60 protein-coding genes (2 of these 60 running past the window's edge) are annotated in these 55,129 nt (G+C 55.2%); 27 read left to right on the top strand and 33 right to left on the bottom strand.

Translation table 11 applies throughout. The features are described 5' to 3' along the window. Positions 1-299 carry the 3' end of a 6-phosphofructokinase gene (locus HCQ99_RS05675; protein ID WP_166987194.1) on the top strand. The gene continues 730 nt to the left of window position 1, outside the view, so only the last 299 of its 1,029 coding nucleotides appear in the window; the start codon falls outside the window, past its left edge; it ends in the stop codon at positions 297-299. Here HCQ99_RS05675 and HCQ99_RS05680 read toward each other — a convergent pair. Beyond that, positions 296-571, bottom strand: a complete 276-nt coding sequence (locus HCQ99_RS05680) for a glutaredoxin domain-containing protein (RefSeq protein WP_166987197.1) — start codon at positions 569-571, stop codon at positions 296-298. The genes HCQ99_RS05675 and HCQ99_RS05680 overlap by 4 nt on opposite strands. Before the next feature lie 95 nt (positions 572-666). Here HCQ99_RS05680 and HCQ99_RS05685 point away from each other — a divergent pair, with 95 nt between their 5' ends. The 3 genes from HCQ99_RS05685 to ilvA are packed head-to-tail and all read left to right on the top strand — an operon-like array spanning position 667 to position 4,171. Beyond that, positions 667-1,704: a zinc ribbon domain-containing protein gene (locus HCQ99_RS05685; RefSeq protein WP_166987199.1), complete on the top strand. Its 1,038-nt coding sequence runs from the start codon at positions 667-669 to the stop codon at positions 1,702-1,704. Positions 1,705-1,709: 5 nt separating this feature from the next. Continuing rightward, entirely contained in the window at positions 1,710-2,924 is a 1,215-nt protein-coding gene (locus HCQ99_RS05690) for an AI-2E family transporter (RefSeq protein WP_166987201.1), read from the top strand. Beyond that, entirely contained in the window at positions 2,924-4,171 is a 1,248-nt protein-coding gene (gene ilvA / locus HCQ99_RS05695; RefSeq protein WP_166987661.1) for a threonine ammonia-lyase, read from the top strand. Before HCQ99_RS05690 ends, ilvA begins: the two co-directional genes overlap by 1 nt. A gap of 52 nt (positions 4,172-4,223) precedes the next feature. Here the strand turns inward: ilvA and greA are convergent, their stop codons facing one another. After that, positions 4,224-4,709, bottom strand: a complete 486-nt coding sequence (greA, locus tag HCQ99_RS05700) for a transcription elongation factor GreA (protein ID WP_166987204.1) — start codon at positions 4,707-4,709, stop codon at positions 4,224-4,226. A 166-nt stretch (positions 4,710-4,875) separates the two neighbouring features. Further along, complete coding sequence (locus HCQ99_RS05705) at positions 4,876-5,271, bottom strand: DUF4307 domain-containing protein (protein WP_166987207.1); 396 nt, start codon at positions 5,269-5,271, stop codon at positions 4,876-4,878. 36 nt (positions 5,272-5,307) lie between these two features. Between HCQ99_RS05705 and mca the strand changes: the two genes are divergently transcribed. After that, positions 5,308-6,186, top strand: a complete 879-nt coding sequence (gene mca / locus HCQ99_RS05710) for a mycothiol conjugate amidase Mca (RefSeq protein ID WP_243854802.1) — start codon at positions 5,308-5,310, stop codon at positions 6,184-6,186. Positions 6,187-6,209: 23 nt separating this feature from the next. Further along, positions 6,210-6,467 (top strand): hypothetical protein, encoded by a 258-nt coding sequence (locus HCQ99_RS05715; RefSeq protein WP_166987210.1) that lies wholly within the window; start codon positions 6,210-6,212, stop codon positions 6,465-6,467. Here the strand turns inward: HCQ99_RS05715 and trhA are convergent. Next, entirely contained in the window at positions 6,464-7,210 is a 747-nt protein-coding gene (trhA, locus tag HCQ99_RS05720; protein ID WP_166987213.1) for a PAQR family membrane homeostasis protein TrhA, read from the bottom strand. The two genes, HCQ99_RS05715 and trhA, sit on opposite strands and share 4 nt — an antisense overlap. A gap of 108 nt (positions 7,211-7,318) precedes the next feature. Here trhA and HCQ99_RS05725 point away from each other — a divergent pair, with 108 nt between their 5' ends. From HCQ99_RS05725 to HCQ99_RS05735, 3 genes are read left to right on the top strand one after another with little or no spacing between them, the layout of a single operon-like run. Next, on the top strand, positions 7,319-8,080 hold the full coding sequence (locus HCQ99_RS05725; protein WP_166987216.1) for an isoprenyl transferase: 762 nt from the start codon (positions 7,319-7,321) through the stop codon (positions 8,078-8,080). A gap of 3 nt (positions 8,081-8,083) precedes the next feature. Continuing rightward, on the top strand, positions 8,084-8,827 hold the full coding sequence (locus HCQ99_RS05730) for an SDR family NAD(P)-dependent oxidoreductase (protein ID WP_166987219.1): 744 nt from the start codon (positions 8,084-8,086) through the stop codon (positions 8,825-8,827). A gap of 2 nt (positions 8,828-8,829) precedes the next feature. Beyond that, positions 8,830-10,149 (top strand): amidohydrolase, encoded by a 1,320-nt coding sequence (locus tag HCQ99_RS05735; protein WP_243854803.1) that lies wholly within the window; start codon positions 8,830-8,832, stop codon positions 10,147-10,149. A 13-nt stretch (positions 10,150-10,162) separates the two neighbouring features. Here HCQ99_RS05735 and HCQ99_RS05740 read toward each other — a convergent pair whose 3' ends face one another. The 6 genes from HCQ99_RS05740 to mtnA form a co-directional block, all read right to left on the bottom strand. After that, a complete protein-coding gene (locus HCQ99_RS05740) occupies positions 10,163-10,627 on the bottom strand; it encodes a cupin domain-containing protein (protein ID WP_166987225.1) in 465 nt (154 codons plus the stop codon). After that, positions 10,611-11,525, bottom strand: a complete 915-nt coding sequence (locus HCQ99_RS05745; protein ID WP_166987228.1) for an ABC transporter permease — start codon at positions 11,523-11,525, stop codon at positions 10,611-10,613. The genes HCQ99_RS05740 and HCQ99_RS05745 overlap by 17 nt, the downstream gene beginning before the upstream one ends. Continuing rightward, entirely contained in the window at positions 11,522-12,670 is a 1,149-nt protein-coding gene (locus HCQ99_RS05750; RefSeq protein WP_166987231.1) for an ABC transporter permease, read from the bottom strand. Before HCQ99_RS05750 ends, HCQ99_RS05745 begins: the two co-directional genes overlap by 4 nt. Positions 12,671-12,692: 22 nt before the next feature. Further along, on the bottom strand, positions 12,693-14,213 hold the full coding sequence (locus HCQ99_RS05755; RefSeq protein ID WP_208317180.1) for an ABC transporter ATP-binding protein: 1,521 nt from the start codon (positions 14,211-14,213) through the stop codon (positions 12,693-12,695). Positions 14,214-14,350: 137 nt separating this feature from the next. After that, complete coding sequence (locus HCQ99_RS05760; RefSeq protein WP_166987237.1) at positions 14,351-15,415, bottom strand: BMP family ABC transporter substrate-binding protein; 1,065 nt, start codon at positions 15,413-15,415, stop codon at positions 14,351-14,353. Positions 15,416-15,439: 24 nt separating this feature from the next. Further along, complete coding sequence (gene mtnA / locus HCQ99_RS05765) at positions 15,440-16,468, bottom strand: S-methyl-5-thioribose-1-phosphate isomerase (RefSeq protein WP_166987241.1); 1,029 nt, start codon at positions 16,466-16,468, stop codon at positions 15,440-15,442. 91 nt (positions 16,469-16,559) lie between these two features. Between mtnA and HCQ99_RS05770 the strand changes: the two genes are divergently transcribed. Continuing rightward, positions 16,560-17,690: an acyl-CoA dehydrogenase family protein gene (locus tag HCQ99_RS05770; protein WP_166987245.1), complete on the top strand. Its 1,131-nt coding sequence runs from the start codon at positions 16,560-16,562 to the stop codon at positions 17,688-17,690. On the opposite strand, the gene HCQ99_RS05775 is transcribed toward HCQ99_RS05770, so the two are convergent. The 6 genes from HCQ99_RS05775 to xseA all read right to left on the bottom strand — a co-directional run bounded on the left by HCQ99_RS05775 (position 17,655) and on the right by xseA (position 23,982). Further along, positions 17,655-19,673, bottom strand: coding sequence for a BCCT family transporter (locus HCQ99_RS05775; RefSeq protein WP_166987248.1), 2,019 nt, complete (start codon positions 19,671-19,673; stop codon positions 17,655-17,657). The genes HCQ99_RS05770 and HCQ99_RS05775 overlap by 36 nt on opposite strands. Before the next feature lie 70 nt (positions 19,674-19,743). Continuing rightward, on the bottom strand, positions 19,744-21,147 hold the full coding sequence (locus tag HCQ99_RS05780) for a class II fumarate hydratase (RefSeq protein ID WP_166987252.1): 1,404 nt from the start codon (positions 21,145-21,147) through the stop codon (positions 19,744-19,746). A 49-nt stretch (positions 21,148-21,196) separates the two neighbouring features. Further along, entirely contained in the window at positions 21,197-21,871 is a 675-nt protein-coding gene (locus tag HCQ99_RS05785; protein WP_341747202.1) for a carbonic anhydrase, read from the bottom strand. A gap of 14 nt (positions 21,872-21,885) precedes the next feature. Beyond that, complete coding sequence (locus HCQ99_RS05790; RefSeq protein ID WP_166987255.1) at positions 21,886-22,545, bottom strand: DUF4245 domain-containing protein; 660 nt, start codon at positions 22,543-22,545, stop codon at positions 21,886-21,888. Next, on the bottom strand, positions 22,545-22,769 hold the full coding sequence (locus HCQ99_RS05795; protein ID WP_166987258.1) for an exodeoxyribonuclease VII small subunit: 225 nt from the start codon (positions 22,767-22,769) through the stop codon (positions 22,545-22,547). Before HCQ99_RS05795 ends, HCQ99_RS05790 begins: the two co-directional genes overlap by 1 nt. 10 nt (positions 22,770-22,779) lie before the next feature. Next, positions 22,780-23,982 carry an exodeoxyribonuclease VII large subunit gene (gene xseA / locus HCQ99_RS05800; RefSeq protein ID WP_243854804.1) on the bottom strand — a complete coding sequence of 401 codons (1,203 nt, stop codon included), beginning with the start codon at positions 23,980-23,982 and terminating at the stop codon, positions 22,780-22,782. A 113-nt stretch (positions 23,983-24,095) separates the two neighbouring features. Between xseA and aroD the strand changes: the two genes are divergently transcribed. After that, complete coding sequence (gene aroD / locus HCQ99_RS05805) at positions 24,096-24,866, top strand: type I 3-dehydroquinate dehydratase (RefSeq protein ID WP_166987261.1); 771 nt, start codon at positions 24,096-24,098, stop codon at positions 24,864-24,866. Here aroD and HCQ99_RS05810 read toward each other — a convergent pair. Next, positions 24,863-25,597, bottom strand: coding sequence for a DUF6264 family protein (locus HCQ99_RS05810; protein ID WP_166987264.1), 735 nt, complete (start codon positions 25,595-25,597; stop codon positions 24,863-24,865). The two genes, aroD and HCQ99_RS05810, sit on opposite strands and share 4 nt — an antisense overlap. Before the next feature lie 95 nt (positions 25,598-25,692). Then, entirely contained in the window at positions 25,693-26,721 is a 1,029-nt protein-coding gene (fbaA, locus tag HCQ99_RS05815) for a class II fructose-bisphosphate aldolase (RefSeq protein ID WP_166987267.1), read from the bottom strand. Positions 26,722-26,927: 206 nt separating this feature from the next. Here fbaA and glpX point away from each other — a divergent pair, with 206 nt between their 5' ends. After that, positions 26,928-27,914: a class II fructose-bisphosphatase gene (glpX, locus tag HCQ99_RS05820; protein ID WP_166987270.1), complete on the top strand. Its 987-nt coding sequence runs from the start codon at positions 26,928-26,930 to the stop codon at positions 27,912-27,914. Positions 27,915-27,944: 30 nt separating this feature from the next. Here the strand turns inward: glpX and HCQ99_RS05825 are convergent, their stop codons facing one another. Beyond that, a complete protein-coding gene (locus tag HCQ99_RS05825) occupies positions 27,945-29,231 on the bottom strand; it encodes a DNA recombination protein RmuC (protein WP_166987273.1) in 1,287 nt (428 codons plus the stop codon). Positions 29,232-29,415: 184 nt separating this feature from the next. On the opposite strand from HCQ99_RS05825, the gene HCQ99_RS05830 reads away from it, so the two are divergent. Then, complete coding sequence (locus HCQ99_RS05830; RefSeq protein ID WP_166987276.1) at positions 29,416-30,882, top strand: APC family permease; 1,467 nt, start codon at positions 29,416-29,418, stop codon at positions 30,880-30,882. Between the two features lie 58 nt (positions 30,883-30,940). Here HCQ99_RS05830 and HCQ99_RS05835 read toward each other — a convergent pair whose 3' ends face one another. The 3 genes from HCQ99_RS05835 to HCQ99_RS05845 are packed head-to-tail and all read right to left on the bottom strand — an operon-like array spanning position 30,941 to position 32,392. Then, the gene (locus HCQ99_RS05835) at positions 30,941-31,300 is read right to left on the bottom strand and encodes a hypothetical protein (protein WP_166987279.1); all 360 of its coding nucleotides are present in this window, start codon (positions 31,298-31,300) and stop codon (positions 30,941-30,943) included. After that, positions 31,293-31,883: a hypothetical protein gene (locus HCQ99_RS05840; RefSeq protein WP_166987282.1), complete on the bottom strand. Its 591-nt coding sequence runs from the start codon at positions 31,881-31,883 to the stop codon at positions 31,293-31,295. The genes HCQ99_RS05835 and HCQ99_RS05840 overlap by 8 nt, the downstream gene beginning before the upstream one ends. Next, positions 31,880-32,392 (bottom strand): RNA polymerase sigma factor, encoded by a 513-nt coding sequence (locus tag HCQ99_RS05845; protein WP_243854805.1) that lies wholly within the window; start codon positions 32,390-32,392, stop codon positions 31,880-31,882. The genes HCQ99_RS05840 and HCQ99_RS05845 overlap by 4 nt, the downstream gene beginning before the upstream one ends. Before the next feature lie 159 nt (positions 32,393-32,551). Here HCQ99_RS05845 and HCQ99_RS05850 point away from each other — a divergent pair, with 159 nt between their 5' ends. The 7 genes from HCQ99_RS05850 (at position 32,552) to HCQ99_RS05880 (ending at position 35,226) form a co-directional block, all read left to right on the top strand. Next, entirely contained in the window at positions 32,552-32,959 is a 408-nt protein-coding gene (locus tag HCQ99_RS05850; RefSeq protein ID WP_166987285.1) for an Asp23/Gls24 family envelope stress response protein, read from the top strand. Beyond that, positions 32,959-33,162, top strand: coding sequence for a DUF2273 domain-containing protein (locus HCQ99_RS05855; protein WP_166987288.1), 204 nt, complete (start codon positions 32,959-32,961; stop codon positions 33,160-33,162). The genes HCQ99_RS05850 and HCQ99_RS05855 overlap by 1 nt, the downstream gene beginning before the upstream one ends. Next, positions 33,159-33,497 (top strand): hypothetical protein, encoded by a 339-nt coding sequence (locus HCQ99_RS05860; RefSeq protein WP_166987291.1) that lies wholly within the window; start codon positions 33,159-33,161, stop codon positions 33,495-33,497. The genes HCQ99_RS05855 and HCQ99_RS05860 overlap by 4 nt, the downstream gene beginning before the upstream one ends. After that, positions 33,494-34,060 carry a DUF6286 domain-containing protein gene (locus HCQ99_RS05865; RefSeq protein ID WP_166987294.1) on the top strand — a complete coding sequence of 189 codons (567 nt, stop codon included), beginning with the start codon at positions 33,494-33,496 and terminating at the stop codon, positions 34,058-34,060. Before HCQ99_RS05860 ends, HCQ99_RS05865 begins: the two co-directional genes overlap by 4 nt. Further along, a complete protein-coding gene (locus HCQ99_RS05870) occupies positions 34,060-34,671 on the top strand; it encodes a hypothetical protein (RefSeq protein ID WP_166987297.1) in 612 nt (203 codons plus the stop codon). The genes HCQ99_RS05865 and HCQ99_RS05870 overlap by 1 nt, the downstream gene beginning before the upstream one ends. A gap of 24 nt (positions 34,672-34,695) precedes the next feature. Continuing rightward, positions 34,696-34,869 (top strand): CsbD family protein, encoded by a 174-nt coding sequence (locus HCQ99_RS05875; RefSeq protein ID WP_166987300.1) that lies wholly within the window; start codon positions 34,696-34,698, stop codon positions 34,867-34,869. Positions 34,870-34,962: 93 nt separating this feature from the next. After that, positions 34,963-35,226, top strand: a complete 264-nt coding sequence (locus HCQ99_RS05880) for a GlsB/YeaQ/YmgE family stress response membrane protein (protein ID WP_166987303.1) — start codon at positions 34,963-34,965, stop codon at positions 35,224-35,226. A 51-nt stretch (positions 35,227-35,277) separates the two neighbouring features. Here the strand turns inward: HCQ99_RS05880 and HCQ99_RS05885 are convergent, their stop codons facing one another. Then, positions 35,278-36,078 carry a nitrilase-related carbon-nitrogen hydrolase gene (locus tag HCQ99_RS05885; protein WP_166987306.1) on the bottom strand — a complete coding sequence of 267 codons (801 nt, stop codon included), beginning with the start codon at positions 36,076-36,078 and terminating at the stop codon, positions 35,278-35,280. 49 nt (positions 36,079-36,127) lie between these two features. On the opposite strand from HCQ99_RS05885, the gene ychF reads away from it, so the two are divergent. Beyond that, the gene (gene ychF, locus HCQ99_RS05890; protein ID WP_166987309.1) at positions 36,128-37,219 is read left to right on the top strand and encodes a redox-regulated ATPase YchF; all 1,092 of its coding nucleotides are present in this window, start codon (positions 36,128-36,130) and stop codon (positions 37,217-37,219) included. 61 nt (positions 37,220-37,280) lie between these two features. Here the strand turns inward: ychF and HCQ99_RS05895 are convergent, their stop codons facing one another. Continuing rightward, entirely contained in the window at positions 37,281-39,335 is a 2,055-nt protein-coding gene (locus HCQ99_RS05895; RefSeq protein WP_166987312.1) for an NADPH-dependent 2,4-dienoyl-CoA reductase, read from the bottom strand. A gap of 63 nt (positions 39,336-39,398) precedes the next feature. Between HCQ99_RS05895 and pcp the strand changes: the two genes are divergently transcribed. Then, entirely contained in the window at positions 39,399-40,037 is a 639-nt protein-coding gene (gene pcp, locus HCQ99_RS05900; RefSeq protein WP_166987315.1) for a pyroglutamyl-peptidase I, read from the top strand. On the opposite strand, the gene hrpA is transcribed toward pcp, so the two are convergent. Further along, entirely contained in the window at positions 40,030-43,953 is a 3,924-nt protein-coding gene (gene hrpA / locus HCQ99_RS05905) for an ATP-dependent RNA helicase HrpA (RefSeq protein ID WP_166987318.1), read from the bottom strand. The genes pcp and hrpA overlap by 8 nt on opposite strands. Positions 43,954-44,041: 88 nt before the next feature. Here hrpA and HCQ99_RS05910 point away from each other — a divergent pair, with 88 nt between their 5' ends. Then, the gene (locus HCQ99_RS05910) at positions 44,042-44,884 is read left to right on the top strand and encodes an aldo/keto reductase (protein ID WP_166987321.1); all 843 of its coding nucleotides are present in this window, start codon (positions 44,042-44,044) and stop codon (positions 44,882-44,884) included. 73 nt (positions 44,885-44,957) lie between these two features. Further along, positions 44,958-46,379, top strand: coding sequence for an argininosuccinate synthase (gene argG / locus HCQ99_RS05915; protein ID WP_166987324.1), 1,422 nt, complete (start codon positions 44,958-44,960; stop codon positions 46,377-46,379). A gap of 73 nt (positions 46,380-46,452) precedes the next feature. Here argG and HCQ99_RS05920 read toward each other — a convergent pair whose 3' ends face one another. After that, complete coding sequence (locus tag HCQ99_RS05920) at positions 46,453-46,704, bottom strand: WhiB family transcriptional regulator (protein WP_166987327.1); 252 nt, start codon at positions 46,702-46,704, stop codon at positions 46,453-46,455. 138 nt (positions 46,705-46,842) lie between these two features. Here HCQ99_RS05920 and HCQ99_RS05925 point away from each other — a divergent pair, with 138 nt between their 5' ends. Next, the gene (locus tag HCQ99_RS05925; RefSeq protein WP_166987330.1) at positions 46,843-47,259 is read left to right on the top strand and encodes a hypothetical protein; all 417 of its coding nucleotides are present in this window, start codon (positions 46,843-46,845) and stop codon (positions 47,257-47,259) included. Between the two features lie 26 nt (positions 47,260-47,285). Here HCQ99_RS05925 and bcp read toward each other — a convergent pair whose 3' ends face one another. The 3 genes from bcp to aroA are packed head-to-tail and all read right to left on the bottom strand — an operon-like array spanning position 47,286 to position 50,193. Then, on the bottom strand, positions 47,286-47,756 hold the full coding sequence (bcp, locus tag HCQ99_RS05930; RefSeq protein WP_166987333.1) for a thioredoxin-dependent thiol peroxidase: 471 nt from the start codon (positions 47,754-47,756) through the stop codon (positions 47,286-47,288). 56 nt (positions 47,757-47,812) lie between these two features. Further along, positions 47,813-48,862: a ribosome small subunit-dependent GTPase A gene (rsgA, locus tag HCQ99_RS05935; protein ID WP_166987336.1), complete on the bottom strand. Its 1,050-nt coding sequence runs from the start codon at positions 48,860-48,862 to the stop codon at positions 47,813-47,815. Beyond that, positions 48,859-50,193, bottom strand: coding sequence for a 3-phosphoshikimate 1-carboxyvinyltransferase (gene aroA, locus HCQ99_RS05940; RefSeq protein WP_166987340.1), 1,335 nt, complete (start codon positions 50,191-50,193; stop codon positions 48,859-48,861). Before aroA ends, rsgA begins: the two co-directional genes overlap by 4 nt. Positions 50,194-50,382: 189 nt before the next feature. Here aroA and HCQ99_RS05945 point away from each other — a divergent pair, with 189 nt between their 5' ends. After that, positions 50,383-50,964, top strand: coding sequence for a sigma-70 family RNA polymerase sigma factor (locus HCQ99_RS05945; protein WP_166987343.1), 582 nt, complete (start codon positions 50,383-50,385; stop codon positions 50,962-50,964). After that, the gene (locus HCQ99_RS05950) at positions 50,961-51,224 is read left to right on the top strand and encodes a zf-HC2 domain-containing protein (RefSeq protein ID WP_166987347.1); all 264 of its coding nucleotides are present in this window, start codon (positions 50,961-50,963) and stop codon (positions 51,222-51,224) included. Before HCQ99_RS05945 ends, HCQ99_RS05950 begins: the two co-directional genes overlap by 4 nt. Positions 51,225-51,246: 22 nt before the next feature. Here HCQ99_RS05950 and HCQ99_RS05955 read toward each other — a convergent pair whose 3' ends face one another. The 4 genes in view from HCQ99_RS05955 to HCQ99_RS05970 are tightly spaced (each overlapping or abutting the next) and all read right to left on the bottom strand, a layout consistent with a single transcriptional unit that may run on beyond the window. Beyond that, complete coding sequence (locus tag HCQ99_RS05955) at positions 51,247-51,957, bottom strand: ABC transporter ATP-binding protein (RefSeq protein WP_166987349.1); 711 nt, start codon at positions 51,955-51,957, stop codon at positions 51,247-51,249. Next, positions 51,954-53,621 carry a dipeptide/oligopeptide/nickel ABC transporter permease/ATP-binding protein gene (locus tag HCQ99_RS05960; protein WP_166987352.1) on the bottom strand — a complete coding sequence of 556 codons (1,668 nt, stop codon included), beginning with the start codon at positions 53,619-53,621 and terminating at the stop codon, positions 51,954-51,956. Before HCQ99_RS05960 ends, HCQ99_RS05955 begins: the two co-directional genes overlap by 4 nt. Further along, positions 53,621-54,577 carry an ABC transporter permease gene (locus HCQ99_RS05965; RefSeq protein WP_166987355.1) on the bottom strand — a complete coding sequence of 319 codons (957 nt, stop codon included), beginning with the start codon at positions 54,575-54,577 and terminating at the stop codon, positions 53,621-53,623. The genes HCQ99_RS05960 and HCQ99_RS05965 overlap by 1 nt, the downstream gene beginning before the upstream one ends. Then, a protein-coding gene (locus HCQ99_RS05970) for an ABC transporter substrate-binding protein (RefSeq protein WP_166987358.1) crosses the window boundary here: on the bottom strand, positions 54,574-55,129 show its 3' portion. Its footprint extends 986 nt past the window's final position; 556 of the gene's 1,542 nt are visible here — the last part of the coding sequence; its start codon lies beyond the right edge, outside the window; it ends in the stop codon at positions 54,574-54,576. The genes HCQ99_RS05965 and HCQ99_RS05970 overlap by 4 nt, the downstream gene beginning before the upstream one ends.

The following is a 55,129-nucleotide window of genomic DNA, read 5'->3' on the forward strand; positions in this document are numbered from 1 at the left end:
CACGTCTCGGCGGCATCGGTGAGGTGCTGGCGGACAAGATTGAAGAGCGCACAGGGATCGAAACGCGTGCAACAATTCTCGGCCATGTGCAGCGCGGTGGGGTGCCCACAGCATTTGATCGGGTGCTAGCAACGCGGGCGGGTGCAGCCGGAGCAGACGCTGTTGCGCGCGGTCAGTGGGGCACAATGGTGGCGCTTAGGGGCACCGACACCGCGCTTGTGCCGCTTAGCGCGGTTGCCGGAAAAACCAAGCAGGTGCCGCTTAACCGATACGACGAAGCACGACGAATGTTTGGTTAGTGCGCGGCCGCCACAAACTTTTGCACTTCAGGAAGCGAGGGGTTTGTGGCGGTGCGTCCGTCAGCGAAGAGCACAGTTGGAACCACTGCATTACCATCGTTCACCGATTTTACGAGCTCTTCAGTGCCAGCTGTTTCCTCGATATTGATTTCATTAATCTTAATATCGGTTGAAGCAAGCATCATCTTAAGACGCTTGCAGTATCCGCACCACTCTGTTGAGAACATGGTGATTTCACCCTCAGGGGGCAGGTAATCTTCAAACTTTGCCATTTCACACCTCATATATTTGGGACTGTCTTATAGTCAAGCACTGCGAGTACACTTATTATTCCAAGCGCGTTTTAAGCCTGCCTGAAAGGAAAGAAGTGAACGAAGCTGCGATGCAACAGCGGCCTGCAAAGTTTAACTCTGCCGGAGCAGGTTTTTTAGGTCTTTTCGTACTGGTTGCGTTGCTTGTCGTAGGCTATCTGTGGGCCGCAAAGACTGTCTATAATCCGGAGAGTATGGTGCGTGCGCACGCCGATGCGATTATTGCCGGCGATGCTGAAAAAATGACAGCTATCGCAGCCCCAACCGGTGGTGCAGCCGAGCTTTTTCGTGGTGATGCTCTGCGCAATGTAGAAGATCGCCCAACGGATTTCAAAATAGTTGCGGCCAGTCGCGATAATACTTCAGCTCACTACACGGTGGAATTTCACCAGGGTGATGCTGTTGGCACTGTTGAGTATGAGCTGAAACGCGGCGGCACTAAGGCGCTCTTTTTTGAGGACTGGCGAGCCGTTAACATAACCTACCCTGAGCTGAGCATTGCGGTGCCGAGCAGCACGCCACTGCTTAAAATAAACGGCGCTGTCATTGACTTTAGTGAGCAGATTCCTGAGGATGCTGTAATCGGGTCTGAAGTGCCGGTTAGTCTCAGCGCTATTCCTGGCGTTTATACTGTAACGCTTGGTGCCGAGAGCGAGTTTTTCACGGTGAGCGGTGAGCAAAAATACAGTCTTAGTGTTGCCGGTGAAAGCACACGGCTTGAGGGCGGTAGCCCGTTTAAGCTTGGGTTGACAGATGCTGGCAGGCAGGAGATCCAAGCTGTCACCAACCGCGAAATCGATGCCTGTGCAACGCAGCCGGTGCCAGCCCCAAATCAGTGCCCTATGCAAGCCTGGACTTATGAAGCATTTGAAAACGGTGCTTGGCAAATCATCGGTTACCCAACAGTTGTTGTGAATGAAGAGACGGGCGCTGTCACAAGCAACCCAGAAAATGGCGGTGCCGCGGGTAGCTCTGCGTTTAGCTACAATGTACCCGGCCAGAGTCTACGCAAAGAGGTGACAGCCGACATCATTGTGGCTGCGAAGTATCGTGTGCTGCCCGACCAGACGATCCGTGTGATTTTTGATAGGTAGATCAGATGAGTGAGAATCAGGATAAAACCCAGACGCCTGTAACGAAGCAGGCTGGGATCGAGACACAGAGTCCGGCGCAAGTGCCGCACGGAGTGCGCCTGGCAGCTTCCTGGTCTTGGCGACTTATAGTTATCGGTGTTGCGGTTGCTGCTCTGTTCTGGTTGCTCGTGCAGATTCGTGTCATTGTGGTGCCGCTGCTGGTAGCTATTTTGCTGGCTGCGCTGCTGCATCCGATAGTTTCTGGCGCTCAAAAAATTGGACTTCCGAAGGCGGTCGGTGTGATTGCCGCGCTGGCGAGTTTGGTCGCATCTGTGACGCTGCTTGTGTGGCTGAGCATTCGATACCTGCAGGGAGGTTTCGACACCCTTGTCGCAAAGGCTAACGCTGAGTGGCGGCATTTGATCGAGTGGGTTGATAGCTTGGGCTTTGAATTCGATACGAGCCACTTCAACTTCTCTTTTGATACCGTGCTTGAAACAGTGCGTGATAACAGCGCTCCGCTCTGGAACGGTGCTCTCGGAGTTGCAAGCTCCGCTGCCGCATTCGTGACGGGCATGCTGCTTGCAATCTTCTCTCTCATATTTTTACTAATTGATGGAAAACGCATCTGGTATTGGGTGCTCGGTTTCTTACCAGCGTCGGCGCATGCACCATTAGACGCTGCAGGTAACGCCGGGTGGCGCTCTGTCGGGCAGTATGTGCGTGTGCAGATTTTCGTCGCCTTCGTAGACGCAGTTGGTATTGCGCTGGGGGCTGCAATTCTTGGCGTGCCGTTTGTTGTGCCAATCGGTATCACAGTATTTCTAGGCAGCTTTATTCCATTCTTGGGCGCAATTATGACCGGCCTTTTCGCGGCCCTAATCGCGCTCATCTATCTCGGGCCTGTGCAGGCACTGATTATGGTGCTGATTGCTATTGCGGTGAATCAGATAGAGGGGCACATTTTGCAGCCGCTCGTTATGGGTAGCGCTGTGCGCGTGCACCCCCTGGGTGTTGTGCTCGCTGTGTCTATCGGAGCTTTGCTTGCGGGAATTCCGGGCGCTCTGTTCGCGGTGCCAATTGCGGCAGCGGCAAACTCAATCGTCAACACTCTGGTGCACAGCAACTGGCGAGAGCTCCCAGACCCTGTGGAGGCCTACCATCAGAGAAATAAGGCACGAGCAGACGCTAAGACACGATTAAAGCGTATCTCTCGGGCAGCTAGGGGTAAAGGAAACTAATTGTGACTGAACAGTTTGTGGTGCCAAAATTAGCCGATATTAGAGCTGTAGCTGACAAACTCGAAGGCGTCGTAAATCACACCCCGCTTGAAGGATCAACCTTCCTAACTGAACTATTAGGCGGCAAGCGCGTGCTGTTGAAGTGCGAAAATCTGCAGCGTACAGGAGCCTATAAACTGCGCGGCGCCTACAACCTGATTTCTGCCCTCGACCCCGCTGAACGCGCCGGCGGAGTGGTGGCAGCATCTGCCGGTAACCACGCACAGGGTGTGGCGTATGCGGCGCGTGAGCTCGGAATCAAAGCAACAATTTTTATGCCCTTGGGGGTTGCACTGCCAAAGCTGCAAGCAACAAAAAACTATGGCGCGGATGTGCAGCTGATTGGTGTCAACGTCGAGGAGTCTCTCACCGCGGCGAAACAGTTTGCGGCTGAAACCGGCGCTTATTTTGTTCCGCCCTTTGATCACCCCGACGTCATTAATGGGCAGGGCACTGTTGCGCTAGAAATGCTCGATATAGAGCCAGAGATCGACACTATTGTTGTGCCGATCGGCGGCGGTGGCCTGATTAGCGGTGTGGCTGTAGCAGCGAAGCTGTGGGCGGCTGAAAACGGGCGGCAAATGCGCATAATCGGGGTGCAGGCAGAAAACGCTGCCGCAATGCAGCCGTCGCTTAAAGCCGGAGAGCCTATTACAGTCGAAACAACGGCAACGATCGCTGACGGTATCGCGGTGGCGCGTCCGGGTAATTTAAATTTTCAGTGTGTGCGCGACTTCGTTGATGAGATTATTACGGTTAGTGATGATGACATCGCGCGGGCCATCGTGCTGATGCTCGAGCGGGCAAAGCTTGTTGTAGAGCCGGCTGGCGCAGCCGGTGTTGCGGCTATTATCGCGGGAAAAATTAAGAGCACAGGGGTTACCGCGACTGTGCTTTCCGGCGGCAATATCGACCCGCTGCTGCTGCAGCGCGTGATCGGCCACGGTCTTGCTGCTGCGTCACGCTATCTCAAACTGCGCATTTCGCTGCCGGATCGGCCGGGCCAGCTTGTGCGCACCGCGCAAATCGTTGCCGGCCAGTACGCGAATGTAGTTGAGGTGCTGCACACCAGGCACGCGACGGAGCTGCCAATAAGTGATGTCGAGCTCGAGTTGCACATCGAAACCCGCGGTAAAGATCACGGTGACCAGGTGGTTCGTGCGCTTGAAGAAGCCGGCTACCAGGTGCGTGTCGGCGAACGCTATTAAAAAAAGTAGGGGTCGTAAAAGCGTAAAGTTTTACGACCCCTAGCGAGTTTGCTTAACCGGCAAAGGTCTCGACGCTGGTGATTTTTACCGTTATCTGCTTGCCGTTTGGTGCCTCGTAGGAGGCTGACTGGCCAACCTTCAAGCCAATAATTGCCGCACCGAGCGGGCTTTCTGGGCTGTAAACATCCAGATCAGTGCCCTCACCGATTTCACGGCTGCCGAGCAGGAACTTTTCTTCATCGCCGAAAATTTCGGCTGTGATTACGGTTCCAACCTCAACAACACCGTGACTCTTAGGTGCCTCGGTTACAATTGCGTGCTTGAGCAGCTCTTCCAGATCCCGGATGCGAGCCTCCATTTTGCCCTGCTCATCTTTAGCGGCGTGATAGCCGCCGTTTTCTTTCAGGTCGCCCTCTTCACGCGCTGCTTCGATGCGAGCGGCAATCTCTTTACGGCCGGGGCCGCTGAGCTCTTCTAGCTCTGCTTGCAGGCGGTCGAACGCTGCCTGCGTCAGCCAGGTCTGCTGATTTTCAGTCATGTTTTATTCCTTATCCGTAGGGGTATCACAGGGGGACGTGACACCGGTTGTCACATCTGTGCTCTGCAAGACATAAACAAAACGCTCCGCGCGGTGCGCGGAGCAGCCCTTCTATTCTACCCGGTTATCGCATAAAAAGCATGGAAGGGGCAGAGAGCGCACCAGGCTATGCAACGATCCAGCAGCTGCTTGCGGTGATGGTGGTTGCCTCATTCACAGTTAAAAGAGTTTTTGTAAACACCCGCTCAGGCGATCCGGTAGCGGGCACATCAACAACCGCATAACCCATGGGCGCATAAGTTTTGCTGAGCGCCTCGATCGCACACTGCACCTCAGAATTGACGGGCGCGGTAACCCCGAAAGTTAGGGTTGCGCTGTCAGAGCCCTCAATCGTGTGGCTAATGTCACGCACGCTAATGCTGCTGGTGTTAGAAACAAAAAGCGCGTTCCAGACGAAAAACAAAACTAGTGCCCCAATGGCAGCTGCTAGTATCCAAGCTAACCGCCTGTCTGTGCGACTGCGTCGACCGGTTCCGTAGCGCTCATTCAGGTCAGTGGTCATAGACTTAATGGTACTAACAGTTCTTGAATATTGAGGATGTCAATCACAATGTCATTGCGGTTGCTTGCCGTGCACGCCCACCCAGACGATGAGTCAAGCAAGGGGGCTGCCACCTACGCCCACTATTTAAACCTTGGTTGCAAGGTGATGATCGTCAGCTGCACCGGTGGTGAGCGCGGCGATATTCTCAATGAGATAGTGCGGGCAAACCCGGAAGCAGAGCGCGACTTAGCGGGTCTTAGGCGTGCGGAAATGCGGCGTGCGCAAGAGATTATCGGCTTCGAGCACAGGTGGCTCGGCTTTCAAGACTCCGGCCTCCCAGAAGCAGGGGAGGCTCTGCCAGAGCTCTCATTTGCTGCGATCCGCAAAGAAACTGCCGCTGCACCCCTGATCAAGATAGTGCGTGAGTTTAAACCGCATGTCATGCTGACCTATAACGAAATTGGCGGCTACCCGCATCCCGACCACATTCGCTGCCACGAGATTAGTCGTATCGCCTGGGAAGAGTCAGGCAAAGCCGACTCCTACCCGGAGGCTGGAAAGCCGTGGGAAGTGAAAAAACTCTACTACGATGAGATCTTTAACGCCGATCGTATCGCCGCAATCAAGGCGCACATTGAGGCCAACGACCCAGACTCAGAACAGGTTAAGGAACTTACGAATATTTTCGAAATATTGCGTGAGAGAAAATCTGCGGCGACAGCAAAAATTAGTGTTGCAGACTATTTTGACCTCCGTGATGAAGCCTTACGCGCACACGCCAGCCAGGTGAGCCCAAACGATCGATTCTTTTTTATCGAAAATGAGCTGCAGCGAGCAGCCTGGCCGTTTGAAGACTACCGTTTAGCAGAGAGCCGCGTGCCAACAAGCGACAGCGAAGACGACCTTTTTGCGGGCATCGAAGGTAACGCTTAACAATACCTATCCAGGAGGAAAATATGCTAACCACCGCACTCTTAGTGCTTGAAGAAGCCGTCGAAACTGAACTCGATCCGAATATGGTGACCCCAGGGCCGCTTGGTTTTCTATTTATCGGGGTGCTCGCGCTTGCGGTGATCGGCCTGTCGTTTTCAGTGGTCGGCAAACTGCGCGCCATCTCGTATCGTGAGCAGGTGCGCGAAGAAATCGCCGCAGAGCTGAGTGAGCAGAATGCGAAGGGCGACGCGCAAACCGGCAAAACCGATAGCGCCAGCTAACGCAGATAGGCGGGATCTAGCATCGCCAGCAGCGCTGCCGTCCAGTGGCAGAAGAACGCGGTGACCGTCGCAGCGTGAAACAGCTCATGAAAACCGAAAAAGCGATTGTTGCGCAGCGGCCATTTAAAACCGTAAAACAGGGCGCCGACGGTGTAAAGTAACCCACCTACGGCCACCAGGATCATCGCCGGCGCATTCGCCTCAAACATCGGTTTAAAGAAGAGCACAGCCGCCCAACCCAGCACAATATAGAGCGCAACATACAGGCCGCGTGGCGCCTGCAGCCAAAAAACTCTAAACAAAATCCCGACTAACGCACCACCCCAGGTAAATGCGAGCAGCACCATCGCCTGCTCAAGTGGAAGCGTTCCCACCGCTACCGGGGTATATGTGCCGGCAATGAGTAAGAAAATATTTGCGTGATCTATGCGCCGTAGAATCTGTTTTACACGCGGTGACCAGTTGAAACGGTGGTAGATTGCGGAATGCCCAAAAAGTAGCAGCGAGCTGGCCAGATAGATCGCGCTCGCAGTTTTCGCAATCGGCCCGTGTGCCAGGCAGATTAAGACGATTCCTGCGGCGAGCGCCAGAGGTGCCGTGCCGGCGTGCAGCCAGCCGCGCAGCAGTGGTTTGGGGTCTGCGGGCTGCGCAGCAAGAGCCGCAGCTTTTTTTAGATTTTTGGCTGCCTTTTTTGCTGCTTTCTGAGTTGCCTTTTGGGCAGTTTCTACGCCACTCAAATTCATAGACTAACCTTAGCCGGCGGCGCGGCAGCACACTAGAATATAGGACACAGGCTCTAAATTCATTGCACCTTGCGGCTTTGTATTCGCACGAAGGGAACAATCTCCGCCATGATTGACGTTTTATACGGTCTTTATCGCTGGCGGCTGAGGCGACAGATAAATCAGGAGCAGATTCCAGATCACATTGCCGTGATTGTTGACGGTAATCGGCGCTGGGCGAAACTGCGGTTGGCGGAGGCGGCTGCGGTTGGCCACCGTGCCGGAGCGCGCAAGATTCCTGAGTTTCTGAGATGGTGTGATGACGCTGGGGTGCGCACGGTGACACTGTATCTGCTTTCGGCAGATAATTTGCACAGTCGGCACACCGCTGAGCTTAATGACTTGTTTAGCATTATTTCAAAGCTTGCCGCCGATCTTACGAAGCAGCGTGCTTGGCGCATTAAGCATGTTGGAGATGCAGAGATACTGCCTGCGGATCTTGCGGCCAGCCTGCGAGCGGCTGAAACGACTACCGCAGGGCGGAACGGCTTGCACATTAATCTTGCGGTGGGTTACGGAGGGCGCAGCGAAATAACTGCGGCGGTGCGTGCTGCGATCACAACACACAAGGCCGAGGGTGGCACGCTTGAAACCCTCTCAGAGTGGCTCACCCCGGAGCGGATCGGCGAGCATCTGTGGACCAGCGGCCAAACAGATCCCGACCTTGTGATCCGCACAAGTGGCGAGCAACGGTTAAGCGATTTTATGATTTGGCAGTCGGCCCATTCAGAGTTTTACTTTGTTGAGGCGCTATACCCGGATTTGCGTGAGGTTGATCTGCTGCGCGCCCTGCGCGACTACTCAAAACGGTCCAGAAGATACGGAGCATAAGTGATGCTGAACATTTCAGACCTTTCGAATCAGACGGTTTTGGTGACCGGCGCAAACGGCAATCTTGGGCGAGCTATCGCGAAGATGTTTGTCGACAGTGGGGCACGTGTGTTTGCGCACGCCCGCACTGAGGTTGGAGCGCGTGCGGTGGCTGAAGAGATCGGCGCGACACCGCTGTGGAGCGATTTGTCGGGGCAGGGTGCGTGCGCGGCACTGATCGCTGCGGTTTCTGCGCACGGGGTTCGGTTGACCGGTTTGATCAACTGTGCGGCGCTGCAGCCTGTTGTGCCGTTTAATGAGCTAGATGTAAAAACTTGGGAAGAGCTGTTTCACGTTAATGTCACAGTTGTGCATGAGCTCAGTCGCCGTGCAGCGGAGCGGATGTCGCAAGGGGCGTGGATCACCCACATCGCCTCTGTTGAAGCGCTTCGGCCAGCTATCGGTCACAGCTACTATGCGAGCGCGAAAGCCGCTGTTGTGATGCACGCGCAGGCGCTTGCGCTCGAGCTTGGCGCGCAGGGGGTGCGGGTGAACGCGGTCTCCCCAGGGTTGATTGAGCGCCCCGGAATAGCCGCAGAATGGTCGGAAGGGGTGAGCAGATGGGAGGCTAACGCGCCGCTTAAGCGTCTTGTGCAACCGCAGGAGGTGGCCGCAGCCTGCGTCATGCTCGCAAGCCCGTTTGCCGCCGCGATAACCGGCCATAATTTAGTGGTTGACGCAGGTATGACCGTAACACCCGGATGGTAGACATGACAACCGTTTTATACGCTGATGCTCTGGTAACTGCTGGCAAAACTGTGCTCGATGCTGAACTTCGCTTCGCTAACGGCCGCATCACTGCGGTGGGCGCGAAGGGCAGCCTTGGTGCTTTGCCGGCCGGCGCTAAGGTGCGAGACTTGAGGGGCCGCATATTGATACCCGGCCTGACGAACGGCCACACACACTCCGCTATGACACTGCTGCGGGGTGTCAGCGATGATCACGGTTTTATGCCGTGGCTTGCTGAGGTGCAGGCGCTCGAACAGCATCTCACTGAAGAGGATGTGCTCGCCGGTTTGCAATTGGCGATGCTGGAGATGATTGCCAGCGGCACAACAGCTTTTGCGGATATGTATGTCTGGAATTCACGTCTCATTCAGGCTGTGAGTGACGCGGGGATGCGAGTTGTTGCAGCTCCTGCGACTGTTGCGCCGGATGTCGTGATGTTTCCTGGTGTCACCGCTAGGGATGGCGCTGCTGAGCTTGCCCACACTGCCCAGCTTGCAGAGGAGTTTCACGGCGATCCGCTCATAAAAATAGCTTTTGGCCCGCATGCGCCATACTCTGTGCCGCGTGAGTTTTTTGTTGAGACTATCGCACACGCTAAAGAGAGCGGCCTGCCGATTCACACGCACATTTCTGAATCTCCGGCTGAGGTTGCGCAGATGCTTGACCGGGTTGGCAAAACCCCGGGTGACTACTTGCGCGATTTGGGTTTGCTGGATGCGAAAGTGCTTGCTGCGCACTGTGTGCACCTGACTGCGGGAGAGATCGGCGACTATGTGGCAGCCGGTGCTGCGCTTTCGCACAACCCGGTATCAAACCTAAAGCTTGGCAATGGGGTGGCTGATTTTCCCGAGTGGCTTGCAAGCGGAGCACAGGTGTCTTTAGGCACCGATTCTGTTGCCTCGAACAACAATCTCGACCTGTTTGAAGAAATGAAACTGGCCGCAATGCTGCACCGCGGTGTGCGGCATGATGCGGCAGCGGTTACTGCTGAATCAGTGTTTGAGGTGGCGACGAAGCGCGGTGCTAAAGCTATCGGGTTTGCAGGCTCTGGTGAGCTGGCTGTCGGGAAGTGCGCGGATATTGTTGCCCTTAATGTGACGGGGGTAAACGCGATCCCGCACGATAATCTGGTGTCGCATATTGTGTTTGCCGCAGGCGGCCATGATGTCACCGATGTGTGGGTTAACGGCCGTGCGCTCTACAAAGACGGCGAGCACCTCACGCTAGATGCGCAGAACATCAAACAGCGCGCCAGAGTGAGCGCCGCACGTATTCGCGCGGCTGCTGCTGAAAAAGCTTAAACCGACTGTTGGATTAGCGCGTTAGCTTGCGGATCAGCTGCGCATGCTGCGGGTAGGCAAGCGTTAGCATCGCGGCATCGCCGAGCGCAAACCCCTCCCAAGTAAACGGCGGAGACATCGTTGTGCCCACAAGACTCCAGGCGCCGAGCGGATGGGAGCCGTGTGTGGCACCAGCCGGAATAACAGCCTGCGGTAGCTCACCACCGATAATATTTGGGCCGAGACGGTGCACCGTGCTCTCACCGTCGGGCAGCAACACCAGTATTTCGAGGGGAGATCCGGCATACCAGTGATACACCTCTGTCTCTGTCAGTGAGTGCAGCGCGGAAAAGTCGCCCTCCTGCAGCAGATAGTAGATAGCGCTGGAGTGTGGGCTGCTGTGGGTGCGTTTAAAGTAACCACCCTCATGCGGCAGCGGCTCAAGGCTCAGCGTTTCGATAACCTGCTGTGCCGTGAGCTCACTAGGCAAGCTGAACATCCTTCTTGCGACGTAACCGTTTGGTCATCAAGAGCAGCGCTAACAGCGTCACAATATAGGGCATTGCGTCCGTGAGCTGCTGCGGCAAACCGATGCTCTGCAGCCGGAAACCGAAAGCGTCGGTAAACCCGAACAGCAGCGCAGCACCAAGCACCCCGATTGGGTGTGCGCGAGCTAGCATCACAGCGACTACTGCGATCCAGCCGCGACCGGCGCTCATGCCCTCAGTAAACTGCTGCACGTTTCCGATTGCAAGCTGCGCGCCTCCGAGCCCTGCGAGCGCACCCGAAGCCAACACAGTAAGCAGCTGATAGCGCTTAGGATTCACCCCGAGCGTGGCGGCAGCAAGTGGCCGCTCACCAACACCGCGCATCCTAAGCCCAAGCGGTGTGCGGAACAGCAGCAGCCATAAAGCGGGAGCTAACAGCAGTGCCAAATAGCCGAGCGGTGACAGGTTAAACAGCAGGCCGAGGTACGGGATATCGGCAAGGAAGGGGATGCGCCAGGTCGGGATTCCCGCAATTCCGGGGTCTTTAAAAACGCCCTGCACACCAAACACGGCATAAATTAGAAAGCTTGTGATGCCGACACCCAGAATGTTCATCGCAATAGCCAGCACAATTGGGTCACCGCCGCGATACACAGATCCGTAACCGAGAATTAACGAAAACAGCGCACCAGCCAGCGCCCCTGCGAGCACACCTAAAACCCAGCTGCCTGAGAAGTAGGAGCCGGCCACAGCGCCAAAAGCGCCGATCAAAATCATGCCCTCTAAACCGATGTTAAACACGCCCACGCGTTCGCAGAGCATGCCGCCGAGCGCGGCGAGCAGCACCGGAATCAGAGCGCGCAGCACCGACGCAAAAAGATCAGCGTCAATCAGTGTGAGTAGGTTCATGCCGTGACCTCCGCCCGCTTTTCAGAGCGTTGTTTTCGCTTTGGAATCGCGACCTTAAACGCGATGAGAATGATAACCAGCGCTTGAATGATCGCGCTAATCTGTGGGGAGAGGCCGAGCTCGCGGCCCATAGCGGCAGCACCCACGATAATTGCGGCGAAAAACAGACCTGAAATAGCTGTGCCGAGCGGACGATATGCGGCCAGCAGTGTTACCAGCAGTGCGGTCCAGGCGTAGCCGGTGGTGACCACGTGCCCCTCGAGCATTCGCGTGTTTGGTGCGCCGAGCACCAGCATCACACCAGCAAGGCCCGCGATACCGCCTGAGAGCAGCATTGTTTTAGTGGTGAGGCGGCTAGGTTGCACGCCAGCGTAGCGAGTGAATTCAGCATTTTGGCCGGCCAAACCGGATTCAAAGCCGTAGCGGGTGCGCGAGTTTAAGAAGATTATGCCGGCTAACAGTGCAATGACGAGCACAAGGCCCCAGTTCACATTGGTTAGGAAGGCGGTTAGATAAGACTGGCCACCGTAGGTGGCGGCGAGCTCCTTCGCCTGATCCGAACCGCGCACAACAAACGTCTGAAGCAGCCTATCCGGTGCAATTTGCGCGCTTGCAGAAAGATCGGTTGTGGGATCGTCGAGTTTGAAACGAATCAGCCACGAAGAATAAAAACGGGCTGGGTAGTTCAACAGCAGTGTTGAAATAAGAATCGGAACGTTGAGGACATTTTGTAAAAATGCTGCAAGATATCCCCAAGCAGCGCCCGTGATGATTGCGGTAGCAAGGGATGCGAGCAAAACCAGAAAACCCGGGCCGGGCATGTAGAGCGCGACGAGACCTCCCGTCAGAGCACCAAGCACAGCCTGACCTTCTGTGCCGAGGTTTAGCACACCCGCACGAAATGCAACAGCGATTGCGAGGGCGAAGCAGATGATTGTTGTGGCGCGGGCGATGGTGTTTGCCAGCCCCAGGCCGGTGCCCAGCGCACCCTCTAACATCGCGCGATATCCGTCTATCGGGTTGGCTCCGGTCAGTAAGAGCAGCACCGCCCCCACGGCGAACGCACTCAATATTGAGAGCAGGATAGAGCTGGTGAGCGCTTTCTTGACGCCACTTCCGAGCTTTCCCAGTTGGTCGTTTGACATGCTAAACAGTCTACCTGCGTCGTCAGCTAGCGGTCTCGTGCGGGGTGTGGCCAGCCATATAGAGGCCGAGCAACGATTCGGTAGCTTCTGCGCGCGGCAGATCAGCTACGATCTTCCCCTCGAACATGACGAGGATGCGGCTTGCAAGCGACATGATCTCGCTCAACTCAGCGGAGATGAGCAGCAGCGCACCGCCGCTATCGCGATACGCAGTGAGCTCTTTGTGGATCGACTCGATCGCGCCCACATCGACACCGCGGGTTGGTTGTTCTGCGATTAAAAGAGGGGAGGCGTAAGCCATCTCGCGCGCGACAACCACCTTCTGCAGGTTGCCGCCAGAGAGGGTGCCAACGGGGGTTTCGTGGCTGGCTATTTTCACGCCAAAGCGGTTTATTAGATTGCGGGCGTGCTCGGTCATGCGCTTCCTTGCGAGCAGACCCTTTTTTAGCAGCGGAGCGGATCGGTGATGCCCTAACGCGAGATTATCGCTGGCAGATGCGGTTGCAGCTGAGCCGACACCGTGCCGATCCTCAGGAATATATGCGACACCAGCATCACGCCTTGCAGCGATGCTCAATGAGCTGCAATCCGTGCCCGCAATCGTGACAGTGCCCGCGACTGTCGGGCGCATTCCCACAATCGCTTCGGCAAGCTCGACCTGCCCGTTACCTGCGACACCGGCAATGCCGACAATCTCACCGTGACGCACAGTAAACGTTGCGCTATCAACTGCGTTGCGCCCTGTTTCAGTGACGGTAAGCCCCTGCACATCGAGCACAACTTCGCCGAGCGGATTTTTAGGTGGCGGCTGTGTCAGATCAACATCACGCCCGGTCATGTGACGGGTCAACTCTGTCGGGTTCGTATCGGCGGTGATCAGTTCAGCAACATTCTTGCCGTCACGCAGCACAGTGACGCGATCAGAAATGCTCATAACCTCGCTGAGCTTGTGCGTAATGATAATGATTGTGCGCCCGTCAGCTTTGAGGGCACGTAAAATCTCAAAAAGTTTTTCAGTCTCTTGCGGGGTGAGCACAGCTGTTGGCTCATCGAGAATTAAAATTTTCGCTTCCCGATAGAGTGCCTTAATAATTTCAACCCGCTGCAGCACTCCGACCGGCACATCGGAGACTTTATCGCGCGGGTTTACTGCAAGCCCGTAGCGGTCGGCAATCTCCTGCACCTTTGCCACCGCGGCTTCGCGATCCAGCAAGCCACCTTTTGTTGGCTCATCACGGAACACCACGTTTTCAGCGATAGTGAGAGAGGGAAACAGCTTAAAAGATTGGAATACCATGCCCACACCCGCTGCGATTGCGTCGAGTGGGCTGGTGAATTTAACCTCTGCACCGCTGATTTTAATCGTGCCCGCATCAGGTTGATAAACCCCGGCGAGCTGCGACATTAGAATTGATTTGCCAGCGCCGTTTTCACCCATCAGCGCATGAATCTCACCTTTTTCAACCGTGAAATCAACGTTATCGTCGGCAATAACTCCGGGAAAGCGTTTGGTGATGCCGCGCATCTCAATTTCAGCGACCACGCTGGGACTCCTCAAGGCCATGAACTGATGTGCGTTTAAGTCTAACAAAGCCTAGTTTGTTGCCGTCTCTGAAATATGGGTTGGGGCTCTGACCGCAGTGATCAGAGCCCCAACTGTTAAAACAGAACCGCAGCTAATTATTCAGCAACAGTAATATCGCCGGCCTTGATTGCCTTAGCGGCAGCCTCAACCTTTTCGATAATCTCCGGGTGTGACATAACAACACAGCCAGAATCTGCAGCGTCATCGGTGAGGCTAACAACGGTCATGCCCTCTTCTGCCAGGCCGAATGAGCTGGTTGCGTCCTTCGGGCTCTTGCCTGCAAGGATCTCGCCCACAACGGTCTCAACAACCTTGTTCACAGCCTTGATGGTGCCGTCAACGACGTGCCCCGGCGCCATACCGCACTGGTTAGCGTCTACACCGTAGGTGTAAAAGCCCTTTTCAGCAGCGGCCTCGTGAATACCACCGTTAGCGGCGGCTGCAACAGCGAACACCTGGTCAACACCGGTTGCCGCAAAAGCAAGTGCCTGCTCTTTCGCGCGAGCGGTGTCAGCGAATGGGTTCTCGCCACCAACATACTGTGGCGCAATCGCCTCAACATCACTTGCGGTGTCGGTCGCACCCTGCGCAAAACCGTTGTTGTATTTGTGCAGCAGCGGAATATCAAGTGACATTACCGAGCCAACCTTCTTTGACTGCGAGAGCAGCGCAGCTTCAACACCCAGCAGGTATGAAGGCTCCTGCTCGCGGAAGGTGGCGGTGTAGAGGTTGTCGAAGTCGCCCTCAACAGTGGTGTCGATCAGCAGGAACTTCTGGTCTGGGTAGGCTTCTGCATACTCGGCTGCAAGGTCAGCAAACTGGAAACCGAGCATTACAATAACCGCTGGTGCTTCATTGACAGCCTGATCGAGATTTGAGCGGCGGGTTTCGTCGTCTTTAGACTCGAAGGTTTTTGCTTTTCCGCCGTTGGCCTCAGCAACAGCGTTAATGCCGATCTGGCCAGACTTCAGAAACTCATTTTGACCGATTGGGTCACTGGTTATGTAGATGAAACTCTGATTGCTTTCTGTGCCAGTTTCAGAGGATGCAGAACTGCTGTTAGATGAGCTGTTTCCACCAGCGCAACCTGAGAGCAGTAGGCCGATTGCGGCAACGCCAGCAGCAGCTGCGGTAGCGCCACGCTTAGTAAATGCCTTCATTGAATATCTTGATCCTTTCGGGATTTATTGAGCGGCGACTCGAAGCTCGCCAAGGGGAGTCTCTGCCAGGGTTTGCCCCCGGTCGAGATGAATCACACGGCGTTCGGTAATAATGCCGGTGATCAAACTGTGTGGGGTAACGTCAAAGGCCGGGTTTAGGCCTTCGATGTCTGCTGGTGCGGTTCTAACGCCGTTAAGCTCGGCAATTTCAGTAACGCCGCGATCCTCAATTTCAATATCTTTGCCGGTTGTCGTTTGCATATCAATTGTGCTTTCGGGGGCAACCACAAAAAAGGGCACACCCGCATATTTAGCGGCAAGCGCTAGAGAGAAGGATCCGATTTTATTTGCGGTGTCACCGTTCGCTGCGATCCTGTCAGCGCCGATAACCACTGCATCGGCAGCGCCGCGGGAGAGCAGAAACGGGCCAGCAGAGTCAACAATTAATTTGAAGGGAGCACCCATGTTTTTTAGCTCCCATGCGGTTAACCGGGCGCCCTGCAGCAGCGGGCGAGTTTCACAAGCTAATGTTTGGGTCAAAGATCCCTGTTCTAGGAGGGTTTGGATCACTCCGAGCGCAGTGCCGCGCTCTACAGTTGCCAGACCGCCGGTGTTGCAGATGGTCATCATGCGCACCTGCTCTTTGCCCGTTATAGAGCGCACAGTTTCGGCACCGTAGAGCCCCATAGAAACGCACGCGCGGATGTCTGCATCGCGCACCTCAAGGGCTTTTGCGAGCACAGCGTCAGCGCCGTCATCAATAACTGCGAGTGCTTGATCAACACCCCACGAGAGATTCACAGCAGTGGGGCGTGCCTCGCGCAGCCGCTGCGCCTCACGACGCACCGCCGCGGGATCCGCAAGTTTTTGAGCGAGCAGCGCAACACCGAGCGCGCCAGCAACCCCCAGCGCCGGGGCGCCACGCACCGCTAGCCGTTTGATATCCGCGATAAGGGTTTCAATATCTGCAACCTCGCGCAAAACCAACTCGTGCGGTAGCAGGGTCTGATCAATCAGCTTAATTACACCGTCTTGCCAATCGATAGTGCGCAAAAATTCTCCCTAAAACGTGGAGCGTTAAGATTCATATCCACAATACCGGAGCTTAAAGCGACTCGGAAACTGCGAGTGTATCGTTAACACTATGACAGCGATCATTAGCGACACCATCTTAAAACAGATTGCGGATCGTGCGCCGCAGTTAGACGCAGACAACCAATTCTGTGCGGCCGACATCGAGCTGCTTAAAGAAGCGGGGTATCTGAGCGCCTTTACCCCTACGCAGCTTGGCGGTGCGGGCCTTGCAGCCACCGAGGTGAGTCGCCTGCAGCGGCGGTTAGCGCAAGCAGCGCCGGCCACAGCGCTCGCAGTTAATATGCACCAGGTGTGGGTGGGCGTTGCCAGATCCCTCTTCGAACAGGGCGATAAATCACTGGAGTGGGTGCTGAAAGAAGCAGCTGCGGGGGAGATTTTTGCGTTTGGCATCTCTGAACCCGGCAATGACGTTGTGCTGCTTGACGCAAAAACAACCGCTGACAAAAACGCAAACGGCTATTTGATTTCCGGCACCAAGGTTTTTACCACTCTGTCACCAGCATGGACCAGGCTGGGGCTGCACGCGCGCTGCGGTGACCGACTAATTTTTGGTTTTGTTGAACGCGACGCTGCAGGCAAGATAAGCAACCCGGGAGAGTGGAATTCTGTGGGGATGCGAGCCACGCACAGCTACACAACTGTGCTCGAAGACGTGCAGATGCGAAACAGCCGGGTGGTTCGTGATATTGCGCCATACGAGGCGAGCGATCTGCTTGTTGGTGCGATTTTTGCGAATTTCTCTCTGCTCACCGCATCCGTGTATCAGGGGCTTGCTGAGCGCGCTATTGAGCTTGCAACGACAGCTTTACAGCGTGCAGTAACTCTGATGGACGGCACCGAAACAACAGCCGGCGCTAATGAACGGCGGGGTGCTGACTTTGCGGCAGCGGTGCTAGACCAGCGGGCGGCGCTAAACTCTCTAGAACTGCTGTGCGCACAGCTTGATTCTGGTGAGCTGTTTAACCGACCTGATGCTTTCCTCGCGCTTGCGGCGGCGAAAAATCAGATTTGTGACGCAGCCGCTAACACCGTTGAAATGGCGTGCGAGGTGAGCGGCACGAGCGCATTTCAGGCTGACAGTGAGTTGGCGAGACTGCGCCGCGATGTTGCAGCGGCGCAGTATCATCCAACTTCTGCGGCCGGTTTACTCGGCACCGTCCGTCGTTTTTACGGTGTCTGAATCCGCTGTCTCATCGACTAGTGGTGTGCCGTTAGCATCAAGATACTGGCCGGCCTCATAGTCGTAATCAACAGGGTTGCCGTCTTCATCTGTGCGCGCATACCAGTCAGTAACCTCTGGTGCCTCTGAGTCAAAATCTGCCCCGGCGGCTAATTCATCGTCTGAAGCGGTTGGTTCGAGGGCGATCTTGAAGTTATCGCCGTATTCAGTGACACCGGCCACAACGGCTTTTTCAAGCGCAGATTGTTCAAAGTTGCTGCGGATGGTCATCGGATCATTGCGCAGCTCTTTGACAAGTGCGACAGTCATCAGGATCAGCACAACCGCAAAAGGAAGCGCGGTGATGGTGATCATATTTTGCAAGCCCTGCAGCACATCCGCACCACCAGCAAGCAGCATAACGACTGCAATGCCCGCCATGCACACAGCCCAGAACGCGGTAATAAGACGTTTTGGTGAGGGGTTACCGCGCTGTGAGAGCTGTGAATTTACAAGAGAGGCTGAGTCAGCCGAGGTAATGAAGAAGACCGCGAGAATAACGATAATCAACGGCGCCACAATCGCATAGCCCGGCAGGTTGCTGAGCACTTCAAACATAATCTCTGCGGGGGCTGGTAGTGCGTTAGGATCGTTGCCCGGTGCGAGCGCCTGAGTTTCACGCTGCATCCAAATCGCGGTGCCGCCGATCACTGTGAAAGCGGCAATTACGATTGTTGAAGGAATAAAGAGCACGCCCAAAACAAACTGGCGGATCGTGCGACCGCGAGAAATTTTCGCCACAAAAACACCCACGAATGGTGCCCAAGAAACCCACCAAGCCCAGTAAAAGACGGTCCAGCTTGAGAGGAATGCCTGCATCTCAGGGCTCGCGGCCATATTCGCTGATAGCGCATCAGGGATATTAGCTAAATAGTCAATCATGACCGAAGGAATTGCATTCATAATAAACGCAGAAGGGCCAACAAAGAAGATAAAAATCGCAAGCCCCAGCGCGAGCACCATATTTATGTTTGAGAGCATGCGGATGCCTTTAGCCACCCCAGACACAGCGGAAATAATTGTGCCGATTGTGAGTAGCATAATCACGACAATCGCAATTTGGTTGCCCTCCGTAGACCAGCCCGTCACAATCTCGACACCGCGTGCAATCTGCATAGCGCCGATACCCAGTGAAGCAGCAGTGCCGAAGAGCGTCGCGATAATTGCCATGCCGTCGATAGCGCGCATACCGGGGTTGGTGACATCAGTTTTAAACAGTGGCGCGAGAATAGAACTCATAAGCGGCACACGCCCGCGCCGGAAGCTTGTGTAGGCAACAGCTAAGCCAACGATCGCATATATTGACCAGGCATTAATGCCCCAGTGCATTGCAGACTGTGACATCGCTGCGGTAATTGCCTCAGCGCTCGCAGGCTCGACTGTGCCCGGCCTAGGGCTGAGGTAGAAGGTTAGGGGCTCATATGCGCCGAAGAAGATAATCCCGATGCCGATACCGCCGGCAAACAGCATCGCAACCCATGAGCTGGTTGAGAACTCGGGTGCCTCTCCGTCTAGGCCGAGTGGAATTTTGCCGTAGCGGCTGAACGCCAACCACAGCAGCACAACAACAAGCCCGGCAGCTATGACAGTAAAAACCCAACCGAAGTTGACCATAATCCAGTTCAAGGCCGTGCTGGATACATCAAACACAGTCTGCGGCTGCAGTGCGCCCCACACAACGAAGCTGATAATCAGCACACCCACAACAGCCACAATCACGCGGTCGACGCCGTAGCGCACCTTCTGATCCTCGATTGAAACACCGGGGACTAGAGCGGGGTGAATATTGTGCGGATAGTTTAATTCTTCTAAAAACTTTTGCCCGCGCTCTTTGTTGAGAATAAAGGCCAAGCGACCGCGTCCAGGTGTCTTGGAGCGGTCGCTTTTGGCAGCGGAGTGCAAACTAGAAGCAGGTTTTTCTTTAGCTTTCTTGCTGAAAACCATATTTATCTTCCTGTCAGTTCAGCCCGAAAGTCTTGGCGGGTGCGTGATTTCGAGCGCTAGACAGCAAGATCTATTTGGCGACTCCCGGGTGGGTCATAGAAAGCAGATCAAGTGCCTTATCCAGCTCGGCTTCACTGACCTCGCCACGCTCAACGTAGCCGAGATCGATAACAGCCTCACGCACAGTAATGCCCTTTGCAACTGAGTGCTTTGCTATTTTAGCAGCTGCTTCGTAACCGATTAGACGATTCAGCGGGGTGACAGTCGACGGGCTCATTCCCGCAAGAGCTGCAGCACGATCAAGGTTTGCTTCAAGACCCTTAACCGTCTTGTCTGCCAGGACGCGGCATGCATTGCTCAAAAGTCGTGCCGACTCGAGCAGGGCGGTTCCCATAACAGGGATCTGCACATTGAGCTCGAACGCGCCTGACGCGCCAGCCCAAGCAATAGTCGCATCGTTACCGATAACCCGTGATGCCACCATCAGCACAGCTTCAGGCACAACAGGGTTCACCTTGCCCGGCATAATCGATGAACCCGGCTGGAGGTCTGGGATGAAGAGCTCACCCAGGCCGGTGTTAGGGCCGGAACCCATCCAACGCAGGTCGTTATTAATCTTGGTCAGCGACACAGCGATTGTGCGCAGCGCACCTGATGCTTCAACCAAACCGTCACGGTTTGCCTGCGCTTCAAAGTGATTGCGCGCTTCGGTGATCGGCAAGCCACTGGAAGAAGCGATTTCAGCGATGACCCGCTCAGGGAAACCGTGTGGTGTGTTGATGCCGGTGCCCACAGCAGTGCCACCCTGCGGCACCTCAGCAACACGTGGCAGAGCGGCCTGCACGCGTTCGATACCGTAGCGAATCTGCGCGGCGTAGCCACCAAACTCCTGGCCGAGAGTCACCGGAGTGGCGTCCATTAGATGGGTGCGACCCGGCTTCACTGCGCTCTTCCACGCCTCAGCCTTTTCTTCTAACGCCGCAGCGAGATACTCAAGCGCCGGCACCAGCTGCTCGATGAGCGCCCCGGTAACCGCGATATGCACCGAAGTCGGGAAAACATCGTTTGATGACTGCGAAGCGTTGACGTGGTCGTTCGGGTGCACCTGTGCGCCGAGGTGCTTTGAAGCGAGAGTTGCGAGCACCTCATTCATATTCATGTTCGATGAGGTGCCAGAACCTGTTTGGTAGGTGTCTACCGGGAACTGGTCGTGGTGATCGCCGCCAATAACCTCATCGGCAGCCGCGACAATAGCGTCTGAGATATCGGCGTCTAGAATTCCCAATTCTTTGTTAGCGATTGCTGCCGCACGCTTGATGCGCGCTAACGCAATGATCTGTGCTGGCTCAAGACCGCTGCCTGAGATGGGGAAGTTTTCTACAGCGCGCTGAGTTTGGGCTGCATAGAGTGCGTTTTTTGGAACGCGAACTTCGCCCATAGTATCGTGCTCGATGCGGTATTCGATTTCGCTCACTTGCTTCCTTCGTTAGAAACCCGACCGTGTGTTATCTGCCACGGTTCTTCTAGGATACTGCCTCGCCGGTTTCTAGCGGCCCGACAGAAATTATTGGTTTAATGTGGCCGTCGGTGAGACTGTACTGGCAGCCAACGATCCCCAGTTTTCCTGCTGCCACACTGTCTCTGAGGATCGCGCTCGCACGCAGAATATCTTGCACTGTTTGGCGCAGATGGTGTCTGCCGGCTTCGTCGGCGTCGATCTCGTCTTCAGCAACATACGGAGTTTCTGAGTTGTATCTATGCCACACCCACTGCACGCTTGGAACAATCGGCTGCAGAGTGCGCACCACAGCGCGCGGCATCTCATCTGGGTTGTCGGTGCAGAGATTCACCGCCGCTTTAACCGCCCCGCAGCTGTCATGCGCGAGCACTAAAACCAGCGCAACACCGAGTTCTGTGACAGCAAACTCTAAGGATGCGACGATTGACTCAGCTACAACGTGCCCAATATTTCTAATTACAAACAGGTCGCCGAGCCCGCGATCGAAAATGATTTCTGCCGCCAGGCGTGAGTCTGAACAGCCAAAGAGCGCAACGTCCGGGCTTTGTCCACCGGCGATCAGATCTCGTCTAGCAGCATCCTGGTGCGGGTGCTCTTGGCTGCCGGCAATGAAACGTTGATTACCAGACACCATCTGCATCCAGGCCTCTTGTGGGGTGATCCGCGCCCGCATTGACATCCTTAAACCTTAAGTTACTCGGTGAGTGAGACAGCTGTTTTTTCAGCCAGGTCACGAATTTCAGCTTCGCTGCCTGTGCCGCTCACTATTAGCGTAGCCTGCGGCAGCTCTGTCACATAAGCCCACAGCACGTTAGAACTGTCGGCGCTGTCACTGGAGTGATCGTAAACCTGCCAGTCGTAGCCTGCGAAGGAGGCTGTGCCCGTTTGCTTCTTCCCCTCTAACTGTTTATTAACCCAGCGTGCGTCTGCCGGCAGCATTTCGTTATTGTGCCCCTGGGCTACTCCTGCGTAATTGCCGCTCGGCGTCGTATAGCCGATATACCAATAGGTAACAAGCTCTTCTCGGTCAAAGCGGACCTTTGCCTGCTTAGCGAGCCATTTATCACCCACTGCCGGGTTAGCTACGGTTTGGCCGAATGTGTCAGATGCGCCCTCTGCAAGCTGCTGCACATCAACATTGCGGGTGGTGAAATCACCCGTGCCGCGCGGCACGATGAGCACGATGAGCGCCAGAAACCCTAAGGTGACCAGCAGTGAGTAAATAAGATTATTGAGCGTTTTGCGCTTCTTATAGAGATAAGACTGCTTGGCTTTGCGGGCTGTTGTCTCTGCCGCAGTTTCAGGGCGCCCGAGCTCGGCAACAACCGTGGGCTGTTTTTGAAGTTTAGCCACTAGGAGTCGGCCTTTGCTGCTTCTGCGCGAACAGCTTCTAATCTAGCCTTAGCATCACCGAGCCACTGCTCACACCGTTTTGCCAGTGCCTCACCGCGCTCCCACAGAGTGAGCTGCTCGGCAAGCGGGATGCCCCCTAGCTCCAGTCGCTGCACAACCTGAATTAACTCGTCACGAGCCTGTTCATAGCTAAGTTCTGCGATTTCAGTTTGCGCTTCAGTCATAGCTTCAATCCTATTCTGCGATTGCTGTAATTTCACCGTCGCTGACCCGCAGCTTGAGGGTGTCGCCCGGCTGCACTTCAGAAGTTTTTGAAATTGGTTTCGCCTCGCTATTTAAGACCATCGCGTAGCCACGTTTAAGAGTTGCGAGCGGTGACAGCGCACGCAGCTGTGAGAGCTGGCTGTTCAGCTCAGATGCGGCGTTATAAAGCTGACGGTCGATGAGCTCAGCAGAGCGCACCGCAAGTCGCTGCACGTCAATTTCCTGCTGTTCGAACATTGACTCAGGTCGCTGCAAAACAGGGCGAGAGCGCGTATTGCTGAGGGCTGCATATTCTTGCTCCACAGTGTGTGTGAGACGCGCACGAATTCTGCCAACCGCGCCCGTTACGATCTCATGTTCCTCTATGTATGAGGGCACAACACGCTTTGCGGCACCGGTTGGTGTGCTCGCGCGATAGTCTGCAACCTCGTCTAGGAGTGGGCGATCCGCCTCATGGCCAATAGCTGAGATGATCGGGGTTTTTGCTGCTGCGGCAGTGCGCACAAGTGTTTCGTCGCTGAACGGCAGCAGATCAAGAAAGTCGCCGCCGCCTCTCGCGATAATGATGACATCAACACGCGGATCGGCATCGAGCTGCTGTATTGCCTGCGTTACCTGACTAGCAGCGTTTACACCCTGCACAGCTGTGTGCACGATCTCGAAAGGAATGCCTGGCCAGCGCTCGAGAGTGTTCTTTAAAACGTCTTTTTCTGCATCAGAGTCGCGCCCGGTAATCAGGCCAATGCACCCCGGTAGAAACGGCAGGGGGAGTTTTCGATCCTCTGCAAACAACCCTTCGGCGGCAAGTTTTTGCCGCAATTTTTCAAGCTGCTGCATGAGCTCGCCGAGCCCTGCTGTTTTAATGCGTTTGACATTAAAACTGAGTGATCCCCGGGCTGTCCAATAGTCTGGCTCTGCCAGCAGCACCACATGATCACCCGTGTGAAAATCCTGCTGCAGCTGCGCTCTAACCGAACTCCAAATATTAAAGGAGAGACTGTCGTCTCCGCCGTCTAAGTCGCGCAAGCGACCGTAAACATTGCCGCGGTTTTCTTTCCACTCTGTTATTTCGCCCTCGACCCAGACCGCGCCGAGCCCTTTAATGGTCCGCTTCAAAACCTCGCTCACACGGGCAACACTGAGCGGGTTAGATTCACTTGGAGCTTGCGGCACGATTCTCCTCTACGGCATTTGTTTGCTCTCTAGATTACTGAGATACTCTTACAATTGTGAATTTGTCTGGTTTGTTGCAAGGTGAGAAGCGCCCTCAAGGTCCGTTCGGGGCGATGGTTATCGTGTCGCTGCAGGAGACTAACCAGGAAGCTGTCCGTGCGGCAGCGATCCACAATGCGCGTTTTGACCTTGTTGAACTGCGAGTTGACACTTTTAAAAACGGCGATCCGCTTGCGGCAGTGGGGGATCTTAAGCAGCCGGTGATCCTCACTCTGCGCACTGCAGCGCAGGGCGGTGAATTAGATATTACCGCTGCAGCATATATTGCCCGTCTGCGGGAATTTTTAACAGCCCATAAATTTGCGGCAGTAGACCTTGAGTTACAGACTGTGCAAACTGCGCGCCGCACCGATGCACAAGCGGTAGCCTCTCTGCTATCTCTTGTTGAGGAACTCGGAATACCAATAATCTGGTCGCACCATGAGTGGCAGCGCACTCCGTCGGTAGACGAAATACGCGAGTTTTTCCGCCTGCTCGGGCAGCAGACGACACCCCATGGAACCCCGAAGCTTGCGTTAATGGCGCACTCTCCCGCTGATACAGCACTATTGCTCGAGTGCCTGCGGGAGTACACGGCTAAGGGGCGCCCGGCAATCGGTATTTCGATGGGTGATTTCGGCGCGCTCAGTAGAATTGCGGCGGGTGCTTTCGGCGGTGTAGCCACCTTTGCATCTTGCGGATCGGCGAGTGCGCCCGGTCAGTTAAACCTTGACCGCTTAGCTGCGATTAGCGACGCGCTGGCTGCCCAGGGTGTCGATAGTGCAGCAGCCGCGGCACTGAGCGTGGCAGAAATATCGGCCTTGCTTGCAAGGCTGGCAGACTAGGGGGACTGCAGCTGCTCTAGAAAACGCTGCGTCACACTCGGATCGGCGATAAGTTCTGCTGGGATGACATTTACCATTGCGATTCCGGTGATCGCAAAAGCAACTACCGAAGCGATAGCACCGCCGACCAGTGGGATCCAGAAAGCGATTTTACCCTGCCGCTGACGCAGGAAAGTTAGCAGCACTGTTGCCGCAAAAATCACGAATATGGTGGCGGCGCCAATAAAACCGAGAGTCTGCACCCAGGGCGGTGATACTAATTCGCTTTCTGCAGCCAGCAGAAATAGATTGAAAGTCTTCGGCAGCTGGTAGAGCGAAGATGCGGATATCATCGCGCCAAACACTGCGAAGCCGAGCAAAATAAAGGTAATAACACGATCTGCGGGGTGTGCGAGTGGTTTTGTGACCGGTGAGCCGCTTGCGCCCGCGGAAACGTTTCGCGTCTCGCTTACGGCAGTGGCTTTGGCAGCGGGCTTTGCGGCCGCTGTTTCAGTGCTTACCGGGGCAGAGTTTAGCGGAATTGTGTGATCGTAGCGCAACCCAAGATTGTGCGGCACACGCGCAGCTGTAGACCGGTCAGTGGTAGCGCTTGCAGACTCTTGTGTCTCTTGCGCCGGCTCCCACTGCCAGCCTTCGGGAGCGAGCTCACCGAACTGCGGTTTTGGTCGCATGGTCGGTTCTGCTGCGTTTGAGTCTGGTTGCTGCTCGTTGGTCTTGTTATCTTCGCTCATAGTTGTCTACGACTCTACCCGCATTGCTTTAACGCCATCTGAGAAGACGGTTGCATTCCTGTGTCGGAATACAACCGTCTCTTTTTGCCTTAAGGTTAAGCGCTAATAGACTGTCCAGCTGATCCAAGCTGCTGTGCCGCCTCAACAACCCGCTTCGCCATGGAAGCTTCTGCAGCCTTGCCCCAGGCGCGAGGATCGTATGCTTTTTTGTTTCCAACCTCGCCGTCAATCTTCAAAATGCCGTCGTAGTTTCTGAATATTTGATCGGCAGCGCCGCGTGTGTAAGCGTATTGGGTGTCGGTGTCGATGTTCATTTTTACAACACCGTTTCGCACGGCCTCAGCAATCTCCTCTGGAGTTGACCCGGAGCCGCCGTGGAACACAAGATCAAGCGGCTTTTCGCCTGTGCCATACTTTTCAGCGATGCCGAGCTGGATCTCTTTTAACAGTTCTGGGCGCAGCTTCACATTGCCTGGCTTATAAACACCGTGCACATTGCCGAATGTGAGGGCGGCCATGTAATCTCCGTGTTCACCAAGGCCGAGAGCCTCAATCGTCTCTACTACATCCTCAAGGGTTGTGTAAAGCTGATCGTTGATTTCGTGTGAGACACCGTCTTCTTCGCCACCAACTACACCGATCTCGACTTCAAGAATGACATCGAGCTCCTTGCAAATTGGAAGCAGCTCCTTGGCGATAGCCAAATTTTCTTGCAGTGTTACAGCAGAGCCGTCCCACATGTGTGATTGAAAATAAGCCCGGCCGCCCTCGGCAACACGCTCGCGGCTGCGCTCAATAATTGGTTTCAGCCAGTCGTCAAGGCGCTCTTTCGGGCAGTGATCGGTGTGCAGAGCAACGGTGATTGGGTAGTTCTTTGCGATTTCCTCGGTAAATTTAGCGAATGCGATAGCGCCGCTTGGTTTATCGTCAATTGTGTGACCTGAGAAGTAAGAGCTGCCGCCGTGGCTCACCTGAAGAATACCGTCTGAGCCTGCCTCTGTGAGCCCCTGCAAGACTGCGTGCACAGTCTGTGAACTCGAAACGTTAATCGCCGGGAATGCGAAACCCTTTTCTTTTGCGCGGTTGAGCATTTCACGATACTGCTCTGGTGTTGCTACTGGCATACCTGACTCCTTTGTTGCGTTCTGCACTCGTTCTTTAAGTCTACGTTGCGTTCCATCACGATGGAACTAGGCAGAGTGTGATATTTAATTTTTTTAACCGCAGAAACAGGCGGTCGCCGCACCTTCGGCACGGTTCGTAGTTAGGCTAGAGGTACTGAAAAGATACGCGCCGCATAATTTGCGCAGATCAAGTTTGGAGACAAAGAATGAGTGACGAGCTACGGTTGCACGACTGGCAGCCAGACCGCAACCTGGGCATGGAGCTGGTGCGCGCAACAGAAGCTGCAGCAATTAGGGCAACACCGTTCGTTGGTCGTGGCGATAAGAACGCTGCTGACGGTGCAGCGGTAGATGCTATGCGACGTTTTTTGTCTACTGTGTCTATGAACGGCACGGTTGTTATCGGTGAGGGTGAAAAAGACGATGCCCCGTGGCTCTACAATGGCGAGCGTGTGGGTAACGGCATGGGAGCACAGTGCGACGTCGCCGTTGATCCGATCGATGGCACTCGTCTAACCGCTGACGGCAGACCGGGAGCGCTCTCTGTGATTGCCGTCGCCGACCGGGGGAGCATGTACGATCCCTCCGCAGTTTTTTATATGAATAAGCTCGTGGTCGGGCCAGAGGGCGTTGGCGTAGTAGACATTCGGAAACCGATCGGTGAAAACATTCGCGCGCTCGCGAAAGTAAAGGGTGTCGAAACCTCAGATATTCGAGTGGCTGTGCTCGACCGCCCGCGTCACGACCAGTTGATTACAGATATCCGTGAAGCAGGAGCGGGTGTGCAGCTCTTCTTAGACGGCGATGTTGCAGCCGGAGTAAACGCTGCAAGCTTTGACTCTCGCGTAGACATCTGTGTTGGGGTGGGCGGCACCCCCGAAGGAATTATCACAGCCTGTGCGGTGAAGGCGCTTGGTGGTCAGATTCAGGGCGTGTTGGCTCCGAAGGACGACGAAGAGCGCCAGAAGGCCTTAGACGCCGGTCACGACCTTGACGCTGTGCTCGATCAGAACACACTTGTTACCAGCGATAACACTTATTTTGTAGCAACCGGTATTACAAGCTCTGATTTTATTGAGGGTGTGCGCCGCCGGGGGCCGTTCCTGCGGGCCGAGAGCATTGTGATGCGTTCGCACTCAGGCACTATTCGCCGCGTTATCTCTGATATGCGCGAAGACCGCTGGGGAGTGTAGCCGGTTTTCTTTACGGGTAAACCGCGACAGCTACTCAGTCTCAGGAGCTGTTTCGGGCGCTGCGGTGAGCTCACCAGCTGCAAACTCTCGCAGCAGCTTTGAGTCTGACTCATCGCGTGGGCGTTCTGTAACTGCGGTGAGCTCTTTCCCAAGGTCGAAAAGATCGGGATTAATCTCTGCCAGTTTGCGCGCGGGGGAGATAGCGCTGCGTTCAAACGACCCAAGAAACTGGTTGTAGTCTTTTGCTGCGGTTGTGAGGGTGCGACCAAGCTTTCCCAGGTGGCGCGAGTTGATGGCGAGCCCCGCGGTAAAACGGCGCCCGAGATTTATAACCTCCTGCGCCTCTTCAGTGACCTTCGCCTGACGCCACAGACCCGCAACGCTCTCAAGCACCGACCACAGCGTAACCGGAGTTGCAAGCACCACACGTTTTTTAAAGGCGTTGCTGAGTAGATTGCTGTCACCGTTAAGCGCCTGAGACAGAATTGCTTCAGACGGAAGGAAAGCAATCACAAAGCTTGGCGAGCCGTCTACGACATCAGCGTAGTTGCGCGTCGAAAGTTTTGAAATGTGCCCGTTGATTTTTTTGGCGAGTGCGATGTGTAGCTTATTTTCGTCTACGCCCTCTGCAGTGCTGTCAAGCAGCGGCACCTTTGCGTCGATGACGATAGAGCCGCCACCGGGCACCTTAACAATGAAATCTGGGCGGCCATTATCGTCTGCAGAATCTGTTTGAGCCTGTTCGAAATAGTCGATGTTTGGTTGAAGGTGCGACTGTTCTAACAAGCGTTTGAGCGTCATCTCACCCCAGCTGCCGCGTTTATTAGTGTTGCTCAGCGTGTTTGCGAGCTGCTGCGCTGTGCCGAGCAGCTGTTGTTCAGCCTGCTGAGATTTGCCCAACTGTGTAAAAAGCTGTGACAGCTTCTCTGCGTTAGTTTTGTCGAGCGTGTTGACTCTCTTTTGCAGCGCGTCGAGAGTCTCTCGAATCGGCCCGAGCGTCGTAATAATTTCGCGCTCCTCCGCCTGCTGATTTGCGCGTTCTGTTTCCCGTTCTTGATACTGCGCTATTTGTTCACGCAGCGCCGCAAGCTGTGCCTGTGCGGCGGCGCACTCGCGTTCAGCCGCACTGCGTGCTGTTTCAGCCGCGGTCAACTGCGGTGCTAGCTCAGCCTGTGTTTGCTGTGTCGCAGTAAGGCGTGCTGTCTCAGCTGCGCTTTCTAGCTTTGCAGACCAGATGGCCTTAGTTATGAAATAAGCGAAGCCGGCTCCTGCTAACAGTGCTGCGAGAACCACAAATAGTGCGGTGATTGTGTTCATGTAACAACCTTTTCACAAGGGTCTATGATTTTATAACCGCCTTAAAACGATTACGCATATAACCTCATCTTATTTTGCGAGAAAGTCAAAAAATTAAGACTAACCGTATTAAGATAAGTAAATCTGGTTTTGCCGGATAGCTATTAAAAATACGTTGGTGTGAATTTTTGCCAAGGGAGGCAATATGTCACAAATTACTCCGCACTCTTCCGAGTTGAAGAAAGAAGTCGGCAGTTTCGGTGTGCTGTCGCTCGGCGTTGGTGCAATGGTAGGCTTCGGCTGGGTCATCCTGGTTGGCGATTGGATCATGAAAGCGGGATCCTTCGGCGCAATCCTAGCGTTCCTAATCGGTGGCCTCATGATGGGCGTTGTCGCACTGGTTTACGCAGAGCTGGTAGCGGCTATGCCGCACGCAGGCGGTGAGCACAACTACATTATGCGCGCCTTAGGCCCGCGCTGGTCGTTATTTGGCTCCTGGGCAATCACGGGCGGTTACTCCGCGGTTATCGCCTTCGAGTCTGTTGCGCTGCCGCGCGCGCTCGGATACATCGTGCCGCTCGATAAAGGATATATGTACACCGTTGATAATTTTGAGGTGTACGCTCTCTGGGTCGCAGCGGGCTCAGTTACAGCAATCCTGATCACAATTATTAACGTCCTTGGCGTGAAGTTTGCAACCAACGTGCAAATTTTTGTTGTTGTGTTCCTGTTCGCTGTTGGAGCACTGCAGCTGTGCGGTGTTTTTATCGGCGGCGATATGACCAAACTCGAGCCGTTCTTTGGCGATAGGGAAACTGGCGGCCTAGCCGGATTTGTTTCTGTTTTGGTTGTTGTGCCGTTCATGTTCGTTGGTTTCGACGTGATCCCACAGACAGCGGAAGAAGCAAATCTGCCGTCACGGAAAATCGGTATGCTGTCATTCAACTCGGTTGTTGTCGCCGCGATCTGGTACATGCTGATTATTTTTGGTGTTTCTGTCGCGCTTGATGCGAGCGAATTGGCAAACTCTGAACTGCCAGCCGCTGACGGTTTTGCAGCTCTATTTGGAGGCAGCAAGTTCATTGCAAACCTAATTGTTGCCGCCGGTCTCGCCGGTATTTTGACCTCTTGGAACTCACTGCAAATGGGTGCGGCACGGCTGCTGTACTCGCTCGCCCGCGGTGGCATGCTGCCAAGATGGCTCGCCTATGTGCATCCAAAATTTGGCACTCCGATGAACGCAGTTATCCTGCTCGGCCTGTTTGCTACGGTCGCGCCATTTTTTGGGCGCTCAACCCTGGTCTGGGTCGTTGACGCCAGCTCGCCAATGGTTGTGATCGCATACATGATGGTTGCTATTTCGTTTGTTGTGCTGCGTTATCGCGAGCCAGATATGGAGCGCCCACTCTGGATTGGTGGTCGCGGTCTCGGCGGTAAACTGATTGGCTACCTAGCTATCGCAATCACCATATTCTTGATTACCTGCTACATCCCAGGCATTCCGTGGGCGGCTGATCTGTCATGGCAGTCGTGGGTAATCTTTGGTCTGTGGTGGCTCTTTGGGCTCTACTTCACAATGCGAGTGCCCGGTGGTATTAAGCCCGGACCGCTGTCAGAGACCCAAGTGCTGCAGGTTATTGAAGAGCGGCATATGCGCAAAAAGGCGCGCTAGTCACAATCAAAAGGTGTTTGTAGGCCCACTTCTTCGGGCTTACAAACACCTTTTGCTGTTAGTCAACACTGGTGACTATGAGACAGATGCGCACCTTGGATATTTCAGGCACCAGCTCTGCCGCTTCCTGTCGCAACAAATCAGCAAGAGCCTCTGTGGTTCGGGGAGCCGGCTCTGATCCGCGCACCCGCACCGCTCCTGAAATAGTCAGCTGGCCGCTCTCAACGCCAACCTGGAGCAGCTTAGATGCTGGATTTCCCACCAGCTCGCGCAGCGCGCTGACAGCCTGATTAACCTGTGTGCGAGCAGGTATTCGGGTTAGGCTAAGAACTGCAGGATGGCTCTCAAGCCCAGCCGATAACCGGCGAGAGAGCTGCTGCAAATCTAAAAATTCGAGAGACTCTTTAGATTCACTCATTGTTTTCTCCCGCAGGATTAGTCGGGAAAACAACCACATCTGATACTTGCACATCTATGGCAGCAATATCGAGGGTTGTGTGAGTTTTGAGTTTTTTACTCACCGCTGCGCGTATCGCATCTGCCGCTGGTTTCACAGAGACGTCAGAGGCAACACTCGCCCGCAATTTAACGGTGATTTGAGCACCCGGCTCGGTAATCTCAGCTGGCAGCTCGATCTTAGTCACCAAACAGCTTTCAATAGCGTCACTAGCATCACGGATTAACGCTTTTACGGCGCCTTCGGTAATCCCCAACTCCTGTGACTCTGTGGCTTTACCGAGGGGGATGACTCGACCCGGACGAGAATCAGCGATAATCAACGTCGTGAGCTGCTCCCACCAGTCGGCGCTGGTTTCAATAGCTGCGCTTGAGCGTTTACTAACCTCAGCTGTCAACGAACGCAGACGGCCTAGCTGTTGTAACACGTGTGAGGCGTGCGGGTCAGACTCGAAACGATCCTGCAGAGCTTCACCTGCGTTGTCGAAAAAGTCATTGATTTCGTCAAAGTTAATCTCTGAATTCTGTTTCTGCTGTTCGGTCACTTCCACACCTCCATTCCGGTGATTAATGATTGTCGTGCCCTTGCAATTGCACCGCGGACTGTGCTGAGGGGCAGCTCCAGGCTATCTGCTATCTCCTGGTAACTTAAACCACCAATTTCTCGCATTACCCACGTTTGTCGTTGCAGATCCGGCAGTCGGTTTAACAGCTGCTCGAGAGTCTCAATTTGGGAGTTTATCTCGATCTGCTGTTCCGGCCCGGTGTTCTCTGCAGCAATGTGCGTCTCTAACTGGTCAGAGCTGTGATCTTTTAAACCGCGAACCGTGTCAATAGCCTTGTGGCTGACGATGCGCATTAACCAACTCTTCACTTTGTGCGGATCTTGGATAGTGTCGAGCTTCTGCCAGGCTGTGACAAAAGCTTCCTGTACCGCGTCGTCTGCGTTCGTGCGTGAGCCAGTGATACGGGTGGCGTAGGCAATCATCATGCCGGTGTAGCGGGAAAGCAGAATTGTGAACGCGACAGTATCGCCGTCCTGCGCTCTAGACACCAGGGCGTCGTCTTCTAACTGTTTAAGACGTTGCCTGTAAATAGCTAAATCTCCTCGTCCTGAATGTATCTAAAAAATATTTTTGAACTTTTTTGTGACGAATTGCAGTTTGATTGCGACTTATTAGTAATCCTATCCAAGCACGAAAGGAAAACAGAAATGGAAAACGTAGACGTAGTAAACCCAAGCGGGATCAACGGCAAGACCGTAATCGATGATTCAGTAGTTGCAAAGCTCACCGGTATCGCAATCCGCGAAATCCCGGGTGTGCACGCTCTCGGCGGCGGCGCAGCTCGTGTGGCTGGTGCAATCCGCGGTGTAGTAGGTAACACCGATCACGCACAGGGTGTATCAGTTGAGGTTGGCGAGCAGCAGGTTGCGGCAGACATCTCAGTTGTAGCTGAATACCCAGTTGCACTGCAGGAGCTGAGCGATCGTATCCGTGAGGCAGCTGCAAAGGCAATCATCGAGCTGGTTGGCATGGATGTTGCTGAGGTAAACGTGACCATCAATGATGTGCACGTACAAGAGAACGACGACGAAGACGAAGAGCCACGAGTTAGCTAATGAATAACAAACTGATCGGAAATACCGCTGCCGGAATGCTGATCGCTGCGATAATCGCGATCAGTCTGTTCGAGCTCGGATTCTGGAAGACCTTTGTTGTGGTTATTGCAATGGCCATCGGTGCGCTCGTCGTGCGCATCGTAGAGGGTCGCCTAGATGTTCGTGCGCTCACTGATGTGATTAGAGGTCGTCGTTCCTCATGATTAAAACAGCAGAGGTGGCGGGTGTAACCCGCATCACACCAAAGGCGTTGCAGCGCATGGTGTCTGCAACGGCTGCAGATCTGCTGGGCTCAGACATCAAAAGTGTTAGCACAAACGTAGAGGATCAGGAGGGCAAGCTCTCAATTGAGGTGCGTGCACCGATTGCACTGCCGCCTTTGGGAGCTGCTCTCCCGGTTGCCCCCCTAACCGCAATGGTGGAACAGATTCGTGAGCAGATCGCAGCACGAGTGCACGAGCTTACCGGTCGCGCAGTAGGAAAATCTGTGATTGAGATTTCAGGTGCCCGAGTGATTGAGAAAGGAAGGGTGCGATGAGTGACAAGTATGCGCGCATTATACGTCGTGAAACTAACGCCAGCCGCGCCGTCCTCGCGACGATCCTCGCGGTGTTTGTGATCCTGTTCAGCTTTTGGATCATAACTGAGATTCTGTTACATCTGCTGGTGGATCACTATCTGATAGTCCCCGCTCCTCAGATGCGTGACTTCCTGTTCGATCCTGCGACTGTGACCCAACCGTGGATTATCGGTGCTGGTATTGTGCTGGCGCTGCTTGGAGTGCTGCTTGTAATCGCGGCGTTAAAACCCGGTTGGCAGCACCGTCACACTGCGACCTCCCAAAATAACACCGTAGTGATTGACGACCGTGCGATCGCAGGCGGTCTCGAAACCACAGCCGCACTGGCTGCTGGTGTGCCAATAGAGCAGGCGAGAGCAACCGTTTCAAAGCGAAAAGTGCATATTGATTTACAGCCAATCAGTGGTTTGCAGTCGGACTTGAACGCAGCTGAAAATGCTGTGGCCGATGAACTTGACCGTCTTGCGCTCACACCGGAACTGTCGGTGTCGGTGCACGTTGCGAGGGAAGGGAAGCTCTAATGAACACCACGCCACGTGGGCTCAACCGTATTGCACTGCTTCTTTTCGGTCTTATACTGCTCGTGACAGGGGCTGCGCTACTCGCTTTTCAATTCGTGCCGCAGGTGCAGGATACCTGGCACGATGTTGCAGCGGGGGTCGCAGATGTTACCGGGACAGAGTCTGTCGCCGGAGTGCAGCTGCCTGCAGCCTGGCCCGCAATTGCGGTCATAGTAATCTGTGCACTGCTTGCTTTATTCGCACTGCTGCATATATTTGCGCAGTCCTCAGGGCGAGTTGGGCATTTCTACAAACGCAGCGCAAATAACGACAGCACCACCGCCGGGGCTGTCATGCTGCAGGGTTCATTTGCCGAAGATCTGCTCAAGCCTAGGCTTGAGGGGCACAAAGCTATTGCTGCAGCGCATGTAACCGCGCGAAACACAGGCAAACAGCGTGCTCTGAAGGTGCGTGTTGACACTCGTCGTGGCGCACACCTGAGTGAGGTAACTCGGGCCTGTCAGCAAGCAGCGGACGAATTTGTGCAGCTGCTCGGTTATGAACCAGTAATCGTATTTGAAATCAAGAATGGAGTGCGCTCGGCACTCCTGGGTGAACAGCGCGTGCTGTAACCTGAAAATTTAGGAGGAATAATTATGGGTCTCGATGACAAGATCAAGAACGCTGCTGAAAACGTTGGTGGCAAGATCAAAGAAGCCGTAGGCAAGGTAACTGACAATGAGCAGCTTGAAGCTGAAGGTCAGGTTGATCAGGGTTCCGCTAAGGTAAAGCAGAAGGTTGAAGACGTTAAAGACGTTTTCAAAGGCTAATAGTTAAAAAGATATATGTGAACCCCGGATAGGGGATCGGTAGCGCAAGAGTCTTAAAGCTGAGATTCTTGCTTGCCAGATAAGGAGAAAATAATGGGCTTTTTAGCATGGATCGTGCTCGGTCTTATCGCTGGTGCGATTGCGAAATTGATTATGCCGGGTAAGCAGGGCGGCGGGTTTTTTGTAACCCTCCTGCTTGGCGTTGTTGGCGCGCTAGTTGGCGGCTGGCTTGGCAGCCTCCTGTTCAACGCTGACCTGCAGAACTTCTGGTCATTCCAGACTTGGGCGCTCGCTATCGGCGGTTCGTTGGTAGTGCTGCTCGTTTGGGGTCTGATCACAGGCCGCAAGGGTCGCTAATTTAGCAGAACATATAAGTCTGCCCCGGGGTGTTAGCTCCGGGGCAGTTTTTTATATATCGCGGTAAGAATCGAGACGCCTATCAAAGATAGGGAAATTAGCTCGTGCCTCAGCAACTGCGAGCGGATCAAGCTGCGCTCGTACAACCTGCTCAGCTCGACTCTCTGCAGCAGCGATAATTTCACCTGTGGGAGAGATCACCATACTGTGACCGCTGAACTCGGTGCCGCTTTGCGTGCCGGTGCTGTCTGATCCGATCACAAACGACTGCTGCTCAATGGCGCGAGCTCGTAAAAGAGCGGCGCGGTGTGGTGCGCGCGAGAGAGCCCAAGCGGCAGAGTTAATAAACAGCTCCGCACCGCGGCGCCGCTGCTCGTCCCAGAGGCCGGCAAACCGTAAATCAAAACAGATATTTGTGGTGAGCTGTAGCCCTGACGAAAGCGTGAGGTTTTCTGGAATTGCTGAGCCCCGCTCGACGTAGTCTTTTTCGTTAGCAAACGGATGAATTTTGTCGTAGCAAAGGGAGGGAGCTTGCGCTTTTGTTCCGGGTTCATAAATAAGTGATGTGTTGCGCACACCGCCTGATGCATCACGGGTTGTGATGCTGCCCAGGTGCACGGTGCAGTTTAGCTCTGTTGCAAGATTCGCCCCAAGCTCCTTAAGCTCTGCCGCAAACTCGTCAGCGTCATGCGCATAGCGGTCAAAATTTAAAAACCCGGTTGCCCACAGCTCAGGCAGAACTATCAGGTTTGCGCCCGCCTGCGCACGGATAAGCTCTGTGACACGGGCGATCCGCGCCGCAACTGGTTCTGCGTCATCGCTGGCAACTTGCAGAACTCGAACATCAATCATTTATCCCTCCTCGGAGTTTATTTTAGCGACAGCAGACTAGAATAGGTGCGTGGCTTTAACAATCGGTATCGTAGGTCTTCCAAATGTCGGCAAGTCAACGCTTTTTAATGCGCTGACCAGGAATAATGTGCTCGCTGCGAACTATCCTTTCGCAACGATTGAGCCAAATATCGGCGTGGTAAACCTGCCTGATGCGCGCCTTAATAAGCTGGCTGAGATTTTCGGCAGCGAGCGTATTCTGCCAGCGCCTGTGTCTTTCGTTGATATCGCGGGTATCGTGCGGGGCGCGAGTGAGGGTGAGGGGCTTGGAAATCAGTTCCTTGCAAACATTCGGGAAGCCGATGCGATTGCGCAGGTTGTGCGTGGCTTTGCAGATGACGACGTTGTGCATGTTGATGGGCGGGTCGACCCGGCGAGCGACATGGAGACCATCAACACCGAGTTAGCCCTGGCAGACCTGCAGACCCTCGAAAAAGCGATCGTTCGTTATGAAAAAGAGGTGAAGGCAAAGAAACTCGACCCGACCGTGCTGGAGACAGCCCGTGAGGCAGTTGCTATACTCAGCGAGGGCAAAATGCTCTCTGCATCAGAGCTTGACCTTGACCCAATTCGAGAACTTGGCCTACTAACCGCAAAGCCTTTCTTATACGTTTTTAACGTTGATGAGACCGTGCTCACCGATAAGGCACGTCATGACGAGCTGGCAGCGCTCGTGGCGCCGGCGAAGGCGATTTTCTTGGATGCCAAGCTTGAGAGCGAGCTTGTCGGGTTAGATGAGGCTGATGTGCAAGAGCTGCTCGAATCTGTTGGGCAGGAGGAGAGCGGTCTGGATCAGCTCGCGCGTGTGGGGTTTGAGACCCTCGGCCTGCAGACCTACCTCACAGCAGGCCCGAAAGAAGCCCGTGCCTGGACAGTGAAGAAGGGTGCGACCGCGCCGCAAGCAGCGGGTGTGATCCACACCGATTTTGAGAAGGGCTTTATTAAGGGCGAGATCGTGTCGTTTGACGATCTCGTTGCCGCCGGCTCAATGGCTGAGGCAAAAGCAGCGGGCAAAGTGCGCCTTGAGGGCAAAGACTATATTATGCGCGACGGTGACGTATGCGAGTGGCGGCACGGCAATGTTTCCGGCGGAAAGAAGTAGGCGGGCGCACTGCCTCACACCATGCGCAGTCACCCTCGTTGAGGCACAACCGCAAACAGGATCACAGTGCGGCGCCCAACTCAGTGCCCTGGCGGATCGCGCGTTTTGCGTCTAGCTCGCTAGCTGTGTGCGCGCCACCGATTAAGTGATACTTAACTCCGGCTGCGTCGAGACTGTCTGCCAGCAGGCGATTTGTTTCCTGCCCTGTGCACAACACAATTGTGTCGGCTTCGAGCAGACGCTCTGCACCATCGATCCGTGCCCGGAGACCGGCCTCTTCTATCGCGAGGTATTCAACCCCGCCGTACAGCTGCACGCCACGCTGCTGCAGCTCTGCACGATGAATCCAGACGGTTGTTTTACCCAGCCGCGCCCCCGGCTTCCCGCTGCTGCGCTGTAAAATCGTCACCTGCCGCGGCACGGCACTGCGCGACGCTGGTCGGGTGAGTGCGCCCCGTGCGCGATACTCAGGGTCAACGCCCCAGTCGCGCAGAAACGCCGCAGTTGCTTCCGGGCTCTCACTGCTTGAAGCGTAATCAGAATCACCGTCGGACGCTGTCAGAAAAAGTGCGGTATCAAAACCGATCCCACCGGCACCAAGAATCAGCGCCCGACGCCCAACCGGCGCACCATCGCGGAGCACGCTGAGATAGCTCTTCACATGCGGGAGATCAACCCCGGGCAGCTCAGGTCTGCGCGGGGTAACACCGGTCGCAAGCACCACCTCATCAAAACCGCCCTGCGTTAATGATGCGGCGCTGACCTCACATCCAAGTTTTACGGTTACCCCGTGTGCTGCAAGCTGTGTCTTAAAGTATCTGAGTGTTTCGGCAAACTCCGTCTTACCCGGAATTTGCATCGCAATGTTGAGTTGGCCGCCGATCTTCGTGTCACTGTCAAACAGTGTGACACGGTGCCCCCGCTGGGCGAGAGTGACTGCGCATGACAGCCCGGCGGGCCCGGCCCCCACCACGGCAACATGTTTTGTTTTAACTGCTGGAGCAATAACAAGCTCTGTTTCTCGCCCCGCACGTGGGTTTACCAAACACGAAGCGGGTTTGCCGCTGAAAACATGATCTAGGCAGGCCTGGTTGCAGGCGATGCAGGTATTGATGTGGTGCGCACGGCCGGCACTGGCTTTCTGCACAAACTGCGGATCGGCGAGAAAAGGGCGTGCCAGGGTGACCGCGCTCGCAGCTGTGTCTGCCAAAATTTTTTCAGCCAAGTCGGGGGTGTTGATCCGGTTCGTTGCTGAGACCGGAATTGTTACCGCGCGTGCCACGCGGTCTGTTATCCAAGTAAATGCGCCGCGCGGCACAGTTGTCGCAATGGTTGGCACCCGAGATTCATGCCACCCGATGCCGGTGCCGAGCATATCTGCTCCGGCCGCTTCAATTTTGCGTGCCAGTTCCAGCATCTCTGCAAACTCTGAGCCGTCTGCAACCAGGTCGAGCATTGAAAGTCTGAAGATTATTGCGAAATCGTCTCCCACTTCCTCTCGCACCCGCCGCACAATCTCAACCGCGAAGCGGTGTCGCTTGGCGGCGGATCCACCCCACTCGTCGGTGCGCTGATTGGTGCGGGGAGCTAGGAACTGGTTGATGAGATACCCCTCAGATCCCATAATTTCGACCCCGTCGTAGCCGGCTAGCTGCGCAAGTTTTGCCGCGCGCGCAAAATCTGCGATTGTGGCAGTAATTTCTTCTGCGCTCAGCTGCCGCGGAGTTAATGGGCTAATGGGTGCTTGGATCGCCGACGGGGCAACCAGTTCTGTGTGCGCTCCGTAGCGGCCGGCGTGCAGCAGCTGTGCGGCGATAAGCCCACCCGCGTTGTGCACCGCTGTTGTGATTGTGCGATGCTGGTGCGCTGCAGCCTCAGTGTCTAGCACTGTGCCGTCAGCGGTGAGACGCCCGGCTGAATTCGGTGCGATGCCGCCGGTGATGATGAGAGCGGCACCGCCAGCGGCGCGTTCGGCGTAGAAAGCAGCCATTCGCTGCAGACCATCAGACTGCTCTTCGATGCCTAAGTGCATAGAGCCCATAATGACGCGATTTTTTAGCTGCAGTGCGCCAACTTTGAGGGGTGACAGCAGGTGTGGATACATCGCCGTAGACATAGCAATAGTCTGCCAGAGATGCACCGCTTAAGTTTCGGTACCCTTGATTGGAAGGGATGTGAGATGAGAATTTTGGTTACAGGCTTTGATCCGTTTGATGGGGAAGAGATTAACCCGGCGCGGGAGGCGGTGTTTGCGCTGCCTGATGAAATAGCTGGAGCAGCAATCATTAAAGCCGAGGTGCCGACAGAGTTTATGCAGTCAACGATTTTGATGCGGGAGCTTATTGCGCAGCACAGCCCGGATATTGTGCTGTGTGTCGGGCAGGCCGGTGGCATCTCGGGTCTTAACGCAGAGCGGGTGGCGATAAATCTTCAAGATGCGCGAATTCCTGACAATGCTGGATACGCGCCGCTGGATGCACCCGTTATCGCAGATGGGCCTGCCGCCTATTTTGCAACACTCCCGGTCAAGGCAATGGTGCGGGCAGCCCGGGAAGCGGGGCTTGCAGCACAGGTTTCGTACAGTGCGGGCACATTTGTCTGCAACCACCTAATGTATGTCGCACTGCACGAACTACGGGCACGCCCTGACGTAAGAGCGGGGTTTGTGCATATTCCATACCTACCTGAGCAGGTTGCGAAGCGTCCCGGTGTGCCTGCGATGCCCTTGGCAGAAACTGTGCGTGGGCTGTCTGCGATGATTAGTGCGGCTGTCGGGTTTGAAAAGGATCTGGAAGTGTCTGAGGGCGCCCTCAACTAGCCGGTGAGAGCTCAGCGATCGCCCTCCGAATGCGCTGTGGTGACACTTTTTCTGCTGTGCCGAGCTGCTGGGCAAAAAGACTGACGCGCAATTCTTCCAGCTGCCAGCGAATGCTACGAAGCGAGTGTGGTGCTGCATCCTTAAGGGGGAGTGTGCCGCCCGCTTTAATGAATTCTGCTGTGACAGCCTCGATCTCGTTTTGGTTTGCTCGGTCGCGCCCCGGGTTGGCCGCGAGTTGCTCTAGACGAAACTCGATTGCCTTTAAATAAGTGACAAGTCGTGGCAACCGCAGCACCCCGATGTTGCTAATGAAGCCTTTGCCCCGCTGGCTGGCGAAGTAGAGCTGCCCCAGTTGGGTAGCGGCATCAGATACTTGGCTGAGCACGGTAAGACTCTTTGCGCTATTAATCGCCTGTTTTGCTGCGCGAGCAGCGTCAGCAATCTTAACAACAACCGAAATTAGCGAGTAACTGTCTGCTAAAACCCTGCCTGCAAAATTTTGAGTTGCTTTGTCAAAATCTGCCTGCGTATAGATAAGCCCATCACCGTTCGCGCTGGCATCTATCGCTGCCTGCTCGGCAATAGCTAGGGCGATGTCGGCGATCAGATCATCTAGAGAATTGTAGGGGCTCTGGGCGAGCAAAAGTTTTTCTTGTTGTGTTAGGTGCTCGCGAATGTAACTGCCCAGCGGCGGGCTAGACAACGCTATTAGGCGACGCACTCCGAGACGGTGCTGTGCCTTGGCAGTTTGTTTATCGGCTGCTAAGCCCAGGTCAACACTTTTGCCCTTATCGATCAGGCACGGGTACGCGCGCACGGATCCCGCCGCTCGTGCACGCGCCTGCGAGAACTTCGCGTCCAGAAATTCTGGAATGGTGTTGTCGGGCTTAAGGGTTGGCCAAGCGGTGAGGTGCTGCTGTTCTAAAGCCTGCTTTGGCAGTTCGCGCTGCGCAACCGCAGCAACGTTTTTCGTTGCAGAGCTTTGATGCTTATTTTGAAGCTCCGCGAGGTTTTTACTGGTTTCGAGTGTGCGCCCGCGTGCGTCAACTACACGGAAGGTCGGTCTGAGGTGCGAAGGCAGCCGGTCGAGATCAAAGTCGTCGGCTGTCACAGGCACTGAAGCGCGACGCCGAATTTCTTTTGCGAGAGCAGCGGTTAACGCCTGTTGTGAGTCTCCGGTGATCTCGCCGCTTGTTGCATCGAGTAAAACAGTAGCCCACTGGTTTGCGGGCACAACGTGTTTGCGAATTGGTTTCGGAAGAGTTTTGATAAGCGCTGCGACAAGCTCGTGACGGAGCCCCGGCACCAGTTTTTCAAATGCTGACTCGTCTAGGCGAGGCAGCAGCGGCAGCGGGACAGTCACGGTCACGCCATCGTCGCTTGCGCCGGGCTCAAAACGATACTTCAACCCCAGCTGTTGGTCTCCAAACTGCCAAACGCGTGGAAAATCTAGGCTGGCTGCTGCCGCCGTGGTTTGTGCTGCAGCAGAGATTAAATCTGCTTTGCTCAGGTGCAGAAACTTGGGCTCACGTTTTTTTGTTTTACCCCACCAGGTATTAAAGTCTGTTGCTGAGGTTATAAAGTCGGGAATGCGTTCATCGTAGAAAGCATAAACGGCTGTTTCATCACCCACCAGACCGCGCTGTCGGGTTTGTTCTTCAAGCTGCTCTAACTCACGGCGCAGCGCATGATTGTGTCTGTCAAAAGTGTGCTGTTCACGCCAATCGCCCGCAACAAGCGCCTCACGTATAAAGAGTTCCCGTGCTAGCCTGCGGTCAAACTTGGAAAGCTGCACGCGTCTGCGGCCTACAATCGGCACCCCAAAGAGGGTTACTTTCTCATATGCGATAGCGCTACCGCGGCTCGCACTCCAGGTGGGCTCGCTAATTGAGCTTTTGGCTAGTGAGCCGGCAAGTGATTCTGCCCATGCCGGATCAATTTTCGCATTCATGCGTGCGAACAAGCGGCTGGTTTCTACTAGCTCGACCGCCATCACAAAATCGGGTGGGTTTTTTGCGAGCACGGAACCGGGGAAGATCGTGAAGCGGGTGCCGCGTGATCCGAGATATTCACTGCCGCGAGTTTGCTTATGGCCGTTGTTGCGACCGCGTGCAGCAAGCTTTGCGCGCTCTGTCTTGCCGCTGCCAAGCTCAGTGCGCACCCCGAGGTGTGAGAGCAGCCCCGCTAGCGCACAGTAGAGCACCAGCTCGCTGGCTGTGCCCGGCGCTGTGGGATGCTTCTCGCGCAGGTTTTTTGGAAGTTCGATGTCGCGGCATGCCTGCTCGAGCTGCCGCACAAGATCAAACCACTCCCGCACCCGCACAACATTTAAAAATTCACTCTTCAGCTGGCGTCTAAACGCGCTCGATCCTTGGGATGCTTGCGCCTCTCGCAGATGGTCATACAAATTCAGTAGGGTGTGCAGATCGCCGAGCGGATCCTTAAAACGCGCGTGCAGGCTATCTGCCTTTGCGCGCTGCTCTTCCGGCCGTTCGCGCACGTCAGGGATCGTCAGCCCGGCAACAAGCGGCAAAACACGATCGAGCACACCGTAACGCTTAGCCTCAATCACCATGCGCGCATAGCGTGGCTCGAGCGGCAGCCGGGCGATTACCCGCCCGACAGGAGTGATGCTTTTGCCTTGCAGTGCTCCGATTTCTGACAGCAGCGCGAGCCCATCACGGACACCGCGCGGGTCTGGGGGAGTGAGAAAGGGGAATTTGCGCACCTCACCCAGACGCAGTGACAGCATCTGCAGCAGCACAGAGGCGAGCCCGGTGCGCAGAATTTCTGGGTCGCTAAACTCCGGGCGGCTAAGAAAATCTGCTTCGCTATAGAGGCGGATCGTGATGCCGGGGGAAGTGCGCCCGGCGCGCCCGGCGCGCTGCGTCGCGCTCGCCTTAGCAACAGCCTCAATTGGGAGTCGTTGCACTTTAGATTTGCTCGAGTAGCGCGAGATACGAGCGGCGCCTGAATCGATAACCGCGGTGACTCCGGGCACTGTCAGCGATGTTTCAGCAACATTGGTTGCGAGCACAACGCGCCGCACTCCAGGAGCAGTGGGAGAGAACACACGATGCTGGTCTGCAGCCGACAGCCGCCCATAGAGCGGCAGCACCTCAAGCGTGCGCCCGGCCGGCAGTGATTTAAAACGACCCTGCAGCGCATCTGCGGCATCACGAATATCGCCCTCACCGGCCAAAAACACGAGAATGTCGCCGGGTGTTTCGGGAAGGAGCTCGGCGACCGCATCGCAAATACCTTCGTGTAGATCACGTTCGGTGCGTAAAGTTTTGCCTTCAGTGGTTTGTGTCACCGTAATTAGCGGACGATAGCGCACTTCTACGGGATAGGTGCGCCCAGAAACAGAAATAATCGGCGCGTCATTAAAGTGCGCAGCAAAAGATTCTGGATCGATTGTTGCCGAGGTTATGATGACCTTCAGGTCGGGGCGCTTGGGCAGCAGCGTCTTTAAATAGCCGAGCAGGAAGTCTATGTTTAAGGAGCGTTCATGCGCTTCGTCGATGATAATCGTGTCGTAGCGCTTTAACAGGCGATCGTGATGAATTGCATTGAGCAAAATACCGTCTGTCATCAGTTTGATGCGTGTCTCAGCGTTTGATTTATCGGTAAACCGCACTTGGTAACCGACGGTTTTGCCGAGTTCTGATCCGAGCTCTTCAGCTATGCGTTCAGCGACTGCGCGAGCTGCGATGCGGCGAGGTTGGGTGTGCGCAATAGCCTTGCGCCCGAGAGAGAGGGCAATCTTTGGCAGCTGCGTTGTTTTGCCGGAGCCGGTTTCACCCGCCACAATAACGACCTGATGCGCGCTAATTGCTTTGCTTATTTCGTCGCGCATGCCTGAGACCGGCAGGTGCTCCGGAAACTCGATTACCTCTGCGCGTGCTCGATTCATAACACTAATAAGCGTACCGGGAGGAGCTATGACTTTATGAGCGCTGCAATTCAGGCTTGTGCCAGAGAGATTTAGGTAGCTTGGAATTATGGTTTTTGAATTTCCACAGATTGCGCTGCGCTCGGGAGACGCGCTGGATCGTTTTGGGGTTGGAACGTACAAACTTGAAAACGATGAGGCTGAACGGATAGTTGCTGCGGCCATCGAGCTGGGATATCGTCACATCGACACCGCGAAACTCTACCGCAATGAAGAGGGTGTCGGGCGTGCTGTAAAGCAGGCAATAGACGCCGGAAAAGTGCAGCGGGAAGAGCTGTTTATAACCAGCAAACTCTGGCATGACGACCATTTGCAGGCTGAAAAAGCTCTCGAGGGTAGCTTGGAACGAGCCGGGCTTGACTATCTAGATCTATTCTTGATTCACTGGCCGACACCTAAACGAGGCACCGCCCCAACAGCCTGGAAGGGGCTGATTAGGGCTCAAGAGCGGGGCCTTGTGCGCAACATCGGTGTGTCGAATTTTGAGATTTTGCATCTAGAGCAAATCATTTCAGAAACCGGCATTGTGCCCGCGGTAAATCAGATCGAGCTGCATCCGCACCACCAACGGCGAGAGCTGGTGGATTACTGTCGCGCACTTGGAATTGTGGTGGAAGCCTGGAGCCCACTAGCGCGCGGTCGGGCAACACTGCTGCAGGATTCCGCGGTGACCGCAGCGGCTAACGCTCACGGCAAAACACCCGCACAAATTGTGTTGCGGTGGCATGTGCAGCATGATTTTGTTGTTTTTCCAAAAACACGCAGCGTGGAGCGACTCAAAGAGAACGCTGCCATCTTTGACTTTGAACTCACAACAGCTGAGATGACTGCGCTCGATGCCTTAGAGCGGGCTGAAGCCAGCGGATCAAACCCGTTTGAGATGAACGGTTAACGCAGAGATGTGAGGCAGGTAAGGGCAGAGCTCTCTGATTCTCACCCTCTGTATTGGCGGTAGAATAGTGAGTATGTCTAAAGTTCTTTCTTCTCTGCCAGTTGGTGAGCGCGTCGGTATTGCATTTTCGGGTGGGCTTGACACCTCATGCGCGGTTGCGTGGATGCGCGATAAAGGGGCGATACCATGCACCTACACTGCTGATATCGGTCAGTACGATGAGCCGGATATCGCCGGTGTTGCCGGTCGCGCAAAAGAGTACGGCGCTGAAATAGCGCGTCTTATCGATGCGAAGCTGCCCCTGGTGGAAGAGGGCTTTGTTGCCCTGCAGTGCGGTGCGTTTAACGTGCGCTCCGCAGGCAAGACCTACTTCAACACCACTCCGCTGGGGCGCGCTGTGACCGGCACTATGCTCGTGCGCGCAATGAAGGAGGACGGCGTAGAAATCTGGGGTGATGGCTCAACTTACAAGGGAAACGACATTGAGCGCTTCTACCGTTACGGTTTGATGGCTAACCCTGCACTGCGCATTTATAAACCGTGGCTTGACGCCGATTTTGTGTCAGAGCTTGGCGGCCGGCAGGAGATGAGCGAGTGGCTGGTCGAGCACGGCTACCCGTATCGCGATTCGGCTGAAAAGGCGTATTCAACCGACGCCAACATTTGGGGCGCAACCCATGAGGCGAAAACTCTCGAATTTCTCGACACCGGCCTTGACGCGGTTGAGCCGATTATGGGTGTTGCCGCGTGGCGCGAAGATGTTGAGGTTGCTACTGAGGAAGTCTCTGTGCGTTTTGAGGCGGGGCGCCCTGTGGCAATCAACGGCAAGGAGTATGACAACCCTGTTGAGTTGGTTTTTGCTGCGAACGAGATCGGTGGTCGGCACGGGCTCGGCGTCAGCGATCAGATTGAAAACCGCATTATTGAGGCAAAATCTCGTGGTATTTATGAAGCTCCGGGGATGGCGCTGCTGCACGTCTGCTACGAGCGGTTGCTGAATGCAATTCACAATGAAGCAACCATTGAGACATATTACGAGCAGGGTCGCCGTCTTGGTCGCCTAATGTATGAGGGGCGCTGGTTTGACCCGCAGTCGCTGATGCTGCGTGAGTCTCTGCAGCGGTGGGTTGCCTCAGCAATCACGGGCGAGGTCACCTTACGCCTTAGACGCGGTGACGACTACACGATTTTGAACACCACCGGCCCAGCACTCAGCTACCACCCTGAGAAGCTGTCAATGGAGCGCGTCGGTGATGCGGCGTTTGGCCCTGAGGATCGTATCGGCCAGCTCACTATGCGCAACCTGGATATTGCAGACAGCCGTGCCCGCCTTGAACAGTATGCAAATCTCGGCCTCGTGGGCGGCCCAACCGCAGAGCTTGTTGGGGAACTCGAGCAGGGTGCTGCAGCGCAGATTGCTGATGTTGATGCTGATATTGATGCAGTGGGTGATCAGCTCGGTCTGTCTGCGGCCTTTGATGCCGGCACTGACTGAGCAAACAGAAGGTTAGAAAAGTCTAGCGGGGCGCCCCATCTCTGGGAGCCCCGCTATTTTTGTTAGCGACTGGTTATGCGTGTGCGCGTCGCGCTCTTGCCGCGCGGCGCTTCAGTGCACGACGCTCATCTTCGCTGAGCCCGCCCCAGACGCCGTGATCCTGATTTGAATCCATTGCGTATTGCAGGCACTGGTCTGTTACTTTGCAGCTCGCACACACTGATTTTGCTCGCTCGATCTGCTCGAGAGCCGGGCCAGTGTTGCCCACCGGGAAAAAAATCTCGGGGTCTACGGTGAGGCAAGCCGCTTTCTCACGCCAAGTCATTGCTGACGCCCCTTCCTTGCGCACTGTTTTTGCGCTGTGTGTAATACGTGGCATCTGGTTGTGACACCACAGACTAAAATGGTGGCATAGTTATTGGGGCTTATCAAGCATTTTTTATTTCTGAAGAGTTAGGCAAAGTTGATCAAATCAACATCTGATGATGTGGCGGCTACCCGTATTTTCTGGCTTGGTTTGCGCGCTATTCTGCTGCTCGAAGTGCTCCTTGCATTCGGGCTCGTCTATCGCGTCGCCCGTGGAGCTTTGGCAGCTCATAACGAGCCCTATCACGATCTAATTCTGCTACTGATAATGGCGATTCTCTGCCTCGGTTGGGCTCTCACCGCGCTTGCCGGCGCGTGGCGTGCCAAGCCTTGGTCTCGCGCACTCAGCCTAACTCTGCAGGTGGGTGTGTTTGCGGTTGCGGTCAGCCTTTTTCAAGGCCTGTTTGGTCAGCAGTTGGTGCTCGCCTGGGCGCTTGTAGCAATCTCAATCGGCGGTTTTATTTGTGCGCTTAAGGCTCGCCCCAACCTCGAGACAGAGCCGTCACAGGAGTGAATGACGTCTTGCCGGCCTCTCGTGCGCTAGGCAGCCTCTAGCAGCTTCACTATCCGCGCAACATGACCGGTTGCTTTCACATTGCGCAGAGCGTGCTCAATAACCCAGTTTTGGTCAATCACAAATGTTGAGCGGATAACCCCTTCGACAAGTTTCCCGTAGAGTTTCTTCGGGCCGTATGCGCCAAGTTTGCGGTGCAGTTCAAGCTGCGGGTCGCTGAGCAGGGGATAGTTCAAACTGTCACGCTCACTAAACTTCAGATGCTTCTCAACTGCGTCTTTAGAGAGACCAATCACGCGGTAACCCAAAGCCTCTAAATGGGCTGTATTATCGCGAAAATCGCAGGCTTCTTTTGTGCAACCGGGCGTCATTGCGCCTGGGTAAACAAACAAAACAGTTTTTTGCCCGCGTAAATCTTTGGAGTTAACGAGGTTACCGTGCTGATCCAGCAGCTCAAATTCTGGGGCTGCATCGCCGGTGGTAAGTTCGGTGCTCATATTTTTCCTTTCGGATCTTCGCCGCAGCCGCATATTGCCGGCCCTCACCCGAAAAACTACTGCCGGTCTGGTGCATCTGCGGTGGCTAACAGCCTTCGCAACGAGTCTAGACGGCTTCGCTGAGAATCACTGAGCTCCCCCTGCTGGGCGCGCAGGTTGAGCTCACAGTCTGGCGTGGTGGCGCTGTGATCGCAGCCGCGTGGACACTCAGCGACTATCTCGGCTAAATCTGCGAACCCGGCAATAACCGAAGCAGCGCTGACGTGCCCGAGCCCAAACGAGCGCACACCGGGGGTGTCAATAACCCACGCTGATTTGGTTTTTTCGCCCCGCAGTCTGAGCGCAACAGAGGAGCTTGAAGTGTGGCGGCCCCGGCCGGTAACCGAATTGACGTGCCCGGTAGCGCGGTTAGCGTCGGGCACCAGAGCGTTAATGAGAGTTGATTTTCCAACCCCCGAATGACCTATGAAAACTGTGGTCTCACCGGCGAGCTGCTTTTGCAATTGGGCAATTGGCCAGTCGTTATAGGCAGAGAAGAAAACAGGCACATCGAGAGCGCGGAAGTGTGCTAGAAACACGCTGGGGTCTGCAATGTCTGTTTTGGTGACGCAGATAAGCGGGCGAATTCCGGCATCGTAGGCGGCAACGAGTGAGCGATCTACCAGCCCAACCCGTGGCTCAGGGTTAGCGGCTGCAACCACGATTAACATCTGGGTGGCGTTTGCAACCATCACGCGCTCAATACGGTCTGTGTCATCTGCGCTGCGGCGCAGCAGCGTTGTGCGTTCTGCGACACTCACGATACGCCCAAGAGTGCCAGCAGCACCACTCGTATCACCGGCCACCCGCACCAGGTCGCCGATGACGATAGCGGTTTTACGCAGCTCACTCGCGCGGGCGCAGAGCACTGTGCGTTCGGATCCGGAGTCGGCGTCAATTATTACCGTGTAGCGCCCGCGATCCACCCCGATAACCATGCCCACAGGAGCTGAGCTGTAATCCGGGCGCTGCTTTGAACGCGGTCTGTTTGCTTTTGGATTGGGGCGCACTCGCACCCGGTCGCCGTAGTCAGCGTAGCGCTCGTAGCTGTCTAAATGGCGGTTCATTCACACCCCAGAGCCCTGGCCCACATGCCAATAAAATCAGGCATAGTTTTAGAGGTGCAGGCGATATCGTCGATTTCGACACCCGGCACCCGCAAACCGATGAGTGCGCCTGTTGTGGCCATGCGGTGATCAGCGTATGCGCGCCACAACCCGCCGTGCAACTGCGCCGGGCGCACCTCAATGCCATCTGGTAGCTCGCGAGCGTCACCGCCGAGATTATTAATTTCAGCAACTAGGGCTGCGATGCGATCTGTCTCATGGTGTCGAATATGACCGATGCCGGTTATCTGACTCGGTTCGTCTGCGAGGGCTGCGAGACCAACCAGCGCCGGCGCTAGCTCACCCGCCTCGGGGATGTGCAGTTGCACGCCGTTGATCTTGCCATCCGGCTGCCCGGTGACGGTGAGCTTGTCTTCGGTCTTGGTGACGGTTGCGCCGAAGTGTGTCAGTAAACTGCGCAGCTGATCACCCACTTGGGTTGTTGTGTGTGGCCATAGCGGCACAGTCACAGACCCGCCGGTGACAAGTGCCGCAGCGAGAAACGGGGCGGCGTTTGATAGATCCGGCTCAATTGTGACGGTTCTTGCTGCTATCGGCCCTGGCTCTGCAACCCACACCCCTGCTTCTGGAGAGTATGCCTTAACCCCGCGTGCTGTAAGCGTTTCCAGAGTCATCTCAATGTGCGGAATGCTCGGCAGATGCTCACCCGTGTGAACAACGTGCACCCCCTCTTCAAAGCGGGCAGCCGCGAGCAGCAAACCCGACACAAACTGACTCGAGAGTGAGGCGTCGAGACTGACCCGACCGCCCGACACAGACCCAAATCCGTGCACGGTGAATGGCAGCGCGCCCCGCCCGTCATCGTTAATATCAACACCAACCTGTCTGAGGGCGTCTAGCACCGGCCCCATTGGGCGTTTGCGTGCGTATGGATCGCCGTCAAACCCTGTCGGGCCCAGGGCGAGCGCGGCAACTGCAGGCAGGAAACGCATCACAGTTCCCGCCAGACCGCAGTCAATTGTGCCTGATCCTGTCAGCTCTTGCGCTGGTGTGACGCGCAGCTGCTCAATCTCGCCGACCGTCTCGCTCTCAAACACAGTGCCGAGGGTCGTAAGGCCGTTAATCATGAGATTCGTGTCGCGTGACCTAAGTGGCGCGACTATTGTGCTCGTGTCGTTTGCGAGCGCCGCAAGCACCAGCTCTCTGTTTGTAAGCGATTTTGAACCGGGCAGGGGAACAAACGCGTTTATCGGGTGTATCGGCGTGGGAGCAGCCCAGGGCACCACACGTTCAGCCGCCACCGACTGCGCATTATTTCTTGCAACAAACATCGCTTCTAGCCTACTGGCATCCGCTATTTCTTGTTTTAAACAAGCAGCAGCTAGAGCGGTGGGAATAAGCGGTTATTGCGCACAGTTGCACTAGGTGTGAGGTTAAAAAAGAGGCGAGTGTCAGAGGCTGCGACAGCAGCTGACGATTCCAACCTAACGTTGCTAGATCTGCAACTAGAATTGTCGGTAATGAGCGCACAAACTAGTGAAGAACTGTTTATTGAGCAGGCGATGCCTTATCTGGATCAGTTATACGCTGCAGCAATGCGTATGACGCGCAATAAACATGATGCGGAAGACCTCGTGCAGGAAACCTTTATGAAGGCGTTTACCGCTTTTGAGAGGTTTCAGCAGGGCACAAACATGAAGGCCTGGCTGTATCGGATCCTCACTAATTCTTATATAAATCGCTATCGTAAAGCGCAGCGTGAGCCTAGACTTGGTGCCACAGATGAGATGGCGGATTGGCAGCTCGGTGACGCAGAATCAATGACCGCATCCAACGCGCGCTCAGCAGAGGCAGAGGCGTTAGATAAGATTCCTGCGCCGGTGGTGAGCAAAGCGCTGGGAGAGTTAAAGCCAGATTTTCGAATGGTTGTTTTGCTCACAGACGTCGAGGGTTTCAGCTATCGCGAAATTGCTGAGATGCTCAACGTCCCGATCGGTACGGTGATGAGTCGCTTGCATCGTGCGCGCAAACAATTGCGGGAGATGCTGCACGATTACGCCGTTGCAGAAGGCATTATTACCAAAACACAGGAGCAGGCATGACTAACACAGTAAATGAACAGATAGATCCCTGTGATTGCGCTACCTTGCGCTCTAAAGTTGAAGAGCTTGTGCACGGCGAACTGGACGCTCAGGAGCAGCAAACGCTGAGAGCGCACATAGACGGCTGTGATGGCTGTAAAAGCATTGAAGACACCCTGCACCGTTTGACGAAAGCTGTGCAGCGTGCCTGTAAGGAACAGGCACCTGAAAGTCTGCGGGAAGTGATTATGCAGCAGCTGCGGAGCAACCACACAAACTAAGTTTTGTAAGTCCCAACCGCTCTTAAGCAGGTAGCGCTGTGTCCTGCGTGATTTCACCGTTTCGCAACTCGATTAACCGGGTTGCAAGGTTTGGGACGATAGTTAGGTCATGGGTCACCGTGATCAGGGTTAGTTCACGGCTAGCTACCACGTCAAGCAGAGTTGCCACAAACCGCTGCCGTGCAAGCACATCAAGTGCGCTGACAGGCTCATCGGCGACCAAAGTTGTTGGATCGGTGATGAGAGCGCGTGCGATTGCGATACGCTGTCGCTGACCGCCAGAAAATTCGTGCGGATAGCGGTTAATGCTGTCTTCAGAGAGCGCTAGCTCTTGCAGCAGCTCTAGCGTTCTTGCCCGAACTGCAGGACGCGCCCGGTGTCGTGCACGAAACGAGAGGTGCGCTGTGGCGGTTTCCCAGAGCGAAGATTCAACGGTGAGCAGCGGGTTGAAGCTGGATTGCGGATCTTGCGCAATAAACCCGGTCTCCCGGCGCACCCTTTGGCCGCTCGCACGCGATCTGCCAACAGACTCACCACGGTAGAGCACCGTCCCTGCAGTTGGCTGCTCTATTCCCACTAGGCAGCGCAAGAGGGTTGTTTTACCTGAGCCTGAGGGGCCAACAATTGCGAGACGCTCACCGGGCTCAACCGTTAGCGAGACGTTTCGCAGCGCAGGCTTTTTGCTACCGTAATCAACGGTTAGATTTTTCACCTCAAAGAGTGGTTCGCTCACACTCTCTCCTCTCGAGTGCTCGCGCCAAGCAGGGCCTTAGTGGTGGCGTGTTTTGGATTAGCAAATATTTCTGCCACCGATCCGTCTTCAACAAGATAGCCGTGGTCAATCACAAGCACACGATCAACGAGATCGCGCACCTGCGTTAGGTCGTGGCTGATGAAAATCAGCGCGCGCTCGTTAGTGCCGGTGAGTTCTCCCAGCAGCCTCAGAATCTGTTGCCGCATGTCATGATCGAGCGCGCTTGTCACTTCGTCTGCGATAACCAGTTTCGGATTCGCGCTGAGGGCGGCGGCGATCGCTGCGCGCTGTCGCTGCCCACCCGAAACCTGATGCGGATACCGTGTTAGCAGCTCTGGCTCGAGGCCGACCCGCTCTGCGAGTAGCTGCGCCTGCTCCCGTCTTGCTGCCCTGCTTAGCTGAAAGTGGTGATTGAGAGCGGCCGTCATCTGCTTCCAGAGCTGTTGCAGCGGGTTGAGAGCTGTTTTAGGCTCTTGGAAAACGTAAGATATTTCAGCGCCTCTGAGATTTGCTGCGGCCTCTTCCGTTAGCCCGAGGATGGCCTCTCCCGCATAGTCGATGCTGCCGCTGGGTGTGAGTGCTGTTGGCAGCAACTGTGCGATTGCCTGGGCGGTGAGTGTTTTGCCAGATCCAGAACGGCCGATAATGCCGATCCGCTCACCCTGGTGCACAGCGAAACTAATTTTGTGCAGGAGCTCAGCGCCATCGCTGTCTGTAATAGTCAGATCCTGCACAGTTAACAGAGGTTTTGTAGCTGCTGTCTGCTGCGGGTGGATAACAGCCCGCTGCGGGAGAGAAACCGGCGTCACTCGAGACCGTGAGCGGCGGCGCAGTCGGGGGTCGGCAAGCTGCCGCAGCGCGTCACCGAGCACGAAACAGGAGAGCGCAAACGCAGTCAGAGCAACACCCGGCACAGCCGCAGCTAGCGGATACACACTCGCGGCCTGTTGCGTCTGCGCGAGCATCCGCCCCCAAGATGGTGTCGACTGCGGCACGCCAAACCCCAGATAGCTGAGACTGGATTCGGCGAGCACCGCCAAACCCATTGCGAGTGCTGTTTTTGTGATTAACACGGGTGTTGCGGGCAGCACGCAGTGGCGCCAGAAAATGCGCCACTCGCCAACACCGGAAAAACGAGCTGCGGTCACAAAGTCGCTGCTATACGCTTGTGCGAGCTCACCACGAATAACGCGGCTCAAACTGAATCCAAAACCAAAAATGAGCGCAGCGACCACGATAATAACACTGTTTTTGAAAGTAGCTGCGAGCATCATCGCCAACAGCAGCGTCGGAAAGGCAATCAGCACATCAATAATGACGCTCGAGAGCTGTCTGGTGATGCGCGGGCCGCGCACGGTGAGCCCGGCAAGTAGCAAACTTAAGAGGGCGGATCCAGCTGCCGTGCACAGAGCAACGACAACAGTAACTTGGGCACCGGCAAGCAGTCCTGAGAGCAGATCCCGCCCGCTGCCGTCATTTCCGAGTGGGTGCGCAGCTGAGGGGCCGACCCAGAGGTTGTCAGGGTTAGCGAAGTTTGGCGGATACGGTGTCCAAAACAACGACAGTAAAGCGGCAAGCGCTGTCAGCGCGACAACCGCTAGAGCCAGCGGCGCAAACTTATTGATACGGTAGAGGCTCAGCATCAGCGGGTTTTTCTCTCACGTAGACGGGGGTCAAGCAGCTGTGCGAGGGTGTCCATAACCGTACCCAGCAGCAGAATAAAACCGGTAATGACCATGAGCGTGCTTGCAACTTTGGCGAGATCTCGTGAGTTAATATCGCTCACCAGCATTGTGCCCACACCGGGGAGCGTGAAGATCTGCTCGATCACCACAGCGCCAACCACAAGACCGGCCAGCTGCACTCCGAGGGTGCCGATTAGAGACAGACCAACCTGCGGCAGCCCGTAACGGATCAGCGCGGTGCTGCGAGTCATGCCGAAACTCATGCCCGTGCGCAGCGGTTCTGAGTGCAGCGCACTGAGTGTGGCACTGCGGATAAATCTAAACAGGATTGCTGCTTCTATCAGCCCAATAGTGATGCCGGGTAGGAGCAGGGAATATATCGCGTTTAAAGGATCTGCCCACCCGCGTGCGGGGAAGCCTTGCGAGGGGAAAATGTTTAACCAGGAAGAAAAGATGAGAATTAGCAGAAGAGCAACCCAGACAGCCGGTAGCGCAGCAGCGGCGTAGGCTGTTGTCGCTGTTGCGTCCGCGAGTGGGCGGCCGGCGCGGTAGGCGGTAAATATGCCGAGGGGAACTGAGATCACCAGCATGACGATAGAGCTAATTAACACCAAGGGGAGTGTGACCCCAGCTTTTTCAAGCAGCTGCTCTGCAACCGGTGTGCGGCTGACTAGTGAGGTGCCAAGATCGCCTGTGATGAAAGCGCTGATCCAGTCAAAATATTGGGTTAACAGTGGGCGATCAAGCCCTAAATTGGTGCGGATCTCTGCGATTCTTGCGCTTGAAGCCTGCGTGCCGCCGATGATCTGCGCTACATCACCCGGGAGCAGTCGCAGGGTAAAAAATATGAGCAGGCTCGCCAAAAACCAGCCTCCCAGCAGGAAGGCGAGCCTGCTCCAAAGAATTTTAATCACTCGTTAATAGTGACAGTTGACAGGTTAATTCGCGAATTTGTGTTCGAAGTTGGGAAACCGGAAACCCCATCAGAAATTACAGTGGTTGGAGTGTAGTTAAACAACCATTTTGCCGGAGCATCCTGGGCAACCACCGCTGCAGCCTCCTGCAACAGAGCGTCAGCGCTGGCGGGATCAGTTGCCGTGCGCGCTTTAGCAACAAGCTGCTGCACCTGGGGGCTGTTATAGCCGAAATAGTAGTTCGGGTTTGCGTAGTTATCGAAGTCACGCGCTTCTGCATGATCTACATAAGACAGATCGTAGTCTTTGTTCATGTAAACCCGCTCTAGCCAAGTTCCGAAGTCTACGCGGTCTATATTTACGCTCACCCCAATCTGCTGGAGTTGGCTAGCAACGATATCTAATGCAGCCGAATCATAGTGGTTTGGCACCGTGATTGTGAGGCTCAGATTTTCATTTCCGGTCTGCGCAAGCAGGATCCTTGCATTTTCAGGGTTGTATGCGTTTACAGCTGAGAGGTTCTGGAAACCAGGCTCCAGTTCTGTAATCGGT

The sequence above is a fragment of the Canibacter zhoujuaniae genome (assembly GCF_011752015.1).
Taxonomy (GTDB): Bacteria; Actinomycetota; Actinomycetes; order Actinomycetales; family Microbacteriaceae; genus Canibacter; species Canibacter zhoujuaniae.

Coding starts and splice junctions, on each gene's coding strand:
- rsgA (WP_166987336.1), bottom strand. CDS start 48,862: ATGAACCGCCATTTAGACAGCTACGAGCGCTACGCTGACTACGGCGAC.
- aroA (WP_166987340.1), bottom strand. CDS start 50,193: ATGTTTGTTGCAAGAAATAATGCGCAGTCGGTGGCGGCTGAACGTGTG.
- HCQ99_RS05730 (WP_166987219.1), top strand. CDS start 8,084: ATGCTGAACATTTCAGACCTTTCGAATCAGACGGTTTTGGTGACCGGC.
- HCQ99_RS05715 (WP_166987210.1), top strand. CDS start 6,210: ATGCTAACCACCGCACTCTTAGTGCTTGAAGAAGCCGTCGAAACTGAA.
- HCQ99_RS05750 (WP_166987231.1), bottom strand. CDS start 12,670: ATGTCAAACGACCAACTGGGAAAGCTCGGAAGTGGCGTCAAGAAAGCG.
- HCQ99_RS05810 (WP_166987264.1), bottom strand. CDS start 25,597: ATGAGCGAAGATAACAAGACCAACGAGCAGCAACCAGACTCAAACGCA.
- HCQ99_RS05775 (WP_166987248.1), bottom strand. CDS start 19,673: ATGGTTTTCAGCAAGAAAGCTAAAGAAAAACCTGCTTCTAGTTTGCAC.
- HCQ99_RS05855 (WP_166987288.1), top strand. CDS start 32,959: ATGAATAACAAACTGATCGGAAATACCGCTGCCGGAATGCTGATCGCT.
- mca (WP_243854802.1), top strand. CDS start 5,308: ATGTCAATCACAATGTCATTGCGGTTGCTTGCCGTGCACGCCCACCCA.
- HCQ99_RS05705 (WP_166987207.1), bottom strand. CDS start 5,271: ATGACCACTGACCTGAATGAGCGCTACGGAACCGGTCGACGCAGTCGC.
- HCQ99_RS05740 (WP_166987225.1), bottom strand. CDS start 10,627: ATGTTCAGCTTGCCTAGTGAGCTCACGGCACAGCAGGTTATCGAAACG.
- HCQ99_RS05735 (WP_243854803.1), top strand. CDS start 8,830: ATGACAACCGTTTTATACGCTGATGCTCTGGTAACTGCTGGCAAAACT.
- HCQ99_RS05910 (WP_166987321.1), top strand. CDS start 44,042: ATGGTTTTTGAATTTCCACAGATTGCGCTGCGCTCGGGAGACGCGCTG.
- greA (WP_166987204.1), bottom strand. CDS start 4,709: ATGACTGAAAATCAGCAGACCTGGCTGACGCAGGCAGCGTTCGACCGC.
- HCQ99_RS05920 (WP_166987327.1), bottom strand. CDS start 46,704: ATGACTTGGCGTGAGAAAGCGGCTTGCCTCACCGTAGACCCCGAGATT.
- HCQ99_RS05885 (WP_166987306.1), bottom strand. CDS start 36,078: ATGATTGATGTTCGAGTTCTGCAAGTTGCCAGCGATGACGCAGAACCA.
- HCQ99_RS05745 (WP_166987228.1), bottom strand. CDS start 11,525: ATGAACCTACTCACACTGATTGACGCTGATCTTTTTGCGTCGGTGCTG.
- HCQ99_RS05690 (WP_166987201.1), top strand. CDS start 1,710: ATGAGTGAGAATCAGGATAAAACCCAGACGCCTGTAACGAAGCAGGCT.
- glpX (WP_166987270.1), top strand. CDS start 26,928: ATGAGTGACGAGCTACGGTTGCACGACTGGCAGCCAGACCGCAACCTG.
- HCQ99_RS05795 (WP_166987258.1), bottom strand. CDS start 22,769: ATGACTGAAGCGCAAACTGAAATCGCAGAACTTAGCTATGAACAGGCT.
- HCQ99_RS05945 (WP_166987343.1), top strand. CDS start 50,383: ATGAGCGCACAAACTAGTGAAGAACTGTTTATTGAGCAGGCGATGCCT.
- HCQ99_RS05835 (WP_166987279.1), bottom strand. CDS start 31,300: ATGAGTGAATCTAAAGAGTCTCTCGAATTTTTAGATTTGCAGCAGCTC.
- HCQ99_RS05850 (WP_166987285.1), top strand. CDS start 32,552: ATGGAAAACGTAGACGTAGTAAACCCAAGCGGGATCAACGGCAAGACC.
- HCQ99_RS05725 (WP_166987216.1), top strand. CDS start 7,319: ATGATTGACGTTTTATACGGTCTTTATCGCTGGCGGCTGAGGCGACAG.
- trhA (WP_166987213.1), bottom strand. CDS start 7,210: ATGAATTTGAGTGGCGTAGAAACTGCCCAAAAGGCAACTCAGAAAGCA.
- HCQ99_RS05880 (WP_166987303.1), top strand. CDS start 34,963: ATGGGCTTTTTAGCATGGATCGTGCTCGGTCTTATCGCTGGTGCGATT.
- aroD (WP_166987261.1), top strand. CDS start 24,096: ATGGTTATCGTGTCGCTGCAGGAGACTAACCAGGAAGCTGTCCGTGCG.
- HCQ99_RS05950 (WP_166987347.1), top strand. CDS start 50,961: ATGACTAACACAGTAAATGAACAGATAGATCCCTGTGATTGCGCTACC.
- HCQ99_RS05870 (WP_166987297.1), top strand. CDS start 34,060: ATGAACACCACGCCACGTGGGCTCAACCGTATTGCACTGCTTCTTTTC.
- HCQ99_RS05875 (WP_166987300.1), top strand. CDS start 34,696: ATGGGTCTCGATGACAAGATCAAGAACGCTGCTGAAAACGTTGGTGGC.
- HCQ99_RS05770 (WP_166987245.1), top strand. CDS start 16,560: ATGACAGCGATCATTAGCGACACCATCTTAAAACAGATTGCGGATCGT.
- bcp (WP_166987333.1), bottom strand. CDS start 47,756: ATGAGCACCGAACTTACCACCGGCGATGCAGCCCCAGAATTTGAGCTG.
- HCQ99_RS05865 (WP_166987294.1), top strand. CDS start 33,494: ATGAGTGACAAGTATGCGCGCATTATACGTCGTGAAACTAACGCCAGC.
- hrpA (WP_166987318.1), bottom strand. CDS start 43,953: ATGAATCGAGCACGCGCAGAGGTAATCGAGTTTCCGGAGCACCTGCCG.
- pcp (WP_166987315.1), top strand. CDS start 39,399: ATGAGAATTTTGGTTACAGGCTTTGATCCGTTTGATGGGGAAGAGATT.
- HCQ99_RS05860 (WP_166987291.1), top strand. CDS start 33,159: ATGATTAAAACAGCAGAGGTGGCGGGTGTAACCCGCATCACACCAAAG.
- fbaA (WP_166987267.1), bottom strand. CDS start 26,721: ATGCCAGTAGCAACACCAGAGCAGTATCGTGAAATGCTCAACCGCGCA.
- HCQ99_RS05760 (WP_166987237.1), bottom strand. CDS start 15,415: ATGAAGGCATTTACTAAGCGTGGCGCTACCGCAGCTGCTGCTGGCGTT.
- argG (WP_166987324.1), top strand. CDS start 44,958: ATGTCTAAAGTTCTTTCTTCTCTGCCAGTTGGTGAGCGCGTCGGTATT.
- HCQ99_RS05895 (WP_166987312.1), bottom strand. CDS start 39,335: ATGTCTACGGCGATGTATCCACACCTGCTGTCACCCCTCAAAGTTGGC.
- HCQ99_RS05960 (WP_166987352.1), bottom strand. CDS start 53,621: ATGCTGAGCCTCTACCGTATCAATAAGTTTGCGCCGCTGGCTCTAGCG.
- HCQ99_RS05830 (WP_166987276.1), top strand. CDS start 29,416: ATGTCACAAATTACTCCGCACTCTTCCGAGTTGAAGAAAGAAGTCGGC.
- HCQ99_RS05785 (WP_341747202.1), bottom strand. CDS start 21,871: ATGTCAATGCGGGCGCGGATCACCCCACAAGAGGCCTGGATGCAGATG.
- HCQ99_RS05825 (WP_166987273.1), bottom strand. CDS start 29,231: ATGAACACAATCACCGCACTATTTGTGGTTCTCGCAGCACTGTTAGCA.
- HCQ99_RS05680 (WP_166987197.1), bottom strand. CDS start 571: ATGGCAAAGTTTGAAGATTACCTGCCCCCTGAGGGTGAAATCACCATG.